The 54,869-nt window shown below is 61.5% G+C and carries 59 protein-coding genes and 3 pseudogenes (1 of these 62 running past the window's edge); 19 read left to right on the forward strand and 43 right to left on the reverse strand.

From position 1 onward, the window contains the following. Positions 1-42 precede the first annotated feature (42 nt). From LCM4577_RS20705 to uxaC, 8 genes and pseudogenes are all read right to left on the reverse strand, one after another. Positions 43-375, reverse strand: a complete 333-nt coding sequence (locus tag LCM4577_RS20705; RefSeq protein WP_071073180.1) for a cupin domain-containing protein — start codon at positions 373-375, stop codon at positions 43-45. A gap of 32 nt (positions 376-407) precedes the next feature. After that, on the reverse strand, positions 408-1,175 hold the full coding sequence (gene kduD, locus LCM4577_RS20710) for a 2-dehydro-3-deoxy-D-gluconate 5-dehydrogenase KduD (protein WP_071073182.1): 768 nt from the start codon (positions 1,173-1,175) through the stop codon (positions 408-410). Continuing rightward, on the reverse strand, positions 1,172-2,023 hold the full coding sequence (kduI, locus tag LCM4577_RS20715; protein ID WP_041002686.1) for a 5-dehydro-4-deoxy-D-glucuronate isomerase: 852 nt from the start codon (positions 2,021-2,023) through the stop codon (positions 1,172-1,174). Before kduI ends, kduD begins: the two co-directional genes overlap by 4 nt. A 19-nt stretch (positions 2,024-2,042) precedes the next feature. After that, positions 2,043-2,816 (reverse strand): FadR/GntR family transcriptional regulator, encoded by a 774-nt coding sequence (locus LCM4577_RS20720; protein WP_041002689.1) that lies wholly within the window; start codon positions 2,814-2,816, stop codon positions 2,043-2,045. Positions 2,817-2,827: 11 nt separating this feature from the next. Beyond that, positions 2,828-4,108: a TRAP transporter large permease gene (locus LCM4577_RS20725; RefSeq protein ID WP_071073184.1), complete on the reverse strand. Its 1,281-nt coding sequence runs from the start codon at positions 4,106-4,108 to the stop codon at positions 2,828-2,830. Beyond that, positions 4,108-4,635 (reverse strand): TRAP transporter small permease, encoded by a 528-nt coding sequence (locus LCM4577_RS20730; protein ID WP_041002693.1) that lies wholly within the window; start codon positions 4,633-4,635, stop codon positions 4,108-4,110. The genes LCM4577_RS20725 and LCM4577_RS20730 overlap by 1 nt, the downstream gene beginning before the upstream one ends. 55 nt (positions 4,636-4,690) lie before the next feature. Further along, positions 4,691-5,666, reverse strand: a pseudogene (locus LCM4577_RS20735) (TRAP transporter substrate-binding protein). Positions 5,667-5,697: 31 nt separating this feature from the next. Beyond that, positions 5,698-7,107 (reverse strand): glucuronate isomerase, encoded by a 1,410-nt coding sequence (gene uxaC, locus LCM4577_RS20740; protein ID WP_071073188.1) that lies wholly within the window; start codon positions 7,105-7,107, stop codon positions 5,698-5,700. Positions 7,108-7,443: 336 nt separating this feature from the next. Between uxaC and LCM4577_RS20745 the strand changes: the two are divergent. The 3 genes and pseudogenes from LCM4577_RS20745 to LCM4577_RS20755 form a co-directional block, all read left to right on the forward strand. Then, positions 7,444-8,198, forward strand: a pseudogene (locus tag LCM4577_RS20745) (PLP-dependent aminotransferase family protein); the annotation flags it as partial. Next, positions 8,155-8,385: a hypothetical protein gene (locus LCM4577_RS20750; RefSeq protein ID WP_244508395.1), complete on the forward strand. Its 231-nt coding sequence runs from the start codon at positions 8,155-8,157 to the stop codon at positions 8,383-8,385. The pseudogene LCM4577_RS20745 and the gene LCM4577_RS20750, both read left to right, overlap by 44 nt. Beyond that, positions 8,382-8,693: a response regulator gene (locus LCM4577_RS20755; RefSeq protein ID WP_071033818.1), complete on the forward strand. Its 312-nt coding sequence runs from the start codon at positions 8,382-8,384 to the stop codon at positions 8,691-8,693. The genes LCM4577_RS20750 and LCM4577_RS20755 overlap by 4 nt, the downstream gene beginning before the upstream one ends. Positions 8,694-8,868: 175 nt before the next feature. On the opposite strand, the gene LCM4577_RS20760 is transcribed toward LCM4577_RS20755, so the two are convergent. After that, positions 8,869-10,635 carry a PAS domain S-box protein gene (locus tag LCM4577_RS20760; RefSeq protein WP_052468980.1) on the reverse strand — a complete coding sequence of 589 codons (1,767 nt, stop codon included), beginning with the start codon at positions 10,633-10,635 and terminating at the stop codon, positions 8,869-8,871. 226 nt (positions 10,636-10,861) lie between these two features. Between LCM4577_RS20760 and LCM4577_RS20765 the strand changes: the two genes are divergently transcribed. Together LCM4577_RS20765 and LCM4577_RS20770 are read left to right on the forward strand one after the other, a co-directional pair. Continuing rightward, positions 10,862-11,080 carry a hypothetical protein gene (locus LCM4577_RS20765; RefSeq protein WP_041005801.1) on the forward strand — a complete coding sequence of 73 codons (219 nt, stop codon included), beginning with the start codon at positions 10,862-10,864 and terminating at the stop codon, positions 11,078-11,080. A 5-nt stretch (positions 11,081-11,085) separates the two neighbouring features. Further along, positions 11,086-11,502, forward strand: a complete 417-nt coding sequence (locus LCM4577_RS20770) for a low affinity iron permease family protein (protein WP_338012042.1) — start codon at positions 11,086-11,088, stop codon at positions 11,500-11,502. A 438-nt stretch (positions 11,503-11,940) separates the two neighbouring features. Here the strand turns inward: LCM4577_RS20770 and LCM4577_RS20775 are convergent, their stop codons facing one another. The 5 genes from LCM4577_RS20775 to LCM4577_RS20795 form a co-directional block, all read right to left on the reverse strand. Then, a complete protein-coding gene (locus LCM4577_RS20775; protein ID WP_274534972.1) occupies positions 11,941-12,075 on the reverse strand; it encodes a hypothetical protein in 135 nt (44 codons plus the stop codon). A 94-nt stretch (positions 12,076-12,169) separates the two neighbouring features. Beyond that, complete coding sequence (locus LCM4577_RS20780; protein WP_041005973.1) at positions 12,170-12,439, reverse strand: hypothetical protein; 270 nt, start codon at positions 12,437-12,439, stop codon at positions 12,170-12,172. A 163-nt stretch (positions 12,440-12,602) separates the two neighbouring features. Continuing rightward, positions 12,603-14,273 carry a family 1 glycosylhydrolase gene (locus LCM4577_RS20785; protein WP_064745031.1) on the reverse strand — a complete coding sequence of 557 codons (1,671 nt, stop codon included), beginning with the start codon at positions 14,271-14,273 and terminating at the stop codon, positions 12,603-12,605. A 73-nt stretch (positions 14,274-14,346) separates the two neighbouring features. Further along, a complete protein-coding gene (gene glf, locus LCM4577_RS20790; RefSeq protein ID WP_071073191.1) occupies positions 14,347-15,486 on the reverse strand; it encodes a UDP-galactopyranose mutase in 1,140 nt (379 codons plus the stop codon). Between the two features lies 1 nt (position 15,487). Next, positions 15,488-16,660 (reverse strand): glycosyltransferase, encoded by a 1,173-nt coding sequence (locus LCM4577_RS20795; RefSeq protein WP_041008481.1) that lies wholly within the window; start codon positions 16,658-16,660, stop codon positions 15,488-15,490. A 304-nt stretch (positions 16,661-16,964) separates the two neighbouring features. On the opposite strand from LCM4577_RS20795, the gene LCM4577_RS20800 reads away from it, so the two are divergent. Continuing rightward, positions 16,965-17,882 carry a hypothetical protein gene (locus LCM4577_RS20800; RefSeq protein WP_041005796.1) on the forward strand — a complete coding sequence of 306 codons (918 nt, stop codon included), beginning with the start codon at positions 16,965-16,967 and terminating at the stop codon, positions 17,880-17,882. A 267-nt stretch (positions 17,883-18,149) separates the two neighbouring features. Next, complete coding sequence (locus LCM4577_RS20805; RefSeq protein ID WP_157901219.1) at positions 18,150-18,356, forward strand: DUF3606 domain-containing protein; 207 nt, start codon at positions 18,150-18,152, stop codon at positions 18,354-18,356. A gap of 1,044 nt (positions 18,357-19,400) precedes the next feature. Here LCM4577_RS20805 and LCM4577_RS20810 read toward each other — a convergent pair. After that, the gene (locus LCM4577_RS20810; protein WP_041005792.1) at positions 19,401-19,601 is read right to left on the reverse strand and encodes a hypothetical protein; all 201 of its coding nucleotides are present in this window, start codon (positions 19,599-19,601) and stop codon (positions 19,401-19,403) included. Between the two features lie 284 nt (positions 19,602-19,885). Between LCM4577_RS20810 and LCM4577_RS20815 the strand changes: the two genes are divergently transcribed. Both LCM4577_RS20815 and LCM4577_RS20820 read left to right on the forward strand, forming a co-directional pair. Continuing rightward, positions 19,886-21,172 carry an SDR family oxidoreductase gene (locus tag LCM4577_RS20815; protein ID WP_071073195.1) on the forward strand — a complete coding sequence of 429 codons (1,287 nt, stop codon included), beginning with the start codon at positions 19,886-19,888 and terminating at the stop codon, positions 21,170-21,172. Further along, positions 21,172-21,666 carry a DUF2269 family protein gene (locus LCM4577_RS20820; RefSeq protein ID WP_071073197.1) on the forward strand — a complete coding sequence of 165 codons (495 nt, stop codon included), beginning with the start codon at positions 21,172-21,174 and terminating at the stop codon, positions 21,664-21,666. Before LCM4577_RS20815 ends, LCM4577_RS20820 begins: the two co-directional genes overlap by 1 nt. A gap of 159 nt (positions 21,667-21,825) precedes the next feature. Here the strand turns inward: LCM4577_RS20820 and LCM4577_RS20825 are convergent, their stop codons facing one another. The 7 genes from LCM4577_RS20825 to LCM4577_RS20855 all read right to left on the reverse strand — a co-directional run bounded on the left by LCM4577_RS20825 (position 21,826) and on the right by LCM4577_RS20855 (position 29,959). Continuing rightward, positions 21,826-22,788: a manganese catalase family protein gene (locus tag LCM4577_RS20825; protein WP_071073198.1), complete on the reverse strand. Its 963-nt coding sequence runs from the start codon at positions 22,786-22,788 to the stop codon at positions 21,826-21,828. A gap of 196 nt (positions 22,789-22,984) precedes the next feature. Further along, a complete protein-coding gene (locus LCM4577_RS20830) occupies positions 22,985-23,953 on the reverse strand; it encodes an ABC transporter permease (RefSeq protein ID WP_071073200.1) in 969 nt (322 codons plus the stop codon). Positions 23,954-23,957: 4 nt separating this feature from the next. Beyond that, positions 23,958-24,953, reverse strand: coding sequence for an ABC transporter permease (locus LCM4577_RS20835; RefSeq protein ID WP_071073241.1), 996 nt, complete (start codon positions 24,951-24,953; stop codon positions 23,958-23,960). Between the two features lie 5 nt (positions 24,954-24,958). Next, positions 24,959-26,509, reverse strand: a complete 1,551-nt coding sequence (locus LCM4577_RS20840) for a sugar ABC transporter ATP-binding protein (protein WP_071073202.1) — start codon at positions 26,507-26,509, stop codon at positions 24,959-24,961. Positions 26,510-26,568: 59 nt separating this feature from the next. After that, positions 26,569-27,549, reverse strand: a complete 981-nt coding sequence (locus LCM4577_RS20845; RefSeq protein WP_071073204.1) for an ABC transporter substrate-binding protein — start codon at positions 27,547-27,549, stop codon at positions 26,569-26,571. A 62-nt stretch (positions 27,550-27,611) separates the two neighbouring features. Then, the gene (locus tag LCM4577_RS20850) at positions 27,612-29,267 is read right to left on the reverse strand and encodes a GMC family oxidoreductase (RefSeq protein ID WP_071073206.1); all 1,656 of its coding nucleotides are present in this window, start codon (positions 29,265-29,267) and stop codon (positions 27,612-27,614) included. Continuing rightward, positions 29,264-29,959, reverse strand: coding sequence for an FCD domain-containing protein (locus LCM4577_RS20855; protein WP_083354798.1), 696 nt, complete (start codon positions 29,957-29,959; stop codon positions 29,264-29,266). The genes LCM4577_RS20850 and LCM4577_RS20855 overlap by 4 nt, the downstream gene beginning before the upstream one ends. Positions 29,960-30,192: 233 nt before the next feature. Between LCM4577_RS20855 and LCM4577_RS20860 the strand changes: the two genes are divergently transcribed. Next, entirely contained in the window at positions 30,193-31,293 is a 1,101-nt protein-coding gene (locus LCM4577_RS20860) for a mandelate racemase/muconate lactonizing enzyme family protein (protein WP_071073209.1), read from the forward strand. A gap of 65 nt (positions 31,294-31,358) precedes the next feature. On the opposite strand, the gene LCM4577_RS20865 is transcribed toward LCM4577_RS20860, so the two are convergent. Further along, the gene (locus LCM4577_RS20865; protein WP_071073243.1) at positions 31,359-31,919 is read right to left on the reverse strand and encodes an EF-hand domain-containing protein; all 561 of its coding nucleotides are present in this window, start codon (positions 31,917-31,919) and stop codon (positions 31,359-31,361) included. Between the two features lie 238 nt (positions 31,920-32,157). On the opposite strand from LCM4577_RS20865, the gene LCM4577_RS20870 reads away from it, so the two are divergent. Next, positions 32,158-32,724, forward strand: a complete 567-nt coding sequence (locus LCM4577_RS20870; RefSeq protein ID WP_071033791.1) for a DUF488 family protein — start codon at positions 32,158-32,160, stop codon at positions 32,722-32,724. A gap of 46 nt (positions 32,725-32,770) precedes the next feature. Here LCM4577_RS20870 and LCM4577_RS20875 read toward each other — a convergent pair whose 3' ends face one another. Continuing rightward, complete coding sequence (locus LCM4577_RS20875; RefSeq protein ID WP_198540267.1) at positions 32,771-33,010, reverse strand: hypothetical protein; 240 nt, start codon at positions 33,008-33,010, stop codon at positions 32,771-32,773. A 276-nt stretch (positions 33,011-33,286) separates the two neighbouring features. Between LCM4577_RS20875 and LCM4577_RS20880 the strand changes: the two genes are divergently transcribed. Then, on the forward strand, positions 33,287-33,796 hold the full coding sequence (locus tag LCM4577_RS20880; protein WP_071073213.1) for a ferritin-like domain-containing protein: 510 nt from the start codon (positions 33,287-33,289) through the stop codon (positions 33,794-33,796). A gap of 178 nt (positions 33,797-33,974) precedes the next feature. Here the strand turns inward: LCM4577_RS20880 and LCM4577_RS20885 are convergent, their stop codons facing one another. The 11 genes from LCM4577_RS20885 to LCM4577_RS20935 form a co-directional block, all read right to left on the reverse strand. Then, positions 33,975-34,391 (reverse strand): cytochrome c family protein, encoded by a 417-nt coding sequence (locus LCM4577_RS20885; RefSeq protein WP_071073215.1) that lies wholly within the window; start codon positions 34,389-34,391, stop codon positions 33,975-33,977. Beyond that, entirely contained in the window at positions 34,372-35,250 is an 879-nt protein-coding gene (locus LCM4577_RS20890; protein ID WP_071073217.1) for a cytochrome c oxidase assembly protein, read from the reverse strand. Before LCM4577_RS20890 ends, LCM4577_RS20885 begins: the two co-directional genes overlap by 20 nt. Next, positions 35,247-35,588 carry a hypothetical protein gene (locus tag LCM4577_RS20895; protein ID WP_071033782.1) on the reverse strand — a complete coding sequence of 114 codons (342 nt, stop codon included), beginning with the start codon at positions 35,586-35,588 and terminating at the stop codon, positions 35,247-35,249. Before LCM4577_RS20895 ends, LCM4577_RS20890 begins: the two co-directional genes overlap by 4 nt. Position 35,589: 1 nt before the next feature. Further along, positions 35,590-36,195 carry a cytochrome c oxidase subunit 3 gene (locus LCM4577_RS20900; RefSeq protein WP_040983553.1) on the reverse strand — a complete coding sequence of 202 codons (606 nt, stop codon included), beginning with the start codon at positions 36,193-36,195 and terminating at the stop codon, positions 35,590-35,592. Next, a complete protein-coding gene (gene ctaD, locus LCM4577_RS20905; RefSeq protein ID WP_083354799.1) occupies positions 36,192-38,168 on the reverse strand; it encodes a cytochrome c oxidase subunit I in 1,977 nt (658 codons plus the stop codon). Before ctaD ends, LCM4577_RS20900 begins: the two co-directional genes overlap by 4 nt. Beyond that, positions 38,165-39,178 (reverse strand): cytochrome c oxidase subunit II, encoded by a 1,014-nt coding sequence (gene coxB, locus LCM4577_RS20910; RefSeq protein ID WP_071073219.1) that lies wholly within the window; start codon positions 39,176-39,178, stop codon positions 38,165-38,167. Before coxB ends, ctaD begins: the two co-directional genes overlap by 4 nt. Beyond that, complete coding sequence (locus LCM4577_RS20915) at positions 39,175-39,708, reverse strand: c-type cytochrome (RefSeq protein WP_041011666.1); 534 nt, start codon at positions 39,706-39,708, stop codon at positions 39,175-39,177. Before LCM4577_RS20915 ends, coxB begins: the two co-directional genes overlap by 4 nt. Then, positions 39,705-40,574 carry a substrate-binding domain-containing protein gene (locus LCM4577_RS20920; protein WP_083354800.1) on the reverse strand — a complete coding sequence of 290 codons (870 nt, stop codon included), beginning with the start codon at positions 40,572-40,574 and terminating at the stop codon, positions 39,705-39,707. The genes LCM4577_RS20915 and LCM4577_RS20920 overlap by 4 nt, the downstream gene beginning before the upstream one ends. After that, complete coding sequence (locus tag LCM4577_RS20925) at positions 40,555-42,333, reverse strand: methanol/ethanol family PQQ-dependent dehydrogenase (RefSeq protein ID WP_274535008.1); 1,779 nt, start codon at positions 42,331-42,333, stop codon at positions 40,555-40,557. Before LCM4577_RS20925 ends, LCM4577_RS20920 begins: the two co-directional genes overlap by 20 nt. Positions 42,334-42,428: 95 nt before the next feature. Beyond that, positions 42,429-43,211 (reverse strand): heme-binding protein, encoded by a 783-nt coding sequence (locus LCM4577_RS20930; RefSeq protein WP_040983562.1) that lies wholly within the window; start codon positions 43,209-43,211, stop codon positions 42,429-42,431. Positions 43,212-43,992: 781 nt separating this feature from the next. Continuing rightward, complete coding sequence (locus LCM4577_RS20935; protein WP_071033772.1) at positions 43,993-44,211, reverse strand: hypothetical protein; 219 nt, start codon at positions 44,209-44,211, stop codon at positions 43,993-43,995. Positions 44,212-44,237: 26 nt separating this feature from the next. Between LCM4577_RS20935 and LCM4577_RS20940 the strand changes: the two genes are divergently transcribed. Next, entirely contained in the window at positions 44,238-44,537 is a 300-nt protein-coding gene (locus tag LCM4577_RS20940) for a hypothetical protein (RefSeq protein WP_338012043.1), read from the forward strand. 402 nt (positions 44,538-44,939) lie between these two features. Here LCM4577_RS20940 and LCM4577_RS20945 read toward each other — a convergent pair whose 3' ends face one another. Together LCM4577_RS20945 and LCM4577_RS20950 are read right to left on the reverse strand one after the other, a co-directional pair. Beyond that, complete coding sequence (locus LCM4577_RS20945; RefSeq protein WP_040988247.1) at positions 44,940-45,542, reverse strand: general stress protein; 603 nt, start codon at positions 45,540-45,542, stop codon at positions 44,940-44,942. 25 nt (positions 45,543-45,567) lie between these two features. Then, positions 45,568-46,317 carry a DUF4142 domain-containing protein gene (locus tag LCM4577_RS20950; protein WP_041011668.1) on the reverse strand — a complete coding sequence of 250 codons (750 nt, stop codon included), beginning with the start codon at positions 46,315-46,317 and terminating at the stop codon, positions 45,568-45,570. Positions 46,318-46,451: 134 nt separating this feature from the next. Between LCM4577_RS20950 and LCM4577_RS20955 the strand changes: the two genes are divergently transcribed. Next, entirely contained in the window at positions 46,452-46,601 is a 150-nt protein-coding gene (locus LCM4577_RS20955) for a hypothetical protein (RefSeq protein WP_157900487.1), read from the forward strand. 217 nt (positions 46,602-46,818) lie between these two features. Here LCM4577_RS20955 and LCM4577_RS20960 read toward each other — a convergent pair whose 3' ends face one another. The 5 genes from LCM4577_RS20960 to LCM4577_RS20980 all read right to left on the reverse strand — a co-directional run bounded on the left by LCM4577_RS20960 (position 46,819) and on the right by LCM4577_RS20980 (position 51,697). Further along, positions 46,819-47,052, reverse strand: a complete 234-nt coding sequence (locus LCM4577_RS20960) for a hypothetical protein (protein ID WP_131803265.1) — start codon at positions 47,050-47,052, stop codon at positions 46,819-46,821. Between the two features lie 511 nt (positions 47,053-47,563). Further along, on the reverse strand, positions 47,564-48,220 hold the full coding sequence (locus LCM4577_RS20965) for an outer membrane protein (protein ID WP_041006103.1): 657 nt from the start codon (positions 48,218-48,220) through the stop codon (positions 47,564-47,566). Between the two features lie 581 nt (positions 48,221-48,801). After that, a complete protein-coding gene (locus LCM4577_RS20970) occupies positions 48,802-49,035 on the reverse strand; it encodes a hypothetical protein (RefSeq protein ID WP_071073223.1) in 234 nt (77 codons plus the stop codon). A 1,134-nt stretch (positions 49,036-50,169) separates the two neighbouring features. Continuing rightward, complete coding sequence (locus tag LCM4577_RS20975; RefSeq protein WP_071073225.1) at positions 50,170-50,994, reverse strand: universal stress protein; 825 nt, start codon at positions 50,992-50,994, stop codon at positions 50,170-50,172. A gap of 169 nt (positions 50,995-51,163) precedes the next feature. After that, entirely contained in the window at positions 51,164-51,697 is a 534-nt protein-coding gene (locus LCM4577_RS20980) for a flavin reductase family protein (protein ID WP_071033767.1), read from the reverse strand. A gap of 220 nt (positions 51,698-51,917) precedes the next feature. Between LCM4577_RS20980 and LCM4577_RS20985 the strand changes: the two genes are divergently transcribed. The 5 genes and pseudogenes from LCM4577_RS20985 to LCM4577_RS21005 all read left to right on the forward strand — a co-directional run bounded on the left by LCM4577_RS20985 (position 51,918) and on the right by LCM4577_RS21005 (position 54,059). Beyond that, on the forward strand, positions 51,918-52,085 hold the full coding sequence (locus tag LCM4577_RS20985) for a hypothetical protein (RefSeq protein ID WP_157900488.1): 168 nt from the start codon (positions 51,918-51,920) through the stop codon (positions 52,083-52,085). 43 nt (positions 52,086-52,128) lie between these two features. Further along, entirely contained in the window at positions 52,129-52,512 is a 384-nt protein-coding gene (locus LCM4577_RS20990; protein WP_052468141.1) for a hypothetical protein, read from the forward strand. 67 nt (positions 52,513-52,579) lie between these two features. After that, entirely contained in the window at positions 52,580-52,876 is a 297-nt protein-coding gene (locus LCM4577_RS20995; RefSeq protein WP_244508393.1) for a cytochrome c, read from the forward strand. Between the two features lie 54 nt (positions 52,877-52,930). Then, a pseudogene (locus LCM4577_RS21000) lies at positions 52,931-53,044 on the forward strand (universal stress protein); the annotation flags it as partial. 52 nt (positions 53,045-53,096) lie between these two features. Next, positions 53,097-54,059, forward strand: a complete 963-nt coding sequence (locus tag LCM4577_RS21005) for an alpha/beta fold hydrolase (RefSeq protein ID WP_071073229.1) — start codon at positions 53,097-53,099, stop codon at positions 54,057-54,059. An 89-nt stretch (positions 54,060-54,148) separates the two neighbouring features. Here LCM4577_RS21005 and arcC read toward each other — a convergent pair whose 3' ends face one another. Beyond that, positions 54,149-54,869, reverse strand: the 3' portion of a protein-coding gene (arcC, locus tag LCM4577_RS21010; RefSeq protein ID WP_071073231.1) for a carbamate kinase. Its footprint extends 182 nt past the window's final position; only the last 721 of its 903 coding nucleotides appear in the window; its start codon lies beyond the right edge, outside the window; its stop codon occupies positions 54,149-54,151.

Consider the following 54,869-nt stretch of genomic DNA (forward strand, 5'->3'; position numbering starts at 1 on the left):
CAACAAGCCCGCGCCCGACGGCGCGGGCTTTTCTTTTGGTACTCAGCCCAGGAAATCGGCCCGGTAAGGCGCGAAGCTGTCGATCAGGCGGCCGGCCTCCAGCGCCTTGACGCCATGCACGAGGTTGGACGGCACGATGAAGCTGCTTCCTGTTTCGAGGATCTCCGATCGGCCGTCGATGGTGACCTCGAAGCGTCCCTCGGCGACATAGCTTGCCTGGACATGCGGATGCGAATGCAGCGCYCCGACGCCGCCTTTGTCGAAGGCGAACTCGACCATCATCAATTCATCGGTGTGCACCAGCACGCGCCGCCTGTTGCCGTCCGGCGTCGGCTCCCAGGTTTTTCCGCCCGCGTGGGAAAAGATATCGGTCATCGCTCAGCTTCCGTTCGAAGTARGTAGAAACGTCATCGCGCCAGCCAGCCGCCATCGACCGGCACCATCGCGCCGTGCATGTAGTCCGAYGCCGGCGAGAGCAGGAAAACCGCCACATCGCCGATATCCTCCGGCCGGCCCCAGCGCGCCGCGGGGATGCGCCCGAGGATGGCGGCGCTGCGGTCCGGGTCGGCGCGCAAGGCCTCGGTGTTGTTGGTCTCGACATAGCCTGGCGCGATGCCGTTGACGTTGATGCCTTTGGCCGCCCACTCGCAGGCGAGCAGCCTTGTGAGGCCGAGCACSCCGTGTTTCGAGGCCGTATAGGARGCGACGCGGATACCGCCCTGGAAACTCAGCACCGAGGCGATGTTGACGATCTTGCCGCGCCGTCCGGGCTCMGCCAGYACGCGCCTGGCAAAGCTCTGGCAGAGCCGGAAAACCGTCTTCAAATTGACGTCCATCACCTCGTCCCAGTCGGCTTCGCTGAGGTCGACCGCATCGGCGCGCCGGATGATGCCGGCATTGTTGACGAGGCCGTCGAGCGGGCCGCTCTCGCCCCAGACCCGGTCGAGCATCGCCGCGGCCTCCGCCGGATCGCCGAGATCGGACYTGACCGCCTCGAAGCTGCCGCCCACGGCCGCGACTTTCCCGGCGGTGTCGTCCATCGCCGACCGGCCGACGCCGACGACCAGGCCGCCGGCGCGCGCGATCGACACGGCGATGCCTTGCCCGATGCCCGTGTTGGCGCCGGTGACCAGGATGCGCTTGCCCGTGAGGCTGAAGGCGGAAAGATCGCTCACCGCAATTGATCCATCGTCACCTGGTCGACGTCGGTATAATCGACATTGTCGCCGGCCATCGCCCAGACGAAGGCGTAGCTGGAAGTGCCGGCACCCGAATGGATCGACCAGCCCGGCGACAGCACCGCCTCCTCGCTGCGCATGACGATGTGGCGCGTCTCGTCGGGCTCGCCCATGAAGTGGAAGACGCGCTGGCCCTCGGCCAGGTCGAAATAGAGATAGGCTTCCATGCGCCGGTCATGCACATGGCAGGGCATGGTGTTCCAGACCGATCCCGGCGCGAGCTGCGTCATGCCGACGACGAGCTGGCAGGTTTTTGCGCTATCGGCGTGGATGAACTGGAATATCGAGCGCTCGTTGCTGGTGGCCTGGCTGCCGAGGTCAAGCCGCCTGGCGTCGCCGATGCGGATCAGGCGGCTGGGATGGGTCTGATGCGCCGGCGCGCTGAGCAGGTAGAACTTTGCCGCATTGTCTGGATCGGCCGAGGCGAACGACGCCTGCCCGGTGCCCATACCGAGATAGACCATGTCGAGCGCCGCCATCTCGTAAGGAACCCCGTCGGCAGTGATGGTGCCTGCGCCGCCGATGTTGACAGCGATCAGCTCGCGGCGCTCGAGGAAGGCCTTGGTGCCGGTCGGCTTGATCGCCTCGAGCGGCAGGATCTTGTCGACCGGCATGGCGCCGCCGACGACCATGCGGTCGTAATGGGTATAGGTCAGGCTAACGAGGTCGGGCTTGAACAGGCCGCCTATGTGGAAATGATGGCGCAACTCATCGGTCCCCATGGCTGCCGCGGCCGCCGGATCGATGGCGAAGCGCGACGAAAACTCGGTGTGTCTCTGGTCCATGTCTGCCCTTGCCTGATAATCACTCGGTCGACGCGGCTTTCAGCGAATTGGCGTAATAGGCCTGCCTAGCCTGCAGCCGCTCGCGGTAGCGCTGCTGGCTGGCGGAGAGATGCGTCCGCATCGCCTCGCGCGCGGCATTGGCATCGCCGGCCGAGATCGCGTTCAAAATGACGAGATGTTCGCGTTGCAGGCCGCGCTGGTACTCGTCCGACTGGACGAGCTCGGTCGACCAGGGTGAGGTGACGTCGCAGGGAATGGCGCGGCGCCCGAGCACGTCGAGCATCTCGACATAGAACGGGTTGTTGGTGGCGCTGGCGATCGCGCGGTGGAAGGCAAGGTCGGCCGGGCCGGTCGGCTGGCTGTCGAGCAAAAGACGCTCGAACTCGAAGAAGGCCTCCTGGATCGCAGCCTCCTGCGCGGCGTTGCGGCGGATGGCGGCCAGCCCGGCCGATTCGATCTCGATCGCCAGGCGCACTTCGAGCACATTGAGCGCGATGGAATCCTTACTGCCCATGTCGGCGGCCAAGACGCCGAACGTCGTCGATATATGCTCGGTGACGAAGACGCCGGCGCCTTGCCGCGGCTCGACGAGGCCGTCGGCGGCAAGCTTGGCCAGCGCCTCCCGGATAACGGTGCGGCTGACCCCGAAAGTCTCGGTCAGCTGGCCCTCTGTCGGCAGCTTTTGTCCGGGCGGGATCTCGCCTGCCAGGAGCTGCTTGCGGATCGCTGTGACGACGTTTTCCGACAGCTTCGGTTTTCTCTCGACCCTGAGGTCGGTTGAGGTGGCCGACACGTGGCTAACTCCTAGTGGAAGAGGCTTGGTAGCCACAATGAGATTTCCGGTACGTAAGTGACAAGCATCAACACGGCAAAGGCGGCTCCGTAGAATGGCCAGATCGAGCGCATCGCTGTCCAGATCGGGATGCGGCCAATCGCGCAGCTGACGAAAAGCACCGCTCCCACTGGCGGTGTGCACAGGCCGATACCGAGATTCAGGATCAGGATAACTCCGAAATGCACGGGGTCGACGCCGTAGGCCATGACCACGGGCAGAAAGATCGGTGTTGTGATGATGATCAGCGGCGACATGTCCATGAAGGTGCCGAGAATGAGCAGCACCACGTTTATCAAGAGCAGGATGACCAGCTTGTCGCCGGAGATCGCCTGCAGGAAGGCGACCAATGCTGCCGGCACCCTGAGGTAGGCCAGCAGCCATCCGAAGGCAGCGGCACAACCGATGATCATGAGCACCATCGCGGTCGTGCGCACTGCTGCCGTTGTGGCGGTGACAAAGTCGTTCCAGCCCATCGAACGATAGACCAGCAGTGTCACCAGAAAGGCATAGACGATAGCAACGCAGGAACTTTCGGTCGCCGTGAATATGCCCGAGCGCACGCCGCCAAAAATGATGCCGATCAGGATGAGACCAGGAATTGCGGCGACAAGCAATTGCAGCGCGCGGCCGAAGCCGGCGAAGGGCTCCGTCGGATAGCCGCGGCGGCTGGCGACCCAGTAAGCCGTGATCATCAGCGACAGCGCCAGCAGCAGGCCCGGTATGATGCCTGCGGTGAACAGATCGGCGATCGAGATGCGCCCGCCGGCCGAAATCGAGTAGATGATCATGTTGTGTGAGGGAGGGATCAGCAACGCAATGATGGYGCCGACAGAGGTGATGTTGACGGCGTAGTCGACGCTGTAGCCGCGCGCTTTCATCTGCGGGATCATCAGCCCGCCGACTGCCGAAGCATCGGCCACCGCCGAGCCGGAAATGCCGCCGAACATCGTCGACGCGGCTATGTTGACCTGACCCAGCCCGCCACGGAGGTGACCGACCAACGCGCCTGCTAGCGCGACCAGTTTGGCGGCGATGCCGCCGCGCACCATCAGGTCGCCGGCGAAGATGAAGAACGGGATGGCCATCAGCGAGAACACGCTGACGCCGGAGTTGAGGCGCTGGAATACCACCAATGGCGGCAGGCCCAGCACCAGCACTGTCGCGAAGCTGGCGACGCCAAGACAAAACGCGATTGGGGTGCCGATGATAAGCAGGAAAACGAAGGTGCCGAACAGGACAGTCAGCGCCATCAAAGGTCCTCCTCGCCCGTGGCATATTGATCGGCGTCCACGGGCATGCCGGCAAATCGCCCGGCCAGCCGCTCCATGGAAAACAGGCAAACAAGCGTGCCACCCATGATCACCGGCAGGAAGCTGACACCGCCAGGGAGCGCGAGGGACGGCATCACCGTGTTCCAGGTCAGCCTTGTGAGCTGGACGCCGTAGACAACCATGCCTGAGCCGAAGGCGAGTACGACGACATCGGAAATGCTGCGCAGAACGGCCTTGGCGGCATGGGGCAAGAAATACAGCAGCACGTCGAAGCCCAGATGGGTGCGCTCACGAACCCCGACGGCCGCACCCAGGAAGATGAACCAGCCCATCAGGAGCACAGCGGACGATTCGGTCCAGCTCGGTGAATTGTTCAAGACATAGCGCGAGAACACCTGCCAGAATATGATCACCGTCATCAATGTCAGCCCGGCACCGCTGACCCACAGCGCCAGCCTCGCCATCTGCGATAGCAGCCGCTCTATTGCCAGCCAGAATGGTTTCATGTGCGTCTCCCAGCCTGGTGGCGCAATCGTCCGCGCCACCATGTCTGCGAACAGTCTATTGGGTTGCCTGGATGCGCGCGGCGAGGTCCTTCAGTTCCGGCGTCGACAGATATTTGTCGTAGACCGGCTTCATTGCGTCGATCAGGGGCTGCTTGTCGATCTCGCTCACCTTGACGCCTGCCTTCTCGACGATGTCGCGCGACTTTTTCTCCTGCGCGTCCCATAGCTCGCGCATCTTGACGACGCTGTCCTTGGCCGCTTGGCGCACGATCGCCTGGTCTTCCGGCGTGAGCTTGTCCCAGCTCGCCTTCGACATGACGAGCACTTCCGGAACGATCTGGTGCTGGTCGAGCGTGTAATGCTTCGCGACCTCATAGTGTTTGGCGGACTCGAAGCTCGGCCAGTTGTTTTCGGCGCCGTCGATAACGCCTGTCTGCAGGGCCGAGTAGACTTCGCCATAGGCCATCGGGGTGGCGTTGGCGCCGAGCGCATTGACCATGTCGACGAAGACGTCGGACTGGATGACGCGGAACTTCATGCCCTTCATGTCCGCCATCGAGGTGATGTCCTTCTTGGTGTTGTAGAAGGAGCGCGCACCCGAATCGTAGAACGCCAGTCCGACGAGGTTATGCGCCTCGAACGCCTTCAGGATCTGGTCGCCGATCGGCCCGTCCATGACGTGGCGCATATGCTCGACCGAGCGGAACATGTAGGGTAGCGACGGCACGGCGGTTTCCGGCACGATGCCGTTGAACGGGCCCATCGAGACGCGATCGAGGTCGATGACCCCGCTTTGGGTCTGCTCGATCGTGTCCTTCTCCTCGCCAAGCTGCGCGGAGTGATAGACCTCGATCGAATAGCGTCCGTTGGTGCGCTGCTTGATCAAGTCACCCATATATTTTACCGCTTCGACCGTCGGGTAGCCGTCGGGATGGGTGTCCGAAGAGCGCAGGACTGTTTCGGCCTGCGCCCCCGACCATCAGCGAACCGACGGCGAATGTGGCCGCCAACAATTTCGAAAAATGCAACATGACTTCCTCCCTTGACATTGCAGCGCTCTGCTCACAGGCGATATGCTTTCTTGGCAAGCGTATAGGCGAGCTCCCCGGCCAGCTCATGCGCCTCGTCCTCGCGCAGTCGATGCTCGGCGACCAGCCGCGCCAGGAAGGCGCAATCGACGCGGCGCGCGACGTCATGGCGCGCCGGGATCGAGGGGAAGGCGCGCGTGTCGTCGTTGAAGCCGACGGTGTTGTAGAAGCCGGCCGTCTCGGTGGTCATCTCGCGGAAGCGGCGCATGCCTTCCGGACTGTCATGGAACCACCAGGCCGGGCCGAGCTTCAGCACCGGATAGACGCCGGCGAGCGGCGCCAGCTCGCGCGCGTAGCTCGTCTCGTCCAGCGTGAACAGGATGATCGCGAGGTCGCGCTCCAGCCCGACGCAGTCGAGCAGCGGCTTCAGCGCCGTCACGTAATCGGTGCGGGTCGGGATATCGAAGCCCTTGTCACGGCCGAACTTCTGGAAAACGGAAGGCGAGTGATTGCGCCATGATCCGGGATGGATCTGCATCACCAGGCCGTCGTCGCGGCTCATCTTGGCCATTTCGGTCAGCATCTGGGCGCGGAACAATTTTCGCTCGCGGCCGTCCTCCGAGCCGCGGCGGATGCGGTTGAACAGCTCCTCAGCCGCCGCGTCGGAGAGATTGGCGGTCTCGGCGGTGGGATGGCCGTGATCGGACGAGGTGGCGCCGAATTCCTTGAAATAGGCGCGCCGCTTCCGGTGCGCCTCGAGATAACCGGCCCAGTTGCCGGTGTCGCATCCGGTGATGTCGCCGAGCCGATCGAGATTGGAAGCAAACCCCTGGAAATCGGGATCGACGACGGCGTCCGGCCGGTAGGCGGTGACGACGCGGCCGCCCCAGCCGCTTTCGCGGATCGTCCGGTGCCATTTGAGGTCATCGAGCGCGCCTTCGGTGGTGGCGATCACCTCGATGTTGAAGCGCTCGAACAGCGCACGCGGACGATAGTCGTCGCGCTGCAGCAGCATGGCGATCCTATCGTAGGTGCGGTCGGCGCTGGCCGCAGTGAGCGGCTCCTCGATGCCGAACAGATGCTCGAGCACATGGTCGAGCCAGAGCCGCGTCGGCGTGCCGCGGAAGAGATGATAGTGCTCGGCGAAGCGCCGCCAGATCGCCCGGCCGTCGTTCTCGACCGGCGAGCCGTCAAGGCTCGCCACGCCGAGCTCTTCCAGCCGCACGCCCTGGCTGAACAGCATCCGGAAAATGTAATGGTCCGGCACGATGAGCAGCTGTGCGGGGTCCGGAAACGGCTCGTTGAGCGCATACCAGCGCGGGTCGGTATGACCGTGCGGGCTGACGATGGGCAGGTCCCGAACCGAGGCGTAAAGCGCGCGTGCCAATGCGCGCGAATTCGCCTCCGGCGGAAACAGCAGGTCGGGATCGGTCAGTCCAGCCACATCGATCCTCCCAATTCCGCCATCGGTAGGATCGGCAGGAAATAATGTCAACATACAAAAATCAGATTCTTGTATGATGACGTCCCGGCAGAGCGAAGCTGGGCATTCCGTTTCGTCGGGCTGTCGGCCAACGGCGCGTAAAAAGGATTCGCCGTCGCGACGGTTCTTGCGGTGCAGGCTTCACGCATTGGCGAACCGCGGGCTGAACCATGGCTCGCCTCCAGGCGCTTCAGTGCCGGCTTCCCGAGCTCAAGGTCGCAGAGTGCGACCGGTGAATTCTGGGGAGAGCCAAAGAGCTTCTCAGTCCTCGGGCGAAATCGTCGGTAACACGCATGAGAGATCGCGGGCTATCTTGCCGTCGCCCGGGGTATCAATTGCCTTCCATCGCAGGTCATCGTCACCGGCGGCTTCGCAGCGGGGCTTGGCCTGGCGCTTCACGTTCTACGCTTGGAGGGGCGCACTGCCTGGGTGGAGGAACCCAGCTTCCCATGGTCCAGGAAGGGGCTGGAGCTTGCGGGCCTTTCCCTCGCTCCGATCCCGGTCGATCGGGATGGAATTGATATCGACCAGGCGTTTCGCCATCATCCGCATGCAAAGCTGTCCTCGTTACACCTGGCCAGCATGCGCCCCTGGGGGCCACCCTCTCGCTTGAACGGCGGCTTCGCCTGCTCGAATGGAGCGCGGCCAACGGCGCCTGGGTCATCGAAGATGATTATCTGAGTGAGCTGCAATTGACGGGCAGGGCCGCGCCGGCGCTCGCGTCGCTCGACCGCGATGGACGCGTCATCCATATCGGTTCATTCAGCAAAACGATCAGCCCGACGATCAGGCTGGGCTTCGTGATCGCGCCGGCCGAACTCGTCAGCCGCTTCGCGCAGGTAGCGGCGTGCCTGACGCCCCCACCCGGGCCGGCGGTGCAACTCGCGACCGCCGAATTCATGCGGGAGGGTCATTACATCCGCCATCTCCGGCGCACCAAGCGCGCCTATGAGGCGAAGCGCGAAGCCCTGCTGGAGCACCTTCGTCCGCTGGCAAGGCCCAATCAGCTTGCCACCCCTGGACTCGCGGTGCTTCGTCAAACAGTCCAAGGGCCACGTCAAACTGTACTCCGAAGTCGGGGAGGGCACGACCGTCAAGATATACCTCCCGCGGCTCCTTTCCGAGGCGTCGATTGAGGATGCCCCGGAGGTCCTGCCCGTCCCCGAAGCTGCCACCGGCGAGACGATCCTGGTGGTGGAGGATGACTTCGATGTGCGCGCTTACACGGTGAATCTTTGAAGGAGCTCGGCTACCTCGTTCTGGAAGCCCGTGACGGATCCGCCGCACTGGCGTTCCTGGAGGACAATGTCCGCATCGACATGATCTTCACCGACGTTGTCCTGCCCAGCGGCATGACCGGCGCCGATATTGTCAAAAGGGCTGCCGAACTCCGGCCCGGCCTCAAGGCCCTGTTCACCACCGGCTATTCGCGCAACGCCGTCGTCCACTACGGCAGGCTCGACAAGGGCGTCCAGCTCCTTTCCAAGCCCTTTTCATTTGAAGAGCTCGCGGCGAAGATCCGCGACGTTCTCGACAAAGCCGGTTAAGCAAAACACTCGGTCTCCGTGGCGAGCGTGGCCTCGCGGTAGGTCACCCCGGCTTGTGAATTTCAAATCGGAACGGAGCCTGAAAAGGTGATTGCCCGCCCCGCCTCCGTTAGGGCCACGCCCGGTCCAGCCACCGTCACCTCATAAGCCAGGGCGAGGCCGTGCCGATCGCACATTAAGCTGCGCTGCGATCATCCGCTGCCACAAATGCCATAGGCGCTCGAGGTGTCCAGACCACCCGGTCGGCGTCGTAGGTGACCCCGCCAATCCCGTTCAGCGCCTCCGGTGCCACCCGGTTCAGCACGACTGTTCCGAATCCATCGTGGGCGATCGTCTTGACCTCCGGCCCGTCCTTTTCGGTCCACTCCAGATGGAAGGTTCGGACACCGTCAAGGTCAGTCACGTCCCAAGTCAGCGTTATCGAGCCCCTGTGGCCCGACAGCACCCCGTATTTGGCGGAATTGGTACTGAGTTCATGGAACGCGATCCCGAGATACTGGACCGCATTTGGGGTCAGCACGAGGAGAGGGCCATGCAGGGAGATGGCGTCCTCCCGCCCGAATGGCTTGACCTGATCTAGGATAAGGTCGGCCACGGTGGCCCCTTTCCAATCGGCCGATACCAGGAGATCGTGGGAGCGCGAGAGCGCCATGATACGTTCGCGGACCCGCTTCTCGAAAACGTCGGGGCTTTCCGAGCGCTTGTTGGTCTCCCGGATCATCGACAGGATGACGGCGTACTGGTTCTTCACGCGATGGTTCACCTCCCGCATCAGCGTGCGGATACGCTGCTCGCTCTCCTTCGCGGCCGTGATGTCGCGCGCGATCTTGGAGGCGCCGACAATACGGCCGGTTGCGTCACGCACGGGCGAGATGGTGAGTGACACCGGGATTTCGGTGCCGTCCTTGCGCCGGCGGACGGTTTCAAAGCTCTCGACGCGTTCGCCGCGGCGAATGCGATCGAGGATCATGGGCTCTTCGTCCACGTGTTCCGGCGGGAAGAGCATGGTGATGTGGTGCCCAACCGCCTCCTCTGAGGTATAGCCGAACAGCCGCTCGGCACCCTTGTTCCAGGTTCTGATGAACCCCTCGAGGTCCTTGCTAATGATCGCGTCGAACGAGGACTCAACAATCGCCGAGAGGTGCTGGGCAGCATCTTCGCCGCGCTTGCGGTCGGTTAGATCGAGCAACATGTTGACGGCGCCGGTCAGCTCTCCGCGCTCGTTACGCAACGGGGTAAGGAATGGCGTGAACGGAAAGAGCGAGCCGTCTGGACGCTGCGCGATGGCCTCGACGTCGCGGACCGGGCTATTTTCCTTGAGCGCGATAGCCATGGGACACTGGTCATGCGGCAACTCTTCGCCTTCGGGGGTGAAGAGCCGAAAGGTCACGCACCACTTGTCCTGCCCGATCTTCGGCTCGCGGCCCGCCAGTGCGCCCGCCGCCTGGTTGTAGTAGGTGATCGTTCCTCCGGCGTCGGTCGTGTAAACCGCCACAGGCAGGGCGTCCAGGATCTGGTGGAAGCGCTGCTCTTGCCTGCCGATCACTTGTTCGGCTGTTTTCAGGGGTGTCACGTCCACCGTAAAGCAGCGGGTGTGGACCAGGCGGCCGCTCTTGTAGGACCCGCTGGAGCTGACTTCCACATGTTTCAATGAGCCATCCCGAGCCTTCAGCCGCGCAGGATAACGGTGGACCTTCTCGCCCCGTGCGAGGCGATCCATGATGTCGCGGATGACGGTTCTGTCGTCGTAGAAACCGGCGATCTCCTGCCCAATATACTCGGCAGGTTCATAGCCCAACATGCGCAATTCTGCAGAGTTTGCGTGGACGATGCGGCCGTCCGCGTCGACGATGTGCAGGCCAACGGCAGCATTCTCGAAGAAGTCTTCGTAGTTGACGGACACGAGGTCGTCTACCAGCCCGGAGGGCCTCGTCTTTGCCATTGATGTCCCGTCAAACGCGATAAGCCGTGAAGAAACTTCGGACGAGGCGAATGGTTCCCGGCCACTATCAAGTTCCTGCGACGCAATGAGCCGGCTAGTAACCCACCGTATTCTGCTCAGGCGACTTACGTTCCTATGATACCCGCTTGCTCTCCCGGGCAATCACTTTGCAACCTCCTGGCGCACGCAACGTTGTGAGGAACCTCTAGCCATGACACGGGACAGAATGAGCAAAGATATCGAGAACTGGGCCGATGCCTACGATGTAGTGACCTTCGCCCGGAAATACGGGCTCACCGTCCAACAAGCCAAAGTCATCATAAGCTCCAACGGTCCTTCCCGTCACGGCTGCGACATGGGCGCAATTGCGTTCGTCAGAGCCATGCGATTGAGGGCAAGCCGACCGAGCCGCACCAGGAAAAAGCTGACCAGCCCTGCTCAGTGACAGCCGTGACAGAGCAGATAGGGGACCAGCTGGAAAAGACCTTCAGCCGGCTGGCGGGCAGTGTGGCCCGCGCGTGCGGACGCCCATGGGCCTTTGCGCTCTGTCTCTTGTCTCTGGCGGTGTGGGGGATTTCCGGCCCCGTCATGCACTACTCGGAGACGTGGCAGCTCATCATCAACACCGGCACCACCATCGTCACCTTCCTGATGGTGTTCCTCATCCAGAACACCCAGAACCGTGACGGCGTAGCGGTTCAGGCTAAGCTCGACGAGTTGATCCGCTCCGGCAAAGCCAAGAACGATTTTGTCGGTCTCGAGCATTTGACGGCAGCTGAAATCGAGGAGGTGCTCAGCAAGCGCTCGCGTGCTACGAGGCGGCGCCGGGCACAAGGGGCGAAGCGATCGCGAAAGCCGCTAGGCTAAGATTTGGGGTCGGCTTAGCCGGGCCAGTCAACTTCGGAGCCGAGCCTGTCCTGTGAGCTGTTCGCAAGACAGCAAAAACCAATATTCCCTTCCGGCGTTCACTTGGACGAGGCAAATCCAATCCAACTGCCAAACGACATCAATGTCGTTGGCGCTATTATCAACGAGCTTTTGATAAACGGTGAAGTATGGGTTACCCGGAAACGGGCGCGGAGCCATCCGGGTTTCCATCAGACGAAGCGGCGAAGGCATTAGCCTGGTGAGGGGTCGGGCTTCGAACTCAGTTCAGTGCGATCGTCTGCGTCGGGTCTGCGCTTTGTTGACGGGTTAGCGCGGCAGATCGGCGCGAGTTTCGAAGTGAGCCGGCGCCCGTCCAGACGCAGCTGCTTAGCCTGAAGGCATGCGGCACGATCCAAGTGAGCTGGAAACGGTAGAGGGTCACGTCCGCTTAGCCAGCACATCGCGCGCCAACACCAGATCATCCAAGCGTTCAAGGAAAAAGGCTTCCCTATGGGAGAGGCAGAAGAAATCCTCGCAACGCTGCTCGATCCTTAGCGCCAGCACGAAATGCATTTGACCTTCATCCGAAAAAAGTTGGGCCTGCCAACCTGACCCACTACCGAGAAAGGTCTGTGCTCACGGGCGACCTTAAGGAAACCGTATGCCGTCACCCTCCCTGTTGGTTGGGAAGCTTGTAGTTCCCGAGGGGATCTTTCTGGACGCCGGGAGATGGTCGGCTATCCGCTGGGGCGTTGCCTTGCCCAACGTTCTGTTCCGGCGTGCGCTTTAAGCCCGGCGTCTGCCTCGATTCCATCGAGCGCGCGAGCATGAAGAAAGCAAGCAAACACAAGAACAGCACTAAAATTAGCGCTGCTCCCCAGCCGACGATGCGCGCCGTACCTTTCTGCTCCTGCCTGCGGGACATATCTTCGGCCATCGATAATCTCCGGTTCTGGGCGGTGATCACGTCACCTCCAACTCCGAACTTGGTATATCGGGTGATGTTCCTTAGAGACGTCTGAAGGGGTCGTCGGCTGGTCCGTCGACAGCTTCGGTCACCATGCGCGCCTACAGCGAGATCGCAACTCTGCGTAAACGGCTTAGACCGCGTAGCTGGCGCCGCTCTCGTCTCCTGCGACAGTCCCTATCCAATACTGATTGTTAGGCCCCGCCCGCAGCAACCTGAACGTCCCCGTTTGTCCGTCCACTACGAGGTCAAGGAAGGCGTTGGCAGTCTCGACCATGCCGATCGTACGGGCGGCTTGCAGATCCAACGTGGCGGTGCCGGGAAACCGACAGCGAAGATTAGTTAGAGCTGACAGCGATCCTCGCGAGGACCGATCTTCGTCAACACTTATCGCCGCCCAGGAATTCGTCTGCGCCAGCTCTTGCGTGAGCTTGTCCGCTGGCGTTGGGCGAACCGCCAAGCGACGAATGTGGCAACACTCCTCGATGACTGACGCCATTCGGCCAAACCCTGCCAGAAGCATTGTCCGTGCAGGCTTTATTGGTGGGCACTCCGTTCGCCACCAACCGGGCCGATCGAGCGCGGGATGATCGAATGCACCTTCCTTTGCGATTTGACTCAGAGCGCTCGCAATGATGGTCTTTCTGGGGCTCGCGTCCCGCACGTCGAAGGCTCCGCTCTCGTAATAGCCCTTTTGATGTACCAGCATCGAGTTCCAGTCGGTGGCTCCGAACAGTGACCAGGCGGTTATGGCGCGAATGTCGGCTCCGTCGCGCCTCCCCGCCTCGGCTTCGTGCCATCCCTCGATCAGCCACCGCAACTGTTCCTCACGCGTGCATCCGTTGTGCAACTCGGTGACGGCGATTGGCCTGCGGTAGCGATCCCAAATTTCCTTTAGCCGGAACCGTAAACGTGCGTGGTCGCGCATCTGGGACCGCACTGCAGCGATGTCGACATAGGCGTCGACGCCATTCCCCCCGGTCTGCTCGCCCGGATACCGCCGCAGATCGTCGTCGAGCATGCGGTCGCTTGTCAGGTAGTAATCGATCCCGATGACGTTGGGCGGGCAAGGGTCCGCGGTCAGCTCAACGAGATGGCGGCGGTCCACGCCCGCGTCAAGCAGCCGCCGGTGGAATGGATGGTCGTCGTCAACCAGGCCGCTCAGCAGATCAAGCGCCAGCCATCGCCGCTCGTTTTCATAGTCGGCCTGGTAACGGAGCCGGGGCGTGGAGAACACCCGCCCAAAATCTTCGGTCTGGACAAGTTGCGCACCAGGTATGTGTTTGCGGATTGCCTTCATGGCCATGGCGATTGCGCGGCACTGCGCGACGGTCAATCGGAAGCAGGTTGCCTCGCAGGTGCCATGCGGATGCCAAAGCCCATAGAGGCCGCTTATGCGCGCTGTCGTCAGTGGCTCGTTGATCGGCGTGAACATCTCCAGCCAGGGATAACGTCGCGCCACTTGCCCGGCATACCTGGCCAGCAATTCGGGGAAGTCCGGATCAAGCACATGGGTCGATTTCGGTCCGCTGCCATGATGGACCAGCCCCGCGATCGGCCTCACGCCAAGCCGTCGCAATTCGTTGAGACGCGAGTCCGGCCACCGCCAGTCGCGCGAACCATCGCCCTCGACCACTTCCCAGAGCACGGGGTATCGCACGGTCTTGATACCCATCTCGGCTATCAGGCTGAGATCGCCGGCACGGTCGAAATGGCCGGTCTCGCGGAGTTGATCGCGGGTCCGCTCGCGCAGGCGCACAATGCTACATTCAACGCCGCCCCAGATTTCGAGACTATCGCTCAACTTGCAGCTCCGGGTCCGGCATCATGACGGTTCGTTGTGTGCGCAACATTAAGCATCGCTTCGCAGACGGCATCTAGACGGGGATTGCGAGTGCCGGTTGCGGTGCGCGATCTGAGGCTGGGATAGTCTTCTGAATACGGGCAAAAGTGGCCAGGGCCTGCCCCACGACCTGGTCCATGTTGTAGTAGCGATATGTCGCCAAACGGCCAACGAACCACACGCCAGGGCAGTTGGCAGAGAGCGCTTCATATTGTTTGTAGAGCGCCTCGTTTTCCGGACGCGGCACGGGGTAATATGGGTCGCCGATATCTGTCGGGTATTCGTAGGTGAGGCTGGTCCGGACGTTCCTCTGGCCAGTCAAATGCTTGTACTCCGTGATGCGGGTATAGGCTTCCGTCTGCGGGTAGTTCACCACAGCTACCGGCTGAAATTGCTCGCAGTCGAGGGTGACATGCTCGAAGCGCAGTGAGCGGTAGGGCAAGCGGCCCAGCTTCCAGTCAAAGAATTCATCAATCGGCCCGGTGTAGATCAGCCGCCGGAAGGGAATTCGCTCTCGGACCTCGCGATAATCGGTCTGCAGCATGATCTTGACGTTGGGATGGTCCAACATCCGTTCGAACATGCGCGTGTAGCCGCTGGCCGGCATCTGCTGAAAGCTGTCGCCGAAATAGCGATCGTCGCGGTTCGTTCTTGTTGGAACGCGGGCCGTCACGGACTTGCTCAACTGGCTGGGATCGACCCCCCACTGCTTTCTGGTGTAGCCGCGGAAGAATTTCTCATAGAGTTCCCTTCCAACGGTGCTGACGACCACATCTTCGGCAGTGTGGATTTCCTCGACGGTTTCCCGCCGCGACGCGAAGAACTCTTCCAGCTCTGCCGAGCTCAGCTCCAGACCGTAAAGACGGTTGATGGTGTCGAGGTTGATCGGGATCGGCAGAAGCTTGCCGTCCACGAAAGCGAGCACACGGTGCTCGTACGGGTGCCAGGCGGTGAATTGCGAGAGGTAATCGACAATCGACTGGGCGTTCGTGTGGAATATATGCGGTCCATAACGATGGATGAGAATGCCGGCTTCGTTGTAGCAGTCATACGCGTTGCCGCCGATATGGCTCCGACGGTCGATGAGGAGAACGCTTTCGCCCCTTTGCGAGGCGATCCGTTCCGCGAGCACACTGCCGGCGAAGCCGGCTCCGACGATCAGCCAATCGAACATGTCATGCGCTCCTGCGGAAGGGCACGACCTTCTTGCTTGCACCGGCTTTCTTGATGTGGGCGGCCATGGCATCCCACGTCCGCTGCCAGGACATTTTGGCTAGGTAGGCATCGACCGCTGGCAGGTGCATTTCGCGCGGTTGCGCGAGTGCGGAGCGCAGTTTGGCCTCGATGTCCTCGGCGTCCGCGATGTCGACAAGGCCGGCGGCAGCGTAGCTTCGCACCACATCGACAATCGCAGTCGAGACCACGGGCAGGCCGGCGGCAAGGAATTCGGGAGTTTTCGTAGGGCTGATGAAGCGTGTTGCTTCGTTGAGGGCGAACGGCATCCACCCGACATCCCAATGCCGGAGGTAATCGGGCAGATCCTTGTAGGCTTTGCTGCCGAGCCAGTGCAGGTTATTGGCCCTGGGCAAGCTGCCCGGGTCGATCTTGACGACCGGACCAAGCATCACGAAGTGCACGTCAGGCATCCTCTTGGAAGCCTGCGCCACGAGGTCGATATCGAGGCGCTCGTCGATGACTCCAAAGAAGCCAACGCGAGGATGCGGGATGGCGAGCTGATCCGCCGGCTCGTCGCCGGGCGCCCTGGCCTTGTGAAAGTGGTTGACGTCAATGCTGCTGGGGAAAGGATAGATCGCCCGATGTTGGCAACGCTTCGCTTCGAACAGGCTTAAGCCGCCCGTGAAGACCACATCGGCGCGTTCGAAGAGCGCCCGTTCCAGGAGCGCAAGCTGGGCCGGCGCATTCTTGAACGCTGAAAGCTCGTCCATGCAGTCATAGACGCATACGTCGACGTTGAGATGCGCGCTGAAGCGCAGCGCCATCGGGGTATAATACCAGGCAGTCAGCTGAGCGTGCGGGGTCGACGCGACGATCCGGTCAAGATATCTGCGCTGGATAGCGTCGGCCCTGGCGGGGCTGGTTCCGGTTGGCAGCACAGGGGTCGCGACGCGAATGCCCGGGGCAGCGTCGCAAAACCGAATGGACGAGTGGGAGCATTCTTCGAAGACGGGTTCCTCGAAGTAGACGATCTGATGCTCTCTCGAAGCATGCGTGAGAAGGTGCTGGGGGCGTTGATAGACAAAATTCCATCGCAAATGTGAGAAGCATATCAATAAATCTTGTTCTTTTCTGGTTTTGATGGTGGCAGGTATTCTTATTGCCGCATCCATATAAGTTTTTCCTTGGTGACATGACCGTTTAGACTGCGAATAACATTTGTTAATCGCGAGATGCAGGAAGCTATTCCTGTCGCATGTCTAACTGTCCGCTGAGTAACTTGTTCCAGCCCTTGAGCGATATGCAGGCGGAGCGCCGGCCAGAGCGTCCGGCATCTCTGGCTGCAGCTTTCTGGGGACGGCCGCTCGGGTGCCGCATTTTTGTTGGATCAGCAGCTAAAATATCCGATGGCTTGAATTGATTCGCCGGGCCGAACCGCAGGGCCGCTTAACGACCGGCAATCGCTGGGGCAGAAAAATGAAGATCGACTTTGAGACGAATATGTTTCCGTTGTTTCACCCACAAGCGGTGGACGATCTCAAGGATCCATGCCCGGTCTATGACGGCCGGCAATGGCATGTATTCGGGTCGAGCGGCACGGTAACCAGCGAGACCTGGAAGATCCTTCACGCGACCGCGCCTGAATTGCATGGACCGTGGACGGAGCACGAGCCGATCGAGCTTCCGGTCACGGGCTCGGGCGTCGCGGCGCCGGGTGTCGTGCACGAAGACGGCGTCTTCCATATGTTCATCCAAACCGAGTTCATGAAATCCGGCGGTCGCTGTGAACACGCGGTGTCAAATGACGGGTTCAACTGGGTTGTGCTCAATCCGGCAATTCTGTCCGTGCCGGACACGGATGAAGACGGCATCTACGACCCGCACCCCGCTCTCATCGGCGGAAAGCGTTACCTCGTTTATTCCGGCATGCCGAAATTCACCCGCGTACCGCAGCCGGACATCTATCTGTCCCGGAGCCAGTCCGATTCATGGTTCGGGCCTTGGAAGCGCTTGGGCAAAATCCTCGACCACAATGACATTCCCCACCACAACACGCGGGACGATCCCGACTACGAATGGGGGATTGAAGGTGCCCAGTTGGTGGAACTTCCAGACGGCCGCGTGCTCCTCAACGCCACCTGCTTCCTTCCGCATGGACCGCGAGGCAGTCGGCAGCGGGTGTTTTTCGCCGTCGCTGACACCATTGCCGGACCTTACTCCTCGATCGGGCCGGTGCTCGATCCGGGCGGGCCTGGAGAAAACGGCCATTCGACCGTGATGATCGATGGCGACAGGCTCACCCTTTTTTACCAGAGTCGCGTTGCGGCGACGAACCATCGCTGGCGCTACGGGTTGGCGAGTTTCGACGTGTCCCTGCTTTCGAAAGCGGCTTGACCCGCTCGCCGCCAGATCGCGGGGCATCCCTGCAAGTTTAGTGCCGCGTAGAGTTGCGACCGGTCCGACGAATGAGATCGCCGTCGGGAACAATGTCTCTCGGACATGGTTCGGTCGCGTCCAGCAGGGAGCGGCCAGCTATGTACTTGCTGCGAAGAACCAAGAGACTCCAGTGGGCGAGCCGGCTCATTTTCGGTTATTCTGTGCAGCCGTATCGTCCGGCAGGCCCGACCCACAAGCTGATGCGAGGATGTCGTGCGCGCTCATGTGAACGTTCTGAATTTCGGGAGTGAAAGCGCTGATAGCGACGTCCGCGATCCAAATCGCATTTCGACGAGTGATCCAGAGCAGCTCGCCTATTTCTCCGCGGTGAACGGGATCACAGAGCGACAGGCCCGGGAATTGATCCGAAAACATGGAGACAATCTCGCCGTGCTCGTCAAGGAAGCTCGAAGGCTGCGCGAGCTCGAGTGACTTCAGCTAGGTCAAGCAAGGACAATCGAGAGCGGACCTAGGAACTTTTTTAGCGAATACTGGTTCGATATCATGGCACCCCGCTCCTAGCTATCCCGGTGCCGAGTCGGAGCTCATCCCCCATTCTCCGGCACAGGCCCGCCCGACGCCCAAAGGGCGGGCCTGCTTGGACCAGAGACTCACGGCCGCACGTCAGTGCCGTTCGTCAAGCGCCATCGACGGAAGACCTTGCTAGGTGCGTTCAGTGAAGAGACGGTGCCAGCTACGAAAGATATGATGGGCGCGGTCATGCGCCAGAGCGAGGACCGCGCTTCGCGACAGGTCGCATTACACGGCTGGTACGCGGGCGTTGGGAATTGTTCAGCACAGAAGAGCCCCAGGCAAAGGCGGTCAAAAAGGGCGCAGACTGACGGTAGGCGCCTCCTTTGGCTAGGTCTGCCCTGAATAACAGATGCTAGCGCGTTCTCTTGCTCTGCCTGCGCGATAGCGGTTGCAGCCCATGGCGGGCCGCCGGTCGCCGCGTTTTTCTGTGACGATCGGAATCAGAGCGTCCGGGCGCAGTTTGAGCATGTCTGCGATGAGTTCCCCTCAAGCCTCGCAGATCGGTGTGCGACACCGGCCCCGCGCCCTTGCCGGGGCGTGGGTTCCTCCGTTGGGTAGCGGAGGCCGGGGCCATGGAATTCCGGCCCATCTCGTTCACTGAAAGGCGTATTTGTAGACGATCCGACTCTGCTCGTCCGTCACTCTGACCCAAAGTTCTTCATTTGCTCGGATTCGCACTGCCCGCCCGGTTGCACGAGATGCCGCCGCAGCGGCGCTGTGCGCGTGGACCGACTGCCTGGATGTGACCGCTTCCCCAGCCACCACTTCAACCACGTATTTCTTCATCAAACATGGTTACGCCCACGACCGCCAATGGCGGAATAAGATTTGACGCAATTGCGAGAAAAACCCCTTTATCTCGCCCCGTTGAGCATCAGTTTTGCACTTGGCGCTAGAGTGCCTTAGCCGGACGAGGCACCGACGTCCGTGGGAGGACCGCTCTCAGTTATAAGCGTACTTGAACGTCGTAAGTGTCGCCTGATCCGTGACCCGTACCCAGAAACGCTCATCACGCCGGCCACGTACAACCTTGCCCGTGATTTTCGTCGCCGCCTCCCAGGGCGTCTCCGCCTCAGCGACTTGGCGCGCCACAACCACCTGGCCGGCTATTTGTTCAACCCTGTAGATCTTCACTGTCTGCATCGCTCCGGGACCATGATCCTAACTTGGCCGGGACGGCTTGTTCCGGCGGGTTCCTCGCGACCAGCGACTGCCACGTCGGGCCGGATCGACCTCATCGGCGTTGCGTCCTGCGGCACCAGGGTTGAAGAGAACCGTGCTGTCGGCGCCATCCCCATTCCGGAGCTTGGAACACTCGCACGGGCGGTAGGTTCGATAGACAAATTGAAGGTTGAGAAGCATCAGTTTAGTCCGGGAGAACGCGACGTGACCGAGACGGGAGAGAACGCGATGGATCAATCAAAGACATGATCGTTCTGGTCACTGGCGCTTCAGGTCTGATCGGCGCGACATTGTGCGCGCGCCTTGGGGCGGAGGGGCACGAGGTAGTCCGGGTTGTCCGTCGCCCCGCAGTGCATGGCCTTCTTCAGGGGCGAACCATCGTCGTCGATATGGCGAAGGCCTTGGAGGCGGAAGACTGGCTCACACACCTTGTCGGGGTCGACGCCGTCGTGAACTGCGCGGGCGTGCTGCAGGACAGCCCTCGGGAGAATACCGGCAACGTCCATGCCATCGGCGCCTCAGCCCTCTTTGTTGCCTGCGAACGCGCCGGCGTTCGAAGGGTTCTCCATTTCTCCGCGATCGGTGTCGACCGGGAACAGCCTTCAGCTTTCTCGACCAGCAAGCTGGCTGGAGATCATGCTTTGATGGAGCGTGATCTCGATTGGGTAATTCTGCGGCCTTCGGTGGTGCTCGGCCGGCCAGCCTTCGGCGCAAGTGCTCTTTTTCGCGGGCTCGCTGCCCTGCCACTGCTGCCGACAATGCCCGGCACCGGCCTTCTTCAGGTCGTGCAACTCGACGACGTCGTCTCCACTGTTTTGACCCTGCTGGGCAGGGGTAGCCCGTCGCGCCTGACGCTTGAACTCGCAGGGCCGGAAGCATTGACCATGAGCGAAATTGTCGCCCGCTACCGCGAGTGGCTAGGGTGGGGGAGGGCGACGGAGTTTGTACTGCCCGGTTGGGTCGCTGCGATGCTTTATCGGTCCGGTGACCTGGCGGGCCTCCTCGGCTGGCGGCCTCCAATGCGGACCAACTCCGCCAGGGAAATCGCGCGCGGCGCTACCGGCGCCTTGGGACCGTGGCAGCTTGCAACGGGAATTCAGCCGTCCACTGTCGCGTCCGCCCTGGCCGCCAGCCCTCCCACCGTGCAAGAACGCTGGTTCGCCGCGCTCTACTTGGTGAAGCCGGCGGCCTTCGTGGTTTTGCCGTTCTTCTGGATCGCGACCGGCATCATTTCGCTCACCACGGGTTGGGGCAGCGGGGTCGAGCTTCTCCTCGGCACCGCCTTCGAGGCGTTGGCCGGTCCTGTTGTTGTCGCAGGGGCGTTGGCCGATATGGTTGTCGGCGCCATGATCGCATGGCGCGCGACAAGCCGGGCAGGGTTGTGGGGGGCCATCGCAGTCTCGTGCTTCTATGCAATTGCGGGAAGTATTCTGCGCCCGGACCTGTGGAACGCGCCCCTTGGCCCATTGATGAAAATCCTGCCCATACTCGTCTTGCACTTCTGCGCGCTGGCGATCCTGGAGGAACGCTGATGCTCTACTTTGTGCTGAAATACTTGCACGTCATCGGCGCTGCCGTGCTGCTCGGCACGGGCGCCGGCATTGCATTCTTCATGCTCCTTGCCCACCGGACTGGCAGCGCCGCCACGATTGCCGCCGTGGCCCGCATCGTCGTCGTTGCCGATTTCCTGTTCACCGCCACCGCGGTCATCGCCCAACCGATAACCGGGGCCGCACTGGCCTGGCAATCAGGCTATTCGCTCGGGGAGGGCTGGATCGTGCTGTCGATCCTGCTCTACGTCGTCACCGGGCTATTCTGGTTGCCTGTGGTGTGGATGCAGATGCGCATGCGGGATCTCGCGGCGGAGGCCGCCACCGCGGGCATTCCGCCGCCCAAGCGATACAATCAGCTCTTTCGGCTTTGGTTCGCTTTCGGGTTTCCGGCATTTGCGTGCGTAGCCGCGATCTATTGGCTGATGATCACACGGCCCGCAATCGAGTTGTTCCGAGTTTACTGCGCGCGGTAGACAGGCAACTGCCCCGTCCAGCGCCCAACGCTGACCAACATCCAGCGCCGCGGACGCCAGCTACTCGAAACTTCGGCGAAGGTGGCAAAGAAGGCGGTTCCGCCGTCAGACGCTGACGGGTAGCCGAAACAGGTCGGCAGAGGCCAATCGGCCCTAACCCTATTTTTTCTTGCGCGCGGCCGCCTCGGCTTGCGCAGGCGCCTCCTTGATACTCGCTGCGCCGCCCATGTCGCCATTCTTGGTCCGTCCTGCTCCCGGCCCGGCACCTAGATCCGCGCCTGTGGTCGGGTCGGAGGAGGGGTCTGAGAGCGTCCGCTCGCCCATTTTGGTTACGACCTTCATGTCCTTGGCCGCCAGCTTGACAGTTGCTGTCCCATCGCCGTCGTCCGCCGGCATGACTTCTTCAAGATCGTCCACGCGGTCCCATTCGTCTCCCGAATTCCAAGGCCCATTCGTGTCCCCTTCACCTTGGGACGTGTTGACGTACATGCTTGCAAATTTCGCAATGCCGGGGAGCTTGCCGGTGGGGAAGTTGTTCTCGATCGCGTAGAGCGCTTTCTCAAACGGTTTTTGGTGCGCGATCTCGCGCGTCATGAGGAAGCCCAGCGCGTCCTTGACGCCGGGATCATCGGTGATGTTGATCAGTCGCTCATAGACGATCTTGGCGCGTGCCTCCGCAGCAATGTTGGACCGCAGGTCGACTGTAGGTTCACCGCGGGAATCAATGTAGGCCGCAGTCCACGGCACCCCGGCCGAGTCACACAACGCAGGTGCGCCGCCGAACAGGATGGACTCTTTGGCCGTCGTGCCGCTGGCGCCGACCATCAAGTAGAGCTCGGCTTCTTTCATCTGTCCCTCGGCCAGCTGCGCCTTCAGGCCTTTGTTGAGCATGGTGACAATTGAGCCGACGACTTCGAGATGGCTGAGTTCTTCGGTCGCTATGTCGAGCAACATGTCCTTGCGGCCGACATCGTCCTCACCCAGCCCTTGGGTGAAATAGCGCATCGCGGCGGCAAGCTCGCCATCGGCGCCGCCGAACTGCTCCATGATCATGCACGCCAGCCGCGGATTGGGCTCCGAAACACGGACGGTGTATTGCAGGCGCTTGTTGTGCATGAACATGAGGCTTCCTCCAAGGGTTGACCTTCTCTAACCGGCCGCCTCCTGGAATGTTCCTCCGGAAAAATAGAATTGCTTAAATGGGCCGTTTTTTATCCGCCGCGCCACGTGGGCGTCGCGTGCTCATTCTGATCAGTCTTGCACGCCAATTGCTGCAAGATGATCTTATGTAATACTTGAGTGCGGTGGGCCGGGACGGTCAGAGCGCGCCGAGGCGTCGTCGCGTCAGTCGGGCCTGAAGCAAGACAACGACCAGGAGGAACAGCCCTCGGATCACTGATTGCCAGTAGGCTGAAAGCGAAATCCATCCCATTCCGTTCTCAAAGTTCAGAACATTGAAAAGGATGCCGAGCAGGAGCACGCCGGCTAGCGTGGTAACAACCGAGCCCGAGCCACCGGTGAGCAACGTCCCGCCGACCACGACGGCTGCGATAGCGAACAATTCCCAGCCGACTCCTTCAATGGGCTGTCCGGCCCCGAACTGCGAGGCAAGGATGACGCCGGCGAGCCCCGCCAGTCCTCCGCTCGCGACATACACCAAAAACTTCACACGATCGGTACGCAGTCCCATGAGGCGCGAAGCATCCTCGCCGCCGCCGACTGCCAACACTGCGCGTCCGGTGCCGGTGTAGTTCAAGACCAGGGAACCGAGGAGATATGCCACGACCGCGATGGCCGCAGGGATCGGAAACGTCCACAAGTTACCCTGGCCGATGGCGGTGAAGCCCGATTCGTAGGAGACCGATACGGTCTGGTTGCCCGCAAGCAGAAGGGCCGAGCCACTGGCGGCCTGCATCGTGGCGAGGGTGGCTATGAACGGCATCAGATTGGCGCGTGTGACAAGGATCGCATTGATGAGCCCGGCGACCAGCCCTGCGCCTATTCCGGTGGCGAGACCCGGCACGATGCCATAAGGGCTGGCCAATGCCGAGGCTACGCTGCCCAAGGCGGCAACGGAGCCGACGGACAGATCGATCCCCCCTGTCATGATGACGAAGCACATGCCAAGTGCCACCAGCGCGAACATGGAATTGTAGCGCAGGAGAGTCATCACATTGTAGAAGCTGAGAAACCGATCATAACGCAGGAACCCGAACAGAACGAGCGCAGCCAGGGCGATCAATACGCCGTAGGTGCCAATGATGCGGACCAGGCGGACGCGATTCATGAGGCTACCCGCGATGCTGCTGCTGCAGCCACACGGCGAGCGCGATGATCCCCGCCTTGACGACCAGGGCAGCGGCGTCGGGCACCCCGTTTGCGAGAAGTGTGTAGCGCACCAGTTGAATGGTAAGCGCCCCTAGCAGGCTACCGATGATGGTGGCCTTGCCGCCACTGAGCAGGGTCCCGCCCACGGCAACCGCCGCGATGGCGTCGAGCTCCATGCCAAGCCCGACCAGATTGGCGTCGCTGGAGGAGTTGATGGCAATCACGATAAGCCCGGCCAGCCCGGCGCAAAGGCCGCTAATGCCATAGACCGCAATCTTTATCTTGGAGACTGCTATACCTGCGAGTTCAGAGGCCTTTTCATTACCGCCGACCGCCAATATGCATCGCCCGAACAGCGTTTTTTTCAACGCCCATGCAGCCGCCGCGACAATGACAGCCATGATGATGACTTGCGCCGGGATGTCCAAGGGGCGAGCAAGGCCGATCCATTGAAATTCCGGTACGCGGAAGGTCTGCAGGTTCCCGTTGGTCATCACCTGAGCGATGCCGCGGCCCGCGATGAACAGAACCAGTGTCGCGACAATGGGCTGGATGCGGAAGCGGGCGACCAACCAGCCATTGAACAGTCCAAGCAGCCCGGCCACCAGTACCGAGACGAGCATCGCGGCAGCCACGCCCAGGTAGATGTTCCCGATCGGTAGGATCTTGCCCATGAAGATCATCGGTGCCAGCGCACCCGAAATAGCCATCAGAGAACCGACGGAGAGATCGATGCCGCCGGTGGCTATCACGAGTGTCATTCCGACGGCTATGATGACGATCGTGCAAACCTGAGTGAGGTTGACGTTCAGCGTCTGCATTGTCGCGAAATTACGCGTGAAGGCGAGGTTGAACGCAACCAGCAGAACCAGCGCGATCACGGTCCCGTAGCGCGACAAAAAACCCAAGAGATCGAAGCTGCGCGCGACGGCATCCCGATCCGCGTATGACCTCGGCAGCTCGGTCACGTCGCGGCCTCCGACGAAGCGCTCGTCCCATGCGCCATTGCGGTCAACACTTTTTCTTCGTTGGCGGCTTCAGCTTCCAACTCGGTCACGCTGATCCCATCGCGCAGAACGAATATCCGATCCGCACCTTCGATGATTTCCTCCAGTTCCGACGAAATCATGAGCACGCCGAGGCCCTGGTCTGCAAGTCCACGGATCAGACGCTGGATCTCGCCCTTGGCACCCACATCGATTCCCCTTGTCGGCTCGTCGAGTATGAGCAGCTTCGGGTTCATCGCCAGCCAACGGGCAAGCAGCACTTTCTGCTGGTTCCCACCCGAAAGCTCTCGCACCTTCTGATTGGGGCCGGAACATTTTATGCCGAGCTCGCGGATGAACCGCTCGACGATTTCGCGCTGTCGCTGCTCGTCCAGTACGCCGTTGCGACTGATTTTCGGAAGCAACGCAAGGGTGAGATTTTCTGCCACCGTCATCTCCGGCACGATGCCTTCGCTCTTCCGGTCCTCAGTGCAAAAGCCCATGCCGGCGACGATCGCGTCGGCGGGACGCTCAGGATTGTAGGCAGCGCCTTCCATCGTCATCTCGCCGGCGTTCGCGCGATCGGCTCCGAACACGAGCCTTGCGGTTTCTGTGCGACCTGCGCCCAGTAGGCCTGCAAAGCCCGCGATCTCGCCGCGCCGGAGATCGAAGCTTACATCGCGGACCGCCTGCCCGGCCCTGAGCCCGCGGGCCGAAAACATCATATCCCCGATCCTAGAGCGGTCGCGCTCGCCGAAGGCTGTGGCGTGCCCCTCGACAGCCGCGACATCGCGGCCAAGCATAGCTGCGACAAGTTCCAGCTTGCCGATCTCTTCCATCGCGGCGCTGCGCACAGTGCGGCCGTCGCGCATGATCGTGACCTGGTCGCAGACCTCATACAGCTCATCGAGCTTATGGCTTACAAAAATGACGGAGATCCCTTCGGCCTTCAACTGACGAATGACGCTGAACAGCACTCCCACTTCTCGTTCGTCGAGGGACGAGGTCGGCTCGTCCATAACGACAAGGCGAGCGGAGAACCCTATGGCCCGGGCGATTGCCACCATCTGCTGTGTTGCGGTGTTGAGTTCACCCAGCGGCCGGCGAACATCGATGCCAATGGAGAAGCGGCTCAGCAGGCCCTCGGCTTCCGCGTGCATGGCATTCCAGTCGAGCAGGCCGTAGTGGCGCTTTTCCCGGCCCAGGCAAATGTTCTCCGTCACCGACCGCAGCGGGACCAGGTTGATCTCCTGATAGATCGTGCTGATGCCGTTGACTTGTGCATGGTGGGGCGAGTGGACCTCAAAAGGCTTGCCTTCGAACAGCACTTGCCCGGCATCCTTGCGGTGGTACCCGGTCAAGACCTTGATCAGCGTCGATTTGCCCGCGCCGTTCTGGCCGATCAGGGCATGGACCTCGCCTGAGCGCACGCAAAGCGACGCGTCCACCAGCGCGGGTATGCCGGCGAAGCGCTTTTGGATGTCGCGCATGTCGAGAAGCGGGGAGGGCCCGTCCGGCGGCCGCGTCATTGGCAAAGCTCCGAAAAGCCTCCCCGCCGAGGCGGGGAGGCAGTTTTAACCAGAAGACTTCAGAACGCGGTACCAATCTTATCCTTTGCGTTCGTGCCGTCGTAGAAGTCGTCGTCGTTCTTGATGAAAGGCGGGATTTGCTTCCCGGCGGCATAGTCGGCCATCGTGGCGAAAGCCTTGGGCCCGAAAAGCGGGCTGCAGCCGCAGATGGCGCCGATCTTGCCGTCGACGATTGCTTGCACACCGTCCTTTTCGCCATCGATCGAGACAATCAGCACGTCTTTTCCCGGCGTCTTGCCGGCCGCCTCGAGGGCCGCGATCGCGCCGAGTGCCATCTCATCATTATGGGCATAGATGATATCGGCTTCGGGATGCGCCTGCAGCAATGTCTCGGCCACCTGGCGGCCCTTGTCGCGGGCGAAGTCGCCCGACTGTGAGGCGACAATCTTGAACTCCGAGTGCTTGGCGATGATGTCGTCAAAACCCTTCTTGCGATCGTTGGCTGGCGAGGAACCGGTGGTGCCTTCCAGCTCGATGATCTTCGATTTTCCATTGGCATTCTTCACCACCCATTCGGCAATGCGGTTGCCTTCATTGATGAAGTCGGAACCGATGAAGGTGACGTAATCCTGTCCAGGCTTGGCCATGGTGTGGTCGACATCGCGGTCGATGAGGAAGACCGGGATGCCGGCATCACGCGCGGCCAGGATGACTGGCACCAGCGGCTTGTCCTCGCGCGGAGGCAGGAAAATCGCATCGACCCCCTGAGCGATCATGGAGTTTACGTCGGAAGCCTGCTTGGCCGAGGATCCGGCGGCATCAGTATAGACGAGCTGATGGCCGAGCTTTGCCGCCTCGTCCTGCATGCTTTTGGTTTCAGCCAACCGCCATGGATTGTTGCTCTCGGTCTGGGCGAAGCCAACCTTGTATTTGTCTTTCTTGGCGAGCGGCGGCAGCGCGGCGAAGGCGCGTGATGCGAGGGTAAGAGCGGCCACGCCGACGGCGGAGCCTACCAATAATGTCCGACGGGTAATGATCATGCTTTCCTCCTTGGTTGTCGCGTTTTGACGACGTTGAATATTCCTCGCCTATGCGGGCCAGGTCAGCTCGCTTGCAGGCGCCCCCTCGATTGGGTCACTGCGCCCGCTTCCAAAATGAAGTCGGCGCAGCGATCGCCCAGCATCATGGCGGGTGCAGCGGTGTTGCCGGCATTGATGTTAGGACAGACTGACATGTCGGCAACGCGCAGGTTCTCTATCCCGCGCACCCGCATGGCCGCGTCCAGGACGGCCATGCGATCGGCGTCGGAACCCATGCGGCACGTGCCGGCCGGATGGTAATTCGTTTTGACAAAACGCTTGCAGTGCTTTTCCAGCGCCTCGTCACTGAGGTCGTCTTCGCTGGGAACGGCTACAGCCTTGATGCGGTCCGCCAGAGGCTTCGCGTGGAATGCCTTCAGGAAATAGCGCTGGCCGGCAATCATCTCCTTCATGTCGTCTTGGTGTTTGAGCAGGTGAGGGGAGACGACCGGCAGGTCATCTGGATCTGCCGAACGCAGCTTCACAAAGCCACGGGACTTCGGCTTGACGACCACGGTTGTCACCGTGAGGCCGTAGGTATTCTCCACCAGGGTGAGGATATCGCGGTCCAGGTAAACATGTGGCACGCAAAATGCCTGGATCGTCGGTTCGCCGTCCGGATCGGCCGGATTGACAAAAGCTCCAGCCTCGACCCCCGCGGACAGGATCGTGCCGGCGCCGAACAGCTTGAAATGCAAGCCGTTCTTGATCATCCGCCAACCCTGGCCCTGCTTAAAGTAGCCATAGGGCCCGTTCATCGTGGCGATGATGGGCACTTCTGGATGGTCGATCAGATTCTGGCCTACGCCCGCAAGGTCGGCCACGCAGGCGATGTCGTGTCTGGCAAGGTCATCGGCCGGGCCAATACCTGACAGCATCAGGAGTTTCGGGGTGATAAGTGCGCCGGACGAGACGATCACATCGGCGTCGGCATAGGCCTGGTGTTCTGTTCCGGATTGGTCAGTGTAGATCACACCCTTTGCGCGCTCGTTCTGGACCAGCAGGCGCCTCGCGGCGGAATTCAGCCTAAGCGTCAGCCTGGGATCATTCGCCAATGGCTCGATGAAGGCATAAGCCGCGCTGCTGCGCTTCCCGCGCCGGTTCATGAACTGATAGAAGCCCACTCCGCGTTGCGACGGTCCGTTGAAGTCATGATTGTAAGGTAGTCCGACGCGCTGCACCCCCTGCACGAACCAACGCGAAACGTCATCGATGTGACCGGGGTCGGAGACGAGCAGCGGTCCCTCGCTGCCATGCAAGTCGCCGTTTAGGCGATTGTTGCCCTCCATGCCCGTGAAGTGGGGCAGCACAGCCTGCCAATTCCAGCGGACGCCGGCATTGTTGCCGCGCAGCAACTCATCCCATTCGTCACAGTCCGAAGCGCGGCCGCGCATATAGACCTGGGCGTTGACCGAGGTGCCGCCGCCCAAGACGTTGCCCTGCGAGATCTCGTGTTGACGGCCATCCAGATGCTGTTGCGGTTCAGTGCGGTAATAGCGCATGAACTTCGAGCCGTTGATCATCTTGAAGATCCCCGGCGGCATATCGAGCAGCGGGTGGTGATGCGAATGTCCAGCTTCGAGAAGCAGGACCCGCCGTCCTGCTTTCACCAGCCTCGCCGCGACCACGCAACCCGCTGCTCCACCCCCCACCACGATATGATCGTACGTCTGCGTCATTCCCGTCGGTCCTCCCGCGGACCCTCACTGCTTTCAAATGTGCCACGGACATACTCCCAAGCCGCGGAAAGATGATTGAGCAGCGCCCGCTCGGCGCCATCTGGATCTCGCTCGATGATCGCCATGCAGATCTCGCGGTGGCTCAGGAAATTGATCCGGTTGCGCTCTGGTGATCGGGGCATGCTCATCCAATGCGGCGACAGCCATGCGGTGAAGGCCTTGTGCACCGCGGGCATCACCGGGTTGCGCGTGATCTGGTAGAGCACGGCGTGGAAGGCTACGTCGGTGGCATAGAATTCTTGCGAATCCGGTATCGCCGCCTCGTTCATCTCGAGCGCCGATCTGAGAGTGGTCACGTCATCCTTGCGCGCATGGATGGCGGCGTTGCGCGCAAGTGCGGCCTCAAGAAAGACCCGGGTATCGTAGAGGCTCTTCACTCCCGCCTGAGCGCTTAGCAGGTGGCCGACAACACCTTCCAAAGCGCCGAGCGCCGCGTCCAGTCCCGGCCGGCGCACCACCGGGCGAAAGCGGGGACGCGCTTCGACAAGGCCGCGGCTCGCCAGGCGAGCGACCGCTTCACGCACGACACCGCGGCCGACGCCGTACTCGGCCATCAATTCGCGTTCGGCCGGCAGGAAGCTGCCGTCACCGAGCTTGCCGGAGGCTATGTCCGCTTCGATTCCGGCCACCATGGCGTCCGCGGCGCGCGCAGCGCCGCTCGTGGCCCGCGTTCCAAGATGCTGTGATGTACTTAACAAGCCGTCCTCCACGTCACGGATTCATTAATGCGCAGATCGGACCAAAGCACAAGGTCCGACGAATTATCATCGGACCAAATGCATCAAAAATGCCAAGCCGGTTGCGATCTGCTCGTCTGAGTGCAATTATGGTATGACGAAAAATAGATCGAGGGACGAGCCTCGCAATGGGCGATACAATAATCACGGATGTGAGGGTTCGGCTTTTCCGCGTGCCGCTGCGTGAGGTGATGACCGACGCCAAGCATGGTGCTCACACGCATTTCGAACTCGTGACAGCGACCATTAGGCTGGCGGACGGCAGCGAAGGAACTGGCTACACTTACACTGGCGGCAAAGGGGGGCACGCGATCGCGGCCATGATGGTGCACGATCTGGCGCCCTTCCTGAAAGGACGAGACGCGACCGGGATCGAGGCGCTCTATGACGGGATGTTATGGCACATCCATTATGTCGGGCGCGGGGGCATCGCGTCCTTTGCGATTTCTGCGCTCGACATAGCGCTCTGGGATCTAAGGGGCCGGCGCATCGGCCGGCCGCTCTGGGAAATGGCCGGCGGAGCCGGCAAAACAGCCAAGGCATATCGCGGCGGCATCGATCTGAACTTCTCGCTCGATCAGTTGCAAGCGAGCATCGACTCCTATCTTGCCGCAGGGTTCAACGCCGTGAAGATCAAGGTTGGCAAAGATGATCTCTCCGAGGATGTCGCCCGCGTAAAGGCCATCCGCGAGCGCATTGGGCCACATACCCCCTTCATGGTGGACGCCAATTATGCGCTCGACATTGATAGGGCGATCGAGGCGGCGAAAGCATTCGCGCCTTACGATCTGCTGTGGTTCGAGGAGCCTATCATACCGGATGATTACCGGGGCTACGCAGCCATTGCCGAGGCAACCGGCATGCCGCTGGCCATGGGCGAGAACTTGCATGTCGTCGAGGAGTTCGAGCATGCCTTCGCTTGGTCGAAGCTGTCCTACATCCAGCCCGACGCGTCGAACTGCGGCGGCATCACAGGTTGGTTGCGGGTGGCCGAGCTTTCCCGCAAGGCCGGAATTCCGGTGTGCAGCCACGGCATGCAGGAGTTGCATGTCAGTTTGGTCGCGGGTCAACCAAACGCTGGTTGGGTAGAGGCTCACAGCTTCGATATCGACCTGTACACCACTCATCCGCTCAGGTTGCAGGATGGGTTGGCAGTCGCCCCGGACGAACCAGGCATTGGAGTCAGCTTTGATTGGCGTAAGCTGCTTCCTTTTGAGGAGAAGGTCTAGTCCAGAGAATGCGCTCAGCGGGCACAGCGATATCGGCGCATGGCCTTGCCCCAACTTCTGATGCGTCAATGCATGTCTTCGCCGCCAGAGCCGTGCAAGAAGGACTGGATCTCATCCATGTCGATCTTCCCGTCGCCATTCTGGTCAATTGCAGAGAAGATGCGCCCGACGGCGTCCTGAACCTCGTTCTCAGACAATGATCCGTCGCCATTCGTGTCCAAAAACGCGAACATCAGTCGCATTCCGGCGCCGCGCATCATCATGCGCGGGCCATGGTGCCCAGCCATCCTGTGCTCGCCGGACGGGCCGCCATAACGGTCTTTATTCCAGGGAGCGCCATGATGATCAGCATCGTCCTGGGCGTTGTCATACTCTTCTCGACGATTGTTGGCCAAGCCGGAGCCTCGATCCTGCTGCATCCTCTCTTGGATCGCCTGGTCAATCATCTGGCGGATCATTTCACGTGTTGGACCGCCTGCTTGCCCGTTCACATCCGGCAACTGCCCGGCGCCAGGCTGTTCGGTCGCAGGCGTCGGCGCAGGGCTTCCGCTCGTCTGGGCGAGAGAAGGGAGAGTCGCGAATATGAAAACGGCGGCCGCAGTCGCCGCGCAGTGGGGGAATTTCATGGCATGCTCCATTTGATTGGACGTGGTCTGCCTCAAGTTGCCCAAACGGGAGGCCTCTTGGATTGTTCCGGCCCGCGTTGTGCGTCACGATGAAGTGACTCGAGCCGACTTTTTCGACCGGAATAACTTCCGCCGCCGCGCGATAATCTGGAGATGCTCCGCATTCGGCCAGCTCAGCGCTGGTGCAGAGACACCCTGGATTACTTGGAACAATGAAGCGGCTGCCACGTCGTGTGGAATGCATTCTCATCGGTCGACCAGCCACTCGCCCACACCTTTCTTCACCGTCGGGCATTCGAACCGCACCCTCGAGGAATTCATCGATATTCTTCAGCAAGGGCAGATCGGCATCGTCGTCGACGTGAGGCGTCTGCCCGGATCCCGCGCCTACCCGCAGTTCGGCAGCGAACGCCTGGCAGCTTCACTCGCGGAGGCGCAGATCGGCTATGAAATTGTGGCGCCGCTCGGCGGGCGGCGCGGCAAGGTGGACGGGGTGCCGCCCGAAACGAATGGCGCTTGGAGAAACCGAAGCTTCCACAATTACGCGGACTACGCGCTGTCGGCACAATTTCGAGGCGGACTCCATCGCCTGCTCGCGCTGCGGCCGCGTCGCTGCGCGATAATGTGCTCGGAGGCGGTCTGGTGGCGATGCCACCGCCGGATCATCGTGGATTATCTTCTCGCACATGGCGAACAGGTTTTTCACCTCATGGGCAACGGCCGGATCGAGAAGGCTGAACCGACACTTGGTGCGGTGCTTCGAGACGACGGGTCAGTGATCTACCCGTCGGGGGCCGCGAGCTGAAAAAAGGCAAAGGCCGAGGCAATAATGGATTCCATGCGCGAGCGGCTTATCCGCCTACGCCGATCCAGGCGGGTGCGTGATCGCTGGGCTTTTCCCGCCCACGGGTCTCGACATCGACGCCTGCAGCTTGGATCGTCTGCGCAAGTAATGGCCTTATAAGCAAGTGATCCATGCGCAGGCCTGAGCTTCGGTCGTAGCCGCCGCGATAGGAAAAGTTCCAGTAGGTGTATATGCCTTTGCCGAGGAGGATCCGTCGCATCGCCTCCACCCAGCCTAGGTTCAGCATGCGAGCGTAGACGTTCCTGCTTTCCGGGAAGAAGACCGTCGCCCAACCAACGCGGAGGCACTCGCGTTGCTTTGCCGAGCCGTAGTCATCGAGCGAGGGAACGCTCGCCGACAAAGTGAGCGGTGTTGTCAAAGCCGCGACCGACAGGACCGAGGCGCCAGAAGCTCTCCGTTTCGGATCCGGCCTCGTCGCGGAAATCGCAACCGGATCTCACATTCAAGGAACAACTCACGTCACAAGCGGTTCGGGCGGTGTCAAACCGATGGAGACGCTGAAATGGCTGAATCGCGCGAATGGCTTATCCAATGGTTGAGGGACGCTCACGCAATGGAGGAACAGGCCGAGACCATGCTGTCGGGCCAACTGAGCCGGATAGACAGCTATCCGGAACTCAGCGAGCGAATTCGCAGCCATCTGGAAGAAACGAAGGAGCAGGCGAGGCGGCTGAAGACCTGCCTGGATGGCCTGGATGAGGGGTCGTCCATGTTGAAGGACGCAGGCGGCAAGCTGACCGCCACGGCGCAGTCGATCAGCGGTGTGTTCGCTGGCGACGAGGTCATGAAAGGCTCGCTCGCGAGCTACACGTTCGAACATATGGAAATCGCGTCCTATACGATCCTCATCGCCGCGGCCAATGCGGCCGGCGAGTCCGAGATTGCCCGCGTGTGCGAAGAGAACCTGCGCGAAGAGGAAGCGATGGCCGAGTGGCTGGAGAGCAACCTGCCGCAGGTCACCCAGACCTTCCTGACGCGCGCGGAGGCGGACAGCGACAGCGCCAAGCGCTGACGTAGATATCGATTAGAGCGGGTCGCCGTTCACGCGGCGAACCGCCTTATCTTCGGGGCATTCTGAGGGGACGCCTGTGTTTCTTGGTTCCTCAAACGAGCGGCCCGATGGTCGCGTCTGCTTTTTCATCATGGCACCGAAGCGCCCTTGGACGCGGCTTGCGATCTCGCTTTGCTTACTATCTCAATGCGTAGAGATAGGCCGCGATATCGCGCGCCTGCTGCTCCGTGATCCTCGTCGACGGCATGGCGGTGTGCGGATTGATTTCCCTTGCCGAACGGATCCAGCGGATCAGGTTCTCCGGATTGTTCGCCAGCACGCCCCCGATATAGACGCGACCGGCGAGGCTGCCGTCGAGGCGCGGCCCGACCTGGCCCTGCGCCCCGGGCACGCCAGGAATCGTGTGGCAGCCGGAACAGCCATTGGCGGTCATGATCGGAACGGCGCGAGCGCCCACGCCGCCGGTCGCCACATCCGACTCGTGCCGAACGCGCTCACGCCGGTCAATCCACAAGCCCGCCGCCGCGATTGCGATGGCTAGCAGCACGACACCGACGATCACGCCGCTGAGCAGCTTAGCCAGGTCGGAGCGCATGCGCCGCCTCCCTCGTTCCGCTGTTGCTTATCCAAAGGCCGGCGAGGAGCAGGGCGGCTCCGCCGTAGATCAGCCCGGCCGGCACCCACATGACCAGCCCCGCCAGTTGCTGGTCCTCGAGCGGGCTAAGCCCCCACAGCGCGGCGCCGGAGGCATTTTCCGGGTACCAGAGTCTTGGCGAGACCAGCAGCAGGACGCCGAGCAAGCCGGTGTGCAGCGAGGTGAAGAACAGATGCATGACGGAAATGCCATAGGACTGCTGGTGCCCGGAGCGGGGCAGAAGCACCCACCAGAACAGCAAGCCGGTGCCGAGGAAGCTCGCATGCTGGGCATAATGCAGCGCGCCCTGCTGCAGCGCTGCGTCGAACAGCACCGGAATATGCCACATCCAGATCGCTATTCCATGAAGGATCGTCGCGCTGAGCGGGCGAGCGGCGAAGGTCCAGAGCGCCTGCAGCATCTTGCCGTGGGTGAGCTTTCCCGTCCGTCGGCGAACCGTAGCGGGCAATGCCCACATCAACGCCGCGCCGGGGCAGGCGGCGACAAGAAGCGGGGCCGCCACGGCCATCAGCAGCTCGTGCTCGATCATGTGGGCAGAAAACACCCGCTCGCCGAGCGCATGGATCGGGCTGACCAGCGCTCCCGTCAACACACCCCAGCCCGCCGCGAACAACAGAGCGTGTCGCAACCGCTCAGGGCGACCTCGGCTGCTGCGACGCCATAGACGGCTCGCGCCGACCGCATAGACAAACGCAATGGCTGCCAGGGGGAGCGTGATAGGAAACGCCAACGTCCATCCGGCCTCCGGCGCACCGGCCCCGTAGCAGATCGAGGTCGAGAAGAAGGCGTCGAAGCTCATCGCAGGCACTCGTCGAGGATGAGCGCGGCGCTACCCTGCATGATGATGACGAGGGCAAACAGCGGTGCCGCGAGCATGCCCAGATCGGCGACGAAACGCTCGGTATTGCGCGTGCGCTCGGGCTTGAAGGCGGCACCGCCTTGCCGCTTGGCCCGCCATGATAGCGCGCCGCCCAGCAGAGAAAATACGGCCAGCAACAGCGCCAACGGGAGCACCACCTGCAGCTGGCGATTGCATTGCCAATGCACGAGCGAATAATTCAGCTGCGTCGAGATTGCCCAGGCCAGTGGCCCCGACAACAAACCACCCCAGGACATGCCCAGCCGCAGCGCGCGCATCTCAGCCTAACCTCGGTAGCCAGTAGATGAGCAGGTAGATCGGAATCCAGGTGAGGACCACGAAATCCCAGTAGAAAACATTGTCGCCGACATCGCCGAACCGCCGGCCGCTATAGCCATGGTGTGTAAACATCAGCACCATCAGAACGATTGTGTCGCCGACATCGGTGATCAGATGCGTGGTGTGGAGACCGAGCAGCACCCAGAGCATCGAGCCGTAGGCGTTCGTATCCCAGTAGATGTTCAGCGCCGGAAACTCGAACCAGCGCACGATCAGCGGCGCTAAGCCGAGCAGCGACATCACCACCATGCCGATCCGCACGGGCCGCATGGCGCATTGCTTGGCGTAGCCGTTGAGGATGTGGTTGGGCACCAGACTGACGATGAGAAGCAGCGTCACGATCGTTCCCGGCCAATGGTTTGGCTGCGGAGCGCTTAGCCGCCAGTTGGGCCACAAGGTCGCGAGATAGAGGTAAGCGCCGGCGGCGAGCGCAAAGCCCGTGCCTTCCAGCGCCATGAAGCCGAGCGTGCCCCACCAGGTCGGGCTGCGCGGGCCATGTCCAAAGGTCGGGAGCGCGGAAAGATCCAAGGCAGGACGCTGGTTCATTCCTCGTCCTCCGGATCTCCCTTGGGCCAGAACCAGCCGATCAGCGTGACGGCGATCGGCGCGGCGCCCCAGACGATCGCCCAGGGCGTGAAGATCGAGTAGAGGAAGGTGCCGCCGACGGCGATCGCCGCCAGCAGCGGCCAGATCGACGGCGTCGCCGATTTCTCGCGGATGTCGGGATGGGCTTCCGCCACCGTCGAGATCAGCAGCTCGCGTACGTCGGCGCGAAGCCCGGTCGCCACGGGAAGCGCCTGGGGTTCGGCCCAAAGCGGCTCGACATTCGTCACGACCGGAATGCGCGCGAAATTATAGCTGGGCGGCGGCGAGGAGGTCGCCCATTCAAGCGTGCCGGCATCCCAGGGATTGTCGCCCGCGGGCGCGCCCTTTAGCGCGCCGTGGATCAGATTGAAGGCAAACAGCACGAAGCTCAGGAAAAAGAGCACCGCGCCGGCGGTGATGAAAAGATTGATGTTCCCCCAGCCGAGCTCGGCCGGATAGGTATAGACCCGGCGCGGCATGCCCCACAGGCCGACGATGTGCATGGGGAAGAAAGCCGCGTTGAAGCCGATCAGGGCGAGCCAGAAATGCCAGCGCCCGAGGCGCTCGCTCATCATGCGACCGGTGATTTTGGGGAACCAGAAATAAGCCGCGCCAAGCAGCGGAAAGACCGCGCCGCCGATCAGCACGTAGTGGAAGTGAGCGACGACGAAATACGTGTCGTGCACCTGCAGGTCGAGCGGCACCGAGGCCAGCATGACCCCGGTGAGGCCGCCGATCACGAAGATGAAGAAGAAGCCGAAGACGAACAGCAGCGGCGTGCGGATCACCGGCCTGCCGTCCCAGAGAGTCGCCAGCCAGCAGAAGATCTGAACGCCGTTGGGGATGGCGATCATCATGCTGGACGCTGTGAAGAAGCTGGCGCCGAGCTTCGGCAGCCCGGTCGCGAACATGTGGTGAACCCAGAGGCCGAACGACAGGAAACCGACGGCGATCAACGAAAGGACCAGACCGAGATGGCCGAACACCGGGCGCCGGGCGAAGGCCGGGATGATGGCGGAGACCATGCCCGTTGCCGGCAGGAAGATGATGTAGACTTCGGGATGGCCGAAGAACCAGAACAGGTGCTGGAACAGCAGTGCGTCGCCGCCTTCGGCCGGGTTGAAGATGTGCGTGCCGACGAGCCGGTCGAGGATCAGGAAGGTCGAGGTGATCATCACGGCCGGCATGGCGAAGACGACGACGAAGGACGTGACCAGCAGCGACCAGACGTAGAGCGGGATCTTGTCGAGCGACATGCCGGGCGCACGCTGCTTGAATATGGTGACGATGGTCGCGACGGCGACCGCGAGCGAGGACACCTCGGTATAGGTGATCATCTGCGCCCAGACATCGGCGCGCTTGCCGGGCCCGTATTCCGGCCCGGACAGCGGCACATAAGCGAACCAGCCGACATCCGGCGCCATCGAGAGGGCGAAGGACACCCAGGCGAAGAGGCCTCCCGAGACATAGACCCAATAGCTGAAGGCGTTGAGGCGGGGGAAGGCGATGTTGCGGGTGCCGACCATCAACGGCACCAGGTAGATGCCGGTCGCCTGGACGATGGGCACGGCGAACAGGAACATCATGGTGACGCCATGCATCGTGAAGAGCTGGTTGTAGAGATCCGGGCCGATCAGGCCGCGGCGCGGGCCCGAGAGCTGGATGCGCATGACCACGGCATTGAGGCCACCCAGACACAGAAAGAGGAAGGCGGTGATCAGGTAGCGGCGTGCGATGACCTTGTGATCGACGCTCGACAGCGCCCCGATGATGCCGGGAGGCGTACGCCACGTCCGCGCCAGCCAGCGATGCAGGGTTGCATCATCCATGCCGGTGTCGCGCGGTCCGTCGCGTTCGGGTGCGATATCACCTTTGCCGGACGCCTGGTGCTCCTGCGGCAGATCGCGTTCGCTGGTAAGATCCGCGCTGCTCATTTCAGCCCCTCGAGATAGGCGACGATGGCGTTGAGTTCGTCGCCGCTGAGATCGACCACCGGCATATGCGAGCCGGGCTTCACGCCCTGCGGGTCGGCTATCCAGGCAGCGAGATTGCCGCGGCTCATCGTCAATGTTCCGGCCGCGAGCGTCTGCCTGCTGGCAACATGGGTGAGATCGGGCGCGACGGTTCCGCCCGCGGGCGTGCCGCCGATCTTGTGACACATCACGCAGGGCCGTTTCAGGAAGAGATCCTCGCCGGTCTTGGCCTCGTCGCTTGTGGGCGCGGCGGCCGGCTGCAGCTGGTCGTTCCACCAGGCGTCGAATTCTGCGCGCGGCTCGGCGATGATGAAGGTGCCCATGTTGGCATGCTGCGCCCCGCAAAACTCGGCGCATTGGCCCCGGTAGACGCCGGGCTTGTCGGCCTTGATGTCGAGCACATTCATATGGCCGGGGATCAAGTCGAGCTTGCCGGACAGGCTCGGGACCCAGAAGGAGTGGATCACATCCGTGGAGGTGAGAAGAAGCCGCACCGGCTCGCCGGCGGGAATGTGAATCTCGTTCGCCGTGGTGAGGATGCGGCTCGGCGTGGCATCCTCGTAGCGCACTTCCCACCACCATTGGTGACCCGTGACGCGAATGGTCAGCGCGGCGTCCGAGCCGATCGCCGCAAGCGTCCTGTTGGCGAAGAAGCTGAGCAAGGTGAGCCCGATCAGGATCACGGCGGTCAGACCGACGGCGGTCATCACCACGCGCAGCTTGCGATTGTCCGCACCGGCGTCGAGCGCAAGCGGCCCGGCACGTTGCCGCGAGCGCATCATCAACGGCACGGCAAGGGCGGCCATCACCAGCACCCACACCACTGCGCACAGGCCGGTGAAGAACCAGATCAGCCATGCCAACTCGCCTGCTGCCGGGCCCTTCGGGTCGAGAGCCGATTGCCAGCCCGCGCAGCCCTGAAGAAACAGGGCGATTGCCGTGGCGAACGCAATCGAGGCCAAGCGTTTCACGGCGACTTCCCCAGCGTGGCGGCATCCGGCATGCGGTTTTCCGAGGGGTGCGCCATCATGTCGTCATTGCGCGACGGCGCAGCGGAGGAGGGCGCGTTGCCGCTCAGCGAGCGAACAAAGGCCGCAAGCTCCCAGATCTGGTCGTCCGGGATCTTGTCGCGGAAGCTAGGCATGCCGTTCGGGCGGCCGTCGCGGATGGTTGCATGGATGCTTTCCATCGAGCTGCCATAGATCCACTTTGCGTCCATCAGAGCCGGGCCCATGCCGCCACCGCCATTGGCATGACACCCCGAGCAGTTGAACCAGCCGAACAGGCGCTTGCCTTCGCTCAGATGAAAGGCATTGGCCTCGAAGCTCGCCGCCTTATTGTCCGTCGGGGAGGGCCGCTGTCCGCCGGGCTCCAAAGTGGTCACCGGCGTCGGCTGTTCGCCGGAGCCGAGCGCCGATTGCGGGCGCGTGTCCCGCTCCTCGCGCTGGCATGCCGCCAGCGCTAAAACCGCAACGAGAAGCACGGCGACCATGGGCCTCATCGCATCAGGCCCCCGGCCATGTCGAGACGCGGCACGCCATATTGCGCCAGAATCGCGTCGATCTCGGACTTGTGCCTGGCGAGAGCGCTGTTCACATCGCTGCGGAGCGCATCGTCCTCGCGCCGAAGGCCCATCGAGATGTCGTACATCAGCGGCAATTGCGGCCCGTCGATGCGAGGTGTGACCGGCGTGATCCTGAGCGGCACCTTCTGCTTCTGGGCGAAATAGCCGGCGAGCGGGCCCCAGACCACCGCGAGATCGATCTCGCCGCTCGCCACCGCTTCGACGATACGTGCCGGCGGATTGGGAGCGGAGTAGTCGCCATAGACCGGGTAGCCGATAAGATGCCCGACGATGCCGCGGCGCCCAAGCGCCTGGACAGGAGGCGAGTTGGCGCCGTCGTCCCCGATGAGCTGAACGCCGATGCGCAAGCCGCGCAACCTCGGGTCGTTGAAGGAAGTCACGTCGGGACTGTCCTGGCGCGTCACGAAGACATAGGAGGACCGGTAATAGGGCCTGGTGGTGCGCAGCATTTCGAGGTTGGTCGGCGTGCCGGGCACGAGGTCGCAAAGTCCCGCCTTCAGCGTGTTGCGTACGAAACCGCGGCGCTGCGCCCACCAGGTGTAGGTCAGCTCGGCGCCGAGATCGTCGGCAATGATTTGCGCGATCTTGTTCTCGAAGCCCTGGCCAGCCGCGTTGGAAAAGGGCAGATTGTTCGGGTCGGCGCAGACCCTAAGCTCACGAGCGCCGGCGGTCGCCGGCAAGAGCAGCAAGGCAAGCGCGGTGATGCCGAGCGCGACCCGCGGGAACAGCTTCCGTGCCGCGCTGTGAATCAAGCCGAACACATCAGGGCAGACGGAACACATAGAGCGTGCCTCCCGCCGTGGTCGCGTTTTTCAGGTCCTTCATCGCATTGACGAAACCGAGCGCGGCGGTGGCATCGCGCGGGTCGAGGTCGCCCGAAACGATGGCGCCGGCCCAGCCGCCGACGCCGGACAAAACGGCGACATATTGGTGGCCGTCAGGGCCGCGATAGGTGATGGGTTGGCCTATGATGCCGGACGAGGTCTTGAACTGCCAAAGCAGCTCGCCGGTCTTGGCGCTCACCGCCTTGAACCAGCCTTCCATAGTTCCATAGAAGACTACGTCGCCGGCGGTCGCGACGGCGCCGCTCCACACCGGGAAATTCTCCTTGAGGCTCCAGGCAGGCTTTTCGGCGGCGATATCCCAGGCGGTGAAGGCGCCGCGATTGCCGCCCGGGCCAGGGATCATTCGCACGTTCATCCCCACATAGGGCGTGCCGGCGATATAGTTCACCTCGACGCCTTCTTCGTCCATGCACAGATTGTTGTGCGGGATGTAGAGCAACCCGGTCTTTGGCGAGAAGGCGGAAGGCTGCCAGTCCTTGAGGCCCGAGGCGGTGGGGCAGATGTCGCGGATGACCTTGCCGGTGCCGGTCAGCTTGTCCGGGTTTTCGATCAGGCGGCCGGTCTTGAGATCGACGCCCTTGCTGGAATTGACGGGGCCATAAGGTTTCGCGGACAGAACCTCCCCCGTGGTCCGGTCGAGGATGTAAAGGTAACCGTTGCGCTCGGGGCGGACCAGCACCTTGCGCGGCTTGCCCTGCCAGTTCAGGTCCAGCAGGACCTGCTCGTTGATACCGTCATAATCGTGCAGGTCGTGCGGGCTCCATTGATAAAACCACTTCGCCGCCCCAGTGTCGGCGTCGCGCGCAAAGATTCCGGATGTCCATTTGTTGTCGCCAGGCCGCAGATCCGGATTCCAGGGCCCTGGATTTCCGGTGCCGTGGAAGATCAGGTTGAGGTCCGGATCGTAGGAAATCCAGCCCCACATGTTGCCGCCGCCGATCTTCCAAGCTTCGGGCGGCCATGTCGTGACGCCGAGGTCCTTGCCCTTGTCCATGTCGTAATGCGGCTTGAAGTCGGGCCCGATCAGCACGTCTTTGTCGGGCCCGGTATTGTAAGCCGTCCACACGACATGACCGTCGCCGGCGTCGAGCGCCTTGACCCAACCGCGAACGCCCATCTCGCCGCCGGAATTGCCGACCAGCACTTTGCCCTTCACCACAAGCGGCGCCATGGTGATGGTCTCGCCGATATTGATATTGCCGATATGGGCGTTCCAGATCGGCTGCCCGCTGTTCGCATCGAGCGCGATGGTGTGGCCGTCGAGCGTGTTGAAGAAGAGGCGCCCGTCCGCAAAGGCCGCGCCGCGGTTGACGACGTCACAACAAGCAACGCCTTGCGCGGCGGGTTCAGGATTGGGCTCGTATTTCCATTTCATCGGCGCGCCGGGTTTGGAAAGGTCGAGCGCGTAGACGATGTTGGGGAACGGCGTCACGATGTACATGGTGGTGCCGACGACCAGCGGTGCGGCTTCCTGCCCCTTGTTCACTCCGGTCGAAAAGGTGAAGGCGACCTGCAGGTTCTTGACGTTGCCTTCGTTGATTTCCGCGAGCTCACTGTAACGGGTCGAGGCGTAGTTCTTGGCCGGCATTCTCCATTGCCCGTCATCGGGTGGCGCGGCCGCGGCGGGCGGAGAGATCGCGGGCGCAAGCGGAGCTTCCGAAGCGGCTGTCGGCAAGGGGGCGCACACCAACAGCATCGCTGCAAGAACACCCACGAAATGTTTTCGGGACGCCGCTGGGCTATCGACGCGTGCCAAGTCACTGCAGGATGCTGCAGCTTGCATTGCTCGCTTCATTTTGGCGCCGCGCCTCCGACTCCCGCGCCGAGTTCCGCCGCAATGTCTGCCTCGTGCCCGGCACAAAGCGGGTGACCCCAGCCGGAGGCGCTCTTTCCGCCGGGATCGAGATCATAGATGATGGCATCTTTGCGGTTGGGATTGACGCCAGCTGGAACCTTGTCGAGGCCGAGGGCTGCCCGAACTCGCCAGGCGACGTTATGATCGGCGCAGGAGGAATCTCCACTCACGCCGAGCGCCCCGACGATTGTTTTGCCGTCGTACAGGGCCAAGCCTCCGCCGAACACGACGACGCCTCCGATCGGCTTGCCGATCAGCGGGTCGTTGGCGCTTCCAAACGTCTTGGGATCGCCCGCGTAAGCCGCTGCCTGGTTAACGGGGTTGGTGGCCTGCAGGCCAAATAGCGGACCGCCCGGCTGGACGCCGGCATAGAGATTCGCAGTCGAAAGCGCCATGGTCGCAAGACTGAGCCCATTGGCGGTGTTGGCTTTCTCGGCCGCGATCAGCCGGCTACCGGGCCACTGCGCATCAACCGTGGGGCCACTGAAGGCAACGGCACAGACGGTGCCGTCGCGAGCGACCAGTGCCGCCCATTCATTGGTTTCGAAGCCGCCATTCGCCGGACCGCCGCTCGCCTTCACATTTGCCTTTACGGCCGAGAGCAGCTTGTCGTGATCGGCTGGACAGGGGGCTTGGGCGCCAGCCGCGTTCTGATGCGTCAAGCCAACCGCCAAGACCAGAAGGCCCAAAGCTAGCAACGAAGACCGACGATGAGCCATGATCCGGAAACGTTTGTTGATGTTACCAAACTGCCAATCGGCTGCTTTGTTCCTCCTTCGTGAAAGCTTCGTAGCCAATCAACTCCGCTGTTCAGAAGGGCGACCGAGCAGCGGATTCAGTTTGGATCGCCCGCTGTATCGCACGCATCGGCGACAGATCGGATCATGGCGTTCGCGGGCCCGACCGTGTTGGCAACGGAGGCTGCCTTGCAAGGATGATCCAGACCTGTTTGAGAGGTGAATATTCCCCGAACCTTCGCATTCCGATCGAGATAAGAGCGCGTACATTCCCTGATGCAGATTATCCCAGCCTCGCGGTCGCTAAGATTGGTAACGGGAAACTGGGCGGGTTCTTGCAATCGAACAACAGGTTGGCAGTAGCTATCCTGGCCGAAGAACACGACGCCGGCGGCGCAAGATAGCTGGCGTATCGGCAGTAGCTTTTCCTGCGAAGGAAGGCGGCCACCACACTCGAATTCGCGAACACTCGCCTCGCCCAAATCGCACTTTGCCCCCGAGGCAAGTCAGCGAGGCTCGAGCCGCGGTTACCTGTTTGGCGTTAGAGGAGCCACCAAACATCGCCACTGCCTTTTTGATCATGCCTCCAACTGAAACCCAAGAACATGTTCAATTGCCGGCAAAAAAGGGAAGGTCATATACAGCTCCGAGTTGCCTCTTGGAACAACGATGTTGGCGCATCGTTTGGTGGCAATGGAACAGCTTCGTTCAGATTTCGCGGCATTGGCGCAGCCGGGCTATTGGATCGCCCTCGCACTTCTCGTCATCCCTTATGGAGTGGGTGTACTCTTCCTGGTAAGGATTTGCCACCCTGTGTGATTGCATGTGTGGTGCGGTACTTCAACGCGCGGACCTTGGTCAGGATGTTGATCTGGTAGACGGGAGTGTTCTGCGCGAGATCGCTGACTTGGGTGGCGACGACGAAGGAGAACAGCGAGACCGCTGCAAAGGCGCCGGCGAGGCTGGCGATGACCGCGGCCATGCGGGGAATGCCGAGGCGTTTGAGCCATGAAACGACTGGGCGATGGCGAAGGCCAGGAGCACCGCACCGGCGATCGGCAGGAACACCTCGCGCCCGAAATAAAGCGCGGCGACGGTGATGACACGCTCGCCACGGTCGGCAGGGCCGTGCGCGGATGGCCCCTGGAAGCGGCGAGCAGGCTCGCGAGCCCATTACGACGATTGGCCGCCACCATCGAGCCTCCATTCTGTCTGGCGCTGATCCGAGATATCTCGCCCGCGTGCAGCGCGCCCCGGCTCGGTCGTTTGCAGATGCCTATTCTAGTAAATAGCTTGGATCGTTGTTGAGCCGAGGAAGCAATTTGCTGGATAGGCCTGTGGCGCCTCAGCTCTGCAATCCCGCTTACCTGCGAATGCGAACAGCCCGAAACCGTTATTATGTTGTCTTTCCACCGTGGATGTGTACCGAGTGCTTCAGGAGCTTCGCCGCGAGAGATTAATAGCCGTCTCAAACTCAGCGGTCAAAGCGGTCAACCGGCACAAACTGGTGCGGGCAGGAGATTTTCACGCCGCCTAACCTCACCAAAAACGCGCAGCCGCTATGAGGCAACATGCCCCTCAATTTCCCCCCAAGGTTCGATGAGGAAGTAGCGGCCACGGGAAAAGTTCTCAGGGCAGCTAAACAAGAGGTCTTATTTTGTCCCTTGCCGGAAAAAAAGCCCCGCCGATGGTTCGACGGGGCCGCATTTCTCAGAGCGGTGTGGTTCGGCGAACGCGATCGCGCTCGGCCTCGATGTCAAAGGGCTCTGCCGTGTCGTCGAATCCTGTCCATCCGGCGGACACGTAAGCGCTACGCCTCTCATCGAGGTTGACCGAACGCTCGCCTTGCAGAATGCGCTCAGCTTCGCCGGTAAGCCGATCATCCACCCTGGCAGTCACCAGGCTGCCGCCGCGGCGAACGCCCTCGGCATAGACATGCGCATCGCGCTCTGGAACGCCGGACTCCGTCAGCGCTCCGACAATTCCGCCGGCGGCTCCGCCGACCACGGCGCCGCTCACCGCGCCGACGGCCGTTGCGGCCAGCCAGCCTGCCGCCACGACAGGCCCGACGCCGGGTATGGCCATGATCCCGAGCCCCGTGAGCAGGCCACCCGCGCCGCCGACTAGCGCTCCCAGGCCCGCGCCGGCGGCGGCATCTTCGCCAGCTTCTGAAGTCTCATCGTCCCGATACCAATTGTCGGAATTGTTCGCCACGATGCTGATATCGTCTCGCGGCACGCCAATGGCTTCCAATTGGCGCACGGCGCCCAAGGCGTCCTGATAATCATCGAAAAGTCCGGTGACAGTCGTCATTTTTCACTCCATCTCGTGAGTTCGGTTATTGAGCGCCGGCAACCACGTTGCCTTTGAAATCGAGTGCGACGGCTACCTGCTTTCCGTCCTTCTCGGCGGTGCCGCGCCAGATGCCCTGGTCGTCCTTCGTCAGCCCGCTGACATTGGCGAAACCGGCATCCTGGATCCGCGATTTCGCCTGTGCTTCAGTGAAGCTGTTGGCTCCAGGCACTGGGGCGGAAGCGTTCTGGTCTGTGCCTGTCGCCGCCGGCGCGGTGCTGGTGGTTGCCATATTGTCGGTTTTGCCGGAGGCGATCTTTTCGATCATCTCCTTGTGCATCTTGAGCGTCGGCAACGTCTGCTGGGCAAATGCCTTGAGATCCGCATTGTCGCCGTCGGCCGCATAGTCCTGGAACAGCTTGACTGCGTCGGCGTGCGCTTCCTGCTGCATCTTCACGTAGGACTGGTCGGCCGAACCGTTCGACGACTTCAACGCCTCGAGGTCGCTCTTGTGCTTGGCGTCCGTCTCCGCCGGAACCTGAAGTTTCTGCTCGCCGGCGATAGACTGCAGCTTGGCGTTGGCCGGGCCGTGATCGGTAATCATTTTCTGGGCAAAGTCGTTGGCGTCCTGGTCCTTTGCCTTGCCCTGGACGATCTTGCTGGACTCGACCTCGAAGATCCCGCCTTCCGCGGCCTTGTTGACGAAATCCTGCGCCGTTTCGGCACTGAGCGCCGGATGGGCAAAACCCAGTCCGACGGCTGTGCAGAGCGCAGCCGACAACAAATGAAATTTCATGGATATCCTCCAATGCACAGAATTGTGCCTAGAGGCAAACCGAGCGGCGCAGCGTTTGTTCCAACGGCAGTCCGATTTCGCGGCGCACGCCGGCTCGAGCTGCGCGCCTGCGAAGAAGTGTCTCGGCGAGAGTAGTGCCGGCAGTTGAGGCGCCCTATCTGCCGGAGGACTCGGATGCCGACGTTAAGGCGGCCGCGGCGAGCAGCGTCTCGACGCTCCACGAGCGAATGGACCGCGTCATCGAGGGCGATAAGATGGTGCGCAAAGGCACGCCGGGGATGTAGCGCCGTCCGAGGAACAGCCTGTGCGTTCCTGTGGCCAGAACTTGACAACCCCTGGTCGCCGCTGGCAAAAATCTTCACGTTTCCGTGATCAAAGGGGGTGCAATTGAAGAAGACCTACGAGAAGCCTGTCCTTGTCCGCAAGGCAAAGCTGTCGGCTATTGTCGCGGGGCCATCGGTCCCCCCGCCGCCGTCCTCTGATTAAGCGTTCGCCGATTGACTATGAAAGCCCGCTGGCTTCGGCCGGCGGGTTTTTTATTTGCCGCACTGAGTTAAGCAAGGCAGCGACTACCTCCCTCGGCGCTTCGCCGCCTACAAAATGCCGCACCAGGTCATCTGCGCATTTTTCCCATTCCTCCGGCGGGATGCGGTCGTCTGCAATCGACCGTCGAAACGCCTGGCGGATCACGTCGAATTCAAAAGCGGAAATGAAATTAGCTGAGTGTCTGTTCACGGGGCTTTCTCCACGAAGTGGCGAAAGCACCTGAGTTGACTTTCAAGCGTCCGTATGCCGGGGGGGGACGGACGACTTTTCGACAGTACGCCTCGACGGGCTCGGGAGCTACCACATTTGTTGGATGGGTTCTTTTTATTTCTGCCACGCGTTCATTCGAGCAAGATAGCTTTGCTTGGGCCCATGCCGAGGGCCAGCGCTTGCGGCTTGGCGTCGACGAGGTGATACGCCTCTAGGCTGCGCCCCTTCTTTGCGAACCAGCGGGACGCAATAACCGTAAGCCCCGCCAGCCGCAGTCACATCTCCGGTTGTGAGCGGCGTCTTCCGCTTCGGCGGCACACGGTGCGTGACCAGCCTGAGAGTGTCGGCATTAACTGTGACAGGCGCACCAAGATTGACCGTGACCTTGCATTGATCGGCCCGGCGCTGCCGCATTCGCTGCTTGAGATTGCCGCGCAAACAAAAAGCCCCGGACAAATCTGCCGGGGCTTCTAGGAGGTCCGCCAAAAAATTAGAACTTGTAGTTCAGACCGACGCGAACGGTGTGGAAGGGGACTTTGACCACGGCATCTGGCCCTGGCCCCGGGAGATCGAACGTCGTTTTACCCAAGTCTGTGTACAGATACTCGGATTTGAGCGACCAATTGCTGGTGATGGCGTATTCGGCGCCCGCGCCAACGGTCCAGCCAACCTTGGTCTTCGAAAAGCTAGGTCCGCCGAGCCCGGATATGTCGAGCTTTTCGTGACCGTAGGCCAAGCCGCCAGTGCCATAGACCAGGAAGCGATCGACGGGCGTATAGCCGATGCGAGCACGCAGCGTGCCGAACCAATCAACCTTTGTCTCCACAGAGGCGCCGCCGGTCGATAGCTCGCCCTTGACGTCGGAACCCTGGAAGTCGGCTTCCACGCCGTAGACGAATTGGCCAACCTGCCAGTTGTAACCGGCCTGGATGCCGCCCAGGAAACCACTTGAGCTGAGGTCGAAACCACCAGGGCCGCCATCAGAAGGATCAATGCTAAACGTGCCGAAACCGCCGCCTGCGTTCACGCCGATATATGCGCCGGTCCAATCATAGGAAGCAGCAACCGGTGCCTCCTGCAAAGCATCGGCCGCGTAGGCGGTGCCGGTCGCGAGAACGAGAGCGGTTGCAAGAAGAATCTGTTTCACGGAATAGCCCCTTTGTGCCATTGCTTAGCTCAATTGTACGCCCACGAAGCGTCTTCACCTGAGTGCGGATAGCGTTGCTGCCGAACCCCGTCAATTGTCAACGCCGACAAGTTCGAGTGCGTGGATATTGTTCGGAAGATGCGTGGAAGCCACACTTTCGCCTTAGCTAAAATGTTGCTGTGGCAGCCAGGAAGCTGCGACGGGCTTTTCTTTAGGCGTGTCCTAAAGTTGTTAATGCCGCACGGCCGAAAGCGGCTCACAGTGTAAGCCTGCCCGCGCGGTGCGCGCTGGGCAAGGGCCCGGCCTGCCTTGCCTAATCCCCTCTAGACGTCTCCAGGCCGGGCATCGTCTTGCCAGAACAATCTTGGGACCGAACGTCGTGGGCCCGCTTTTGCGCTTCGGCAGCTGCTATATCGATCAAATATGTGAGGAACGGCTCGCCGGAAGCGCTAGTCCTCCGGCGGATCTCCGTCAGCATGGACTGCGCAAACTCCAAGTTCTCAAGCGTTGTGGGTTGATCCAACTGGCCCTCCCATAAATAACGGCTGAGGCGAGTTTATTAGCTGAAGCTTGCGCGAGAATTAATCCTTAGCACTCGCGTTGTCGCCATACCGTGCCAGCACCTCCTGAAGCGCATCAACCGCTGCATCGGTCACGATGACATCCGCCTCGACGACGAACTCGCGACTGTGCCAGCCGATGTAGTCGGGTACGATCTGAAACTGAAAACCGGGTAACGCCGCGCGAAGGTCCTTACTCAGTTCATCAACCAGCTTGGGAATGACCGCGCACATGCGCGGCGGCACGACGATCATGCTGCTGGCCTGCCGGCGAGATGTCATTTCCGCCTTTCGAAAGAACGGGCGGCCAGCTAAGGGCTCGGGGGAGGCAGCTGACAGCCCAGGGGGCTTGGAAGCGTCGGAAAATGGAACTGCCCGGTGATTTTAACCTGCATAAGGGGCCCGCGAGGAGGCGAAGCCGACGCCGCGGAACAAAGAAAGCCAAATCCTGTCCAGGATTTGAACCTAAGACCGACGCTGGAGGCTGCGGCGAGCGAGACTTCGGGTAGGTAAGTCAGCGGTCGGGGGTTACTTGCGGAAGCTTACGGAACAATACGGGAGCGTCCGGGATTCAGCCCGCAAAAACGCAATGGAATCAGCTTTCTTACTACATCCTCCGGGTCTGCCAAATTCTCGACGCCGTCTCTCCGGTCATTGAGCACCTCGCAAGGAACATAGCCACATACGTGGTAGTGATACCTTGAAGCCAGGGGGACGCCGTTGCAGCAACCGCCGGCCAAGATGTGCTACCATTTGTGCTACCTATTGTGATACAACATCGTTGGCAAAGAACAAAAAAGTAAGTAAAAACAACAGCATTTCAATGTGGCGATCCCAGCCAACTGAACCACGAGAAGTTCTTTACGTCTGTGGCCTTGGCGCATTTAAACCGCACCCGCGGGGCCGGGGCGATATGACGAGAAGGCCTACTAGGTTCGTGGCTCCGCGCGTAATCGAGCGATAAGGCGCTGTTGCCCGGAATACCGACCTTGACAACGTCAGTTGAGCCTATCGCGAGCCCAAGTGGTGATCCCGGCAGGAATCGAATGCGACCTACAGATTAGGAATAAGAAGGTGGCTCACTTCGGGTTCTTATCCGGTTGCCAGACCGCGCCAAATCACACGAAGCACATGGATTGGCGAACCGCCCGCAAACTATTGACTTTCTTTGGTAAAGGTCATCCCTCAGCGAATAACATAATCGTTATTTGCCAATGGACTACGAAGAAGTTCGCCAAAGTTGATTCAAGAAGCTGATCCAGCTAGTCGCCGACCGTGTTTATCTTCTACGGGAACGGCAGCTTTCCACCTCATATCGGATGTTGAGTTCAGCGGCAGTCTGAAAGCAGTCATTGGTAGCAACATCACGGAAGTTGGTCCGCTTCGGCGTTAGTTCGACATGAGCCGATTGAGCCAAACCTCATCCAACAGCGAACGGGTAACTCCGCCGAACACCCATTCCCGCACGCGGCTGTGTCCGTAGGCGCCTGACACGACCAACTCCGCCTTGACCGAGGCGAGGAAATCAATGAGACGGCTACCTTCATCATCGTCCGTTCTGATGACTTGGGTCCGCGCCTTGATGCCGTGCCCGGCGAGGAAGCTAGCGACGTCCTTGACTCCGTCTCCAATCCAATCACCCGGATTGGGATCAACCGCCACCACGATGACTTCATTGGCCATGGCCATCAGCGGCACTGCATCTGCCACGGCGCGCCTTGCCTCGCGCGTGTCCTTCCAGGCGACGACGACTCTGCCAAGCGGCAAACTCGCCGCGCCACGAGCGGCGACCAGCACGGGTCTACCGACGCGCAGCACCAAACTGCCCGGATCGGCCATACGGTAGCCGTCACCCGTGGATGCGCCCAAGGAGGCGCCCGTGACGACGAGGTCGGCAAGAAGAGAAGCTCTGACGAGGGCATGATCCGGATTCTCGACCGTGTCACGCCATTCCGCCTTGACCGTTCCGGCGAGCTCGTTGAATTTGGAGTGCTGATCATTCAGCCTTTGCCGGATTTCGTTCCTCGACTGCTCCCAAAGCTCAGCAGCAATCGCCGCACCCTCGGGCGCCGTCGTCACCGGCAGCGGGGCGTCCACGGCGCAGAAGCCAATCAGCTTTGCATCGAAACGTTTGGCAAGATCGATGCCGATCCGCATCAGCGGTTCGATTGAACCGTCAATGCCTAGGTTCAAGAGAATGGATCTGTAGCTCATCGGGCGCTTCCGGTTCGAGAGTTTCGGTGCACCGAAGCTAGTTTTGCAGAAACATCTCACCTTGATGTCGATCAAAATGGCGCCGAAGTGGTAACCGGCTTCCGACAAAGACATGCGCAAAACAAAAACCAAAAGCGCACGGAGCGAATCTGAAAGATCGCGACACGCTTTACGGAATGCGGGATTGGAAATGGACCGACTCGCCATCCACAACGAAGTTGCCATTTCCGACGTGATGGATCGTCTTCGGTTTCGGTTGAACCGGGTCGACCCAGGCTTTCAGGACCTCAAGGACGAACAGGTTACATCTGTTCACCAGGCGTGTATCGATGGCCCGGCATTCGAGATTGGCGTAGCACTCGGCGATCAGGGGAGCCGAAACTCGCTCGGCGGGAAGGGGCGTCAGCCAAGCTGTCGCGAACTTGTCAGTGTCGCGTCCGGAGCAGTTTCCAACCTTGACGACTTTTTCCGCGAGGCCAATGGCAGGGATCGCGACTACGCATTCCTTCGTTTGACGCAAGGCGAAGAAGGAGAAGTCGTCGCTCGATACGACGCAGGCGATTGTCGGCGGCGCGATCCCCGTCATCATGTGCCAGGACATGGTCATGACGTTCGCGCGACCCTGTTTTGACCTGGTTGTCAGGAGGACAACGGGACCGGGCTCGATCAGCCGATAGACTTCGGCAAGCGGCAGTTCCTTCATCGCAGTCCTCGTTTCTGCTCTTCGCAAGACAGTTGTTTCAGCGATGTCGTGCCAGCCAATGCCCTTCCTCGCCTTGATCGAGGTCAAAGTCGGAAGGCGGGGACGAGAAGGGAAGCCAAGAGGTCGATGCTGGTTTGCGCCTGGCGGCCGATTGATCGGGATCAATGCATGCCGGAATCGACCTTGCGATGTTAGATCAGAGCCACACGAGGATCAGTTCATGTCCGCTGAAGGCATTCTCTTTTGGGGCGTCCTGCTTTGCCTCGCTTGGATCGCCGGGGTCGGCATCTATTTCGAAACGGCGTCTTCCAAGAAACGCAAGCTCGATGCGGTGAGCCATGGCTTCGGCCGCCGCTCAAGGCCGCGCCACCCGAAGATCAGGCGTTGACGTTAAAGCCGAACACCGAAGCCGGACACCAAGGAACGTTATGATGAGTTGGAATGTAGAAGAATTCAACGCGCCGGATCTGCTGCCGTTCGTGAAGGCAGGGCAGAAACTATCGCATGCCGCTGTGGCGCTGCAGATGCAGTCTACCGGTGCACTGTTCAGTTTGCAGATAGAAGCAGCATCCTTTCTCAGCCGGCGGTTTTGGGATGATCTGAGGCTGATCGAAACGCTGATGAGGCGGGACGAATTCGCTGATGCTTACGATGTGTTCGTCAACTTTTTCCAGAACGCCACGTCGGACTATACCGGCGAGGTCGCCAGGCTTGCGTTCCTGGGCGCCGGATTCGCTTCGGAAACGGCGGGCCGAGCTCGAGAAGAGGCCGAAGCCACGATCGAAGACATGCGGGCAGCCACCCTCGCTCCTTAGCCTGATGCGACCAAGCAGGACCCTGTCGATGATGCGATCCAGGCCAGCGCTTTCGATCCTACTGCTTATGTTCGCACTCGGTGTTGCATCGTCGGCCTGTGCTGGCGAAGACACGCAGATCGTTCGTGGAAAAAGACTGGTCGAGAAAAACTGTGTTCGCTGTCACGCGGTCGGTCCGGGTGGCCAGAGCACCCATCCCGACGCCCCGCCATTCCGATTGCTGCACCTGCGGTACCCGATCGAAGATCTTCAGGAAGCTCTGGCCGAGGGAATATCCACCGGACATCCGGACATGCCCGAGTTCGTGGCGTCTCCCGATCAGATCGTCGCGATTATCAGCTATATTAAAAGCCTGGGGCGATGATGTCGGTCGATAATTAGCGCCGCACTCGAGGATTATGCCAAAAGGATCAATGGCAGCCTCCTTGTCATGGGCGGATGGGGCCATTCTCGCCTCCGAGACTTTGTACTCGGTGGGGCAACCGAGGGAATACTATCGGATCTGCGCTTGCCGGTGCTGATGTCGCACTAGGCGCGGGCGACGTCGCGATCACCGAAGGGGTAGAAGGGCAGGAGCATTCGCGATGAGTCGAATTGGCAGTTTCCTGCTGGTCACGGTCATCGCCATGGCGACCACGATTGGCGTGGCTTTCTTGCTCTACCGGAACGAGCTTGGTCGTCTGCGCCATGCCGTCGGCCAAGGCAGTCTGGTCGCCAACCTCGACATTGGCCCGATCGAATATGCCGACAGCGGCGCGGGTTTTCCGCTGCTGTCGGTCCACGGCGCCGGCGGCGGTTTTGACGTTGGACTCGTCCTTGCCGCCGATCTTGCAGGTGGAGGCTTCCGGGTCATCGCGCCGTCGCGCTTCGGCTATCTGCGCACGCCCGTTCCCAGAGACGCCTCTCCAGCCGCGCAGGGCGACGCGCACGCGGCGCTGCTTTCCAGATTGAACGTCCCCAAAGCGGTGGTTGTCGGCGTTTCGGCCGGCGCTCGTTCGGCGGTCGAGCTGGCACTGCGGCACCCTGACAAGGTTGCCGCTCTCGTCCTGATCGTCCCAGCGCTTTACTCGCCCACTAGCCCCGTCTCGATCAATGTGAGTCTAGGCAACAGGATCGCTTTCTGGGCCGTCAATGTCGGCGGCGATTTTGCATGGTGGGCCGCCGAGACCGCCGCACCGTCGATACTCATTCGCTTTCTCGGTGTTCGGCCGGCGCTGGTATCGGTCGCGCCCCAGGCCGAGAGGGAACGCGTTATGAGCTTCGTCAGGAGCGTCGAGCCGCTGTCGCTGCGTTTTCCCGGAATCAAGATCGACAGCGTCCCCGAGCTGCACGAACTGCCGTTGAAAGAAATCACTGCGCCGACAATGGTCATCTCCGCGCGCGATGACCTGTTTAACACGCTGCCGGCAGCGGAATTCGCGTCTGGCAAGATCACCGGTGCAAAGCTGATCGTCTATGACACCGGTGGACATCTGTTGGTTGGACACGCTCAGCAGGTTCGCGAAGCAATCCGAGGGTTTCTGGAGGGAGCGGGCGTGCGTCCGTGATCCGATAGGCCGTAGCTCAGCATCGGCATCAGGAACCGGATACCGTGCCTTTTCCTCGCTCCGGCTGTGAGGATGAGTTCCGAACGAGGCTAGGGCTCAAACCAGGTGCCTTGACGCCGTTTGACGATCTCCGCCGCGTCCTCGAGCCGGCCGATCGCTGCGGGATTGCCCGTCGCCTGCACGAACGCGTTCGCGGCACTGATCTTGGGTCCCATCGAGCCGGCGGCGAAATTCTTCCCCGAAAGCTCCGTTGCCCCGACATTGCGCAGTGCGCGGGCATCCGGCGTGCCGTAGCCTGCATAGACTGCATCCACATCCGTGAGCATCAAGAGCATGTCGGCCTTCATCTGGCGCGCCAGCAGCGAGCTGGCCAGATCCTTGTCGATGACGGCTTCGACACCGACCATACTGCCATCTTCGCGCGCGACAACCGGAACGCCACCACCACCGGTGCAGATGACGATGACATCGTGCTCTACGAGGAAGGAAATAACGGATGCTTCCAGAATCTCGATCGGACGGGGCGAGGGCACGACCCGGCGCCATATATTGCCATCGAGCGCTATGGCCCAGTGGCGTTCTCTTCCGAGCCGCCGGGCTGTCGTTTCGTCATAAACCGGGCCGATCGGCTTTGTCGGACGCAAAAAGGCACGATCGTTCGGATCGACCTTCACCTGCGTCAGCAGTGTCGCGTACAGTCGCTGAGAGGCGAGGTTGGCGAGCTCCTGCTCGATCATGTAGCCGATCATGCCTGCGCTCTCGGCACCCAGAACGTCGAGCGGGAAAGCCCCATCCGATGAGGCAGCCGAC

Origin of the sequence: Mesorhizobium sp. LCM 4577 (assembly GCF_001854795.2) — a bacterium.
Lineage (GTDB): Bacteria > Pseudomonadota > Alphaproteobacteria > Rhizobiales > Rhizobiaceae > Mesorhizobium > Mesorhizobium plurifarium.

What these genes read in the sequence shown, in the direction of transcription:
- LCM4577_RS20855 (WP_083354798.1), bottom strand. Translation starts at nt 29,959, where the DNA reads ATGGTGGCCGGAATCGAAGCGGACATAGCCTCCGGCAAGCTCGGTGAC.
- LCM4577_RS20850 (WP_071073206.1), bottom strand. Translation starts at nt 29,267, where the DNA reads ATGACGCAGACGTACGATCATATCGTGGTGGGGGGTGGAGCAGCGGGT.
- LCM4577_RS20830 (WP_071073200.1), bottom strand. Translation starts at nt 23,953, where the DNA reads ATGAATCGCGTCCGCCTGGTCCGCATCATTGGCACCTACGGCGTATTG.
- LCM4577_RS20800 (WP_041005796.1), top strand. Translation starts at nt 16,965, where the DNA reads ATGAAGATCGACTTTGAGACGAATATGTTTCCGTTGTTTCACCCACAA.
- LCM4577_RS20985 (WP_157900488.1), top strand. Translation starts at nt 51,918, where the DNA reads ATGTCCGCTGAAGGCATTCTCTTTTGGGGCGTCCTGCTTTGCCTCGCT.
- LCM4577_RS20865 (WP_071073243.1), bottom strand. Translation starts at nt 31,919, where the DNA reads ATGAAATTCCCCCACTGCGCGGCGACTGCGGCCGCCGTTTTCATATTC.
- LCM4577_RS20900 (WP_040983553.1), bottom strand. Translation starts at nt 36,195, where the DNA reads ATGAACCAGCGTCCTGCCTTGGATCTTTCCGCGCTCCCGACCTTTGGA.
- LCM4577_RS20875 (WP_198540267.1), bottom strand. Translation starts at nt 33,010, where the DNA reads ATGCTGAACCTAGGCTGGGTGGAGGCGATGCGACGGATCCTCCTCGGC.
- LCM4577_RS20815 (WP_071073195.1), top strand. Translation starts at nt 19,886, where the DNA reads ATGATCGTTCTGGTCACTGGCGCTTCAGGTCTGATCGGCGCGACATTG.
- LCM4577_RS20990 (WP_052468141.1), top strand. Translation starts at nt 52,129, where the DNA reads ATGAGTTGGAATGTAGAAGAATTCAACGCGCCGGATCTGCTGCCGTTC.
- LCM4577_RS20730 (WP_041002693.1), bottom strand. Translation starts at nt 4,635, where the DNA reads ATGAAACCATTCTGGCTGGCAATAGAGCGGCTGCTATCGCAGATGGCG.
- ctaD (WP_083354799.1), bottom strand. Translation starts at nt 38,168, where the DNA reads ATGAGCAGCGCGGATCTTACCAGCGAACGCGATCTGCCGCAGGAGCAC.
- LCM4577_RS20845 (WP_071073204.1), bottom strand. Translation starts at nt 27,549, where the DNA reads ATGATCATTACCCGTCGGACATTATTGGTAGGCTCCGCCGTCGGCGTG.
- LCM4577_RS20930 (WP_040983562.1), bottom strand. Translation starts at nt 43,211, where the DNA reads ATGGCTCATCGTCGGTCTTCGTTGCTAGCTTTGGGCCTTCTGGTCTTG.
- LCM4577_RS20860 (WP_071073209.1), top strand. Translation starts at nt 30,193, where the DNA reads ATGGGCGATACAATAATCACGGATGTGAGGGTTCGGCTTTTCCGCGTG.
- LCM4577_RS20915 (WP_041011666.1), bottom strand. Translation starts at nt 39,708, where the DNA reads ATGAGGCCCATGGTCGCCGTGCTTCTCGTTGCGGTTTTAGCGCTGGCG.
- LCM4577_RS20950 (WP_041011668.1), bottom strand. Translation starts at nt 46,317, where the DNA reads ATGAAATTTCATTTGTTGTCGGCTGCGCTCTGCACAGCCGTCGGACTG.
- LCM4577_RS20885 (WP_071073215.1), bottom strand. Translation starts at nt 34,391, where the DNA reads ATGCGCTCCGACCTGGCTAAGCTGCTCAGCGGCGTGATCGTCGGTGTC.
- LCM4577_RS20765 (WP_041005801.1), top strand. Translation starts at nt 10,862, where the DNA reads ATGAGCAAAGATATCGAGAACTGGGCCGATGCCTACGATGTAGTGACC.
- LCM4577_RS20775 (WP_274534972.1), bottom strand. Translation starts at nt 12,075, where the DNA reads ATGCATTTCGTGCTGGCGCTAAGGATCGAGCAGCGTTGCGAGGATTTC.
- LCM4577_RS20945 (WP_040988247.1), bottom strand. Translation starts at nt 45,542, where the DNA reads ATGACGACTGTCACCGGACTTTTCGATGATTATCAGGACGCCTTGGGC.
- LCM4577_RS20970 (WP_071073223.1), bottom strand. Translation starts at nt 49,035, where the DNA reads ATGATCGTCGTGCCGCCGCGCATGTGCGCGGTCATTCCCAAGCTGGTT.
- LCM4577_RS20920 (WP_083354800.1), bottom strand. Translation starts at nt 40,574, where the DNA reads ATGTGTTCCGTCTGCCCTGATGTGTTCGGCTTGATTCACAGCGCGGCA.
- LCM4577_RS20995 (WP_244508393.1), top strand. Translation starts at nt 52,580, where the DNA reads ATGTTCGCACTCGGTGTTGCATCGTCGGCCTGTGCTGGCGAAGACACG.
- LCM4577_RS20870 (WP_071033791.1), top strand. Translation starts at nt 32,158, where the DNA reads ATGCATTCTCATCGGTCGACCAGCCACTCGCCCACACCTTTCTTCACC.
- LCM4577_RS20820 (WP_071073197.1), top strand. Translation starts at nt 21,172, where the DNA reads ATGCTCTACTTTGTGCTGAAATACTTGCACGTCATCGGCGCTGCCGTG.
- kduI (WP_041002686.1), bottom strand. Translation starts at nt 2,023, where the DNA reads ATGGACCAGAGACACACCGAGTTTTCGTCGCGCTTCGCCATCGATCCG.
- LCM4577_RS21005 (WP_071073229.1), top strand. Translation starts at nt 53,097, where the DNA reads ATGAGTCGAATTGGCAGTTTCCTGCTGGTCACGGTCATCGCCATGGCG.
- LCM4577_RS20840 (WP_071073202.1), bottom strand. Translation starts at nt 26,509, where the DNA reads ATGACGCGGCCGCCGGACGGGCCCTCCCCGCTTCTCGACATGCGCGAC.
- LCM4577_RS20935 (WP_071033772.1), bottom strand. Translation starts at nt 44,211, where the DNA reads ATGGCCGCGGTCATCGCCAGCCTCGCCGGCGCCTTTGCAGCGGTCTCG.
- LCM4577_RS20925 (WP_274535008.1), bottom strand. Translation starts at nt 42,333, where the DNA reads ATGCTGTTGGTGTGCGCCCCCTTGCCGACAGCCGCTTCGGAAGCTCCG.
- LCM4577_RS20890 (WP_071073217.1), bottom strand. Translation starts at nt 35,250, where the DNA reads ATGAGCTTCGACGCCTTCTTCTCGACCTCGATCTGCTACGGGGCCGGT.
- LCM4577_RS20810 (WP_041005792.1), bottom strand. Translation starts at nt 19,601, where the DNA reads ATGCAGACAGTGAAGATCTACAGGGTTGAACAAATAGCCGGCCAGGTG.
- LCM4577_RS20975 (WP_071073225.1), bottom strand. Translation starts at nt 50,994, where the DNA reads ATGAGCTACAGATCCATTCTCTTGAACCTAGGCATTGACGGTTCAATC.
- LCM4577_RS20825 (WP_071073198.1), bottom strand. Translation starts at nt 22,788, where the DNA reads ATGTTCATGCACAACAAGCGCCTGCAATACACCGTCCGTGTTTCGGAG.
- LCM4577_RS20780 (WP_041005973.1), bottom strand. Translation starts at nt 12,439, where the DNA reads ATGGCCGAAGATATGTCCCGCAGGCAGGAGCAGAAAGGTACGGCGCGC.
- LCM4577_RS20940 (WP_338012043.1), top strand. Translation starts at nt 44,238, where the DNA reads ATGAAACGACTGGGCGATGGCGAAGGCCAGGAGCACCGCACCGGCGAT.
- LCM4577_RS20760 (WP_052468980.1), bottom strand. Translation starts at nt 10,635, where the DNA reads ATGGCAAAGACGAGGCCCTCCGGGCTGGTAGACGACCTCGTGTCCGTC.
- LCM4577_RS20895 (WP_071033782.1), bottom strand. Translation starts at nt 35,588, where the DNA reads ATGCGCGCGCTGCGGCTGGGCATGTCCTGGGGTGGTTTGTTGTCGGGG.
- glf (WP_071073191.1), bottom strand. Translation starts at nt 15,486, where the DNA reads ATGTTCGATTGGCTGATCGTCGGAGCCGGCTTCGCCGGCAGTGTGCTC.
- LCM4577_RS20980 (WP_071033767.1), bottom strand. Translation starts at nt 51,697, where the DNA reads ATGAAGGAACTGCCGCTTGCCGAAGTCTATCGGCTGATCGAGCCCGGT.
- LCM4577_RS20880 (WP_071073213.1), top strand. Translation starts at nt 33,287, where the DNA reads ATGGCTGAATCGCGCGAATGGCTTATCCAATGGTTGAGGGACGCTCAC.
- LCM4577_RS20795 (WP_041008481.1), bottom strand. Translation starts at nt 16,660, where the DNA reads ATGGATGCGGCAATAAGAATACCTGCCACCATCAAAACCAGAAAAGAA.